Here is a 55,623-nt window from a genome sequence, read left to right as displayed (position 1 = left end):
ACTGCGCCGAAGTCCACTGCTTCCTCACCGTGCTCCGCCGCGCCGGCTACCGGCTCACCGACGCCCAGGCCGACCGCTACTACGACGAGCAACGCCGTACCGCCGCCCTGGTCGGCCTGAACGAGGACGAGGTGCCCGGCAGCACCCGCGGGATGGCCGACTACTTCGCCGCCACGCTCCCCGAGCTGAAGCGCACCGCGGACTCCGAGGTGGTGTACCGGTTCCTGCACCGCCCGCCCGTCGACGGCGTGCTGCGCCTCGGCCTGGACGCCTACGAGCCGCTGCTCGGCCACCTGGCGTACTCCGTGCAGCCCCAGTGGGCCATCGCCCTGCACGGCCACCGCCCGTACCCCGAACCGGCCGCCACCGCCCTGCTGCGCGCCGTCCGGACCGCCGCCCTGCTGGTGCCCGCGCCGATCCGCTGGGGCGTTGTGCCCGACGGGCACGTGAACAAGGCCATCCGCCGACTGGGCCTCCGCGTGGCGCCCAGGCGGTCACTCCTGCCCTCGTAGGACTCGACAGGACCCGGCAGGACCCGGCACAGGACCTGGTAGCACCTGGTAGGACCTGCAGCACACCGCTAACAGGACAGTCGTACGGCTCACAGCCCCGATTGCGCTGAAAGGCGTAGTGGAGTGGACCACTGCGACCTTTATCGCACCGGTGGCCCCTCTCGGCTTGCTTAGCATGAACAACGTCCGGCGCGTCGATCCGCGCCGCCTCCCCGAGCACCCCGAGAGGTTCGCAGCTCATGCTGTTCCGAACACTGCTGCCCGCGACCGCGCTGGTGACGGCACTGTCCTTCACCACCGCGTGCGGCGGCGCGAGCGACGACACCCTGGCAGGCAAGGCCGATGACGGCGAGCTGACCATCGGCATCCGGTTCGACCAGCCGGGCCTGGGGCAGCGCAGGCTCGACGGCAAGTTCGTCGGCTTCGACGTGGACGTGGCCAAGTACGTGGCGGCGCAGTTCGGCGTCGAGGACTCCGGCATCACCTGGCGCGAGGCGCGATCCGCCGACCGGGAGAAGCTGATCGAGTCCGGCGAGGTGGACTTCGTCGTCGCCACCTACTCGATCACCGACAAGCGCAAGGAGCAGGTGTCCTTCGCCGGCCCGTACTTCCAGACCGGTCAGGGCGTGCTGGTGCGCTACACCGACGAGGAGATCACCGGCCCGGAGACGTTGAACGGCAAGAAGCTGTGCTCGGTCGCCGGCTCGACGTCCGCGCAGAAGGTCAAGGATCAGTTCGCCCAGGACGTGGAGCTGGTCGAGTACGGCCAGTACTCCGACTGCGTCATCGCGCTGCTGGCGGACAACGTCGACGCGGTGACCACCGACGAGGTGATCCTCGCCGGGTACGTCGCCGAGAACCCCGAGCTGCTGAAGGTGGTCGGCAAGCCGTTCACCACCGAGAAGTACGGCATCGGCCTGGCCAAGAACGACAGCGATGGCCGGGCGGACGTCAGCGCGGCAATCGAGAAGATGGTCGGCTCCGGCGAATGGCGGGCCGCGTTGGAGCGGAACATCGGACAGGCGGGCGTGCAACTGCCGGACCCACCCGAGGTGACCGAGAAGTAGACCGCCGGTTGACCAATGGCTTCGGAGTGGTAGTGCTGGACGTGGCCAACCGATACGCTCGCCCACGCAGGCCGTGGTTTCTGTGTTCGTGTCTCACGCTCGCGGAACGACACGCGGGCGTGCCGTCCCCCGCTGAAGGTTGTCGGGGGAAACGCCCCGGGACGGCCGGGGCTGCACGGTGCAGCCCCAAGCTTCCCTGCGATGGAGGCAGGTACATGGCACTGGGCACTGTCAAGTGGTTCAACTCCGAGAAGGGCTTCGGCTTCATCGCCCAGGAGAACGGCGGGCCGGACGTCTTCGTGCACTACTCGGAGATCCAGGGTCAGGGGTTCCGCACCCTGGAGGAGAACCAACGGGTCGAGTTCGAGATCGGCCAGGGCACCAAGGGTCCGCAGGCCCAGAACGTGCGCAAGGTCTGATCGCTCCTGATCGTTCAGCTCACAACGTCGCTCCACGAAGCAGGCCCCCGACCTGATGGGTCGGGGGCCTGCTTCGTGCTGTAGCGCCGCAGTGCGGAAGCGCCGCATGTCGTTGCGTGGTGCTAGAAGCCGCTCTGGCGGGCTTCCCACTCCAGTCGCTGCATGACCCACTCGGTGGCCAGCGCCTGGGGGGACGTCTGCCGCTCGGCGGCCAGTTCCTTCAGCTGCTCGTTCGCCATCAGCTGGAGGCGGAGCTGGTAGACCTGCGCGTTGCCGAAGCTGGTGCCGGCAGTCGTCTCCGCGTCCGCGGTCTCCGGCGCGAGAGCCGCCAGGTAGGACGTCAGCTCCTCGTCGGGCTGAGCTTCTTCCAGTTCATTCGCGGGCGGGCGGTGCTTGCCCGACTTCGACCGTCCAAGGGATCCAAGAGCCACCGCGCCACGATAACGGTTGGATTGCGGAGCCGGTCAAAGTGTGGTCTGGGTCACAGATCTGTGCATGGAGAGGCCCCCGCGCCAGGGGGAGGAACGCGGGGGCCGGAGGGGATCTCCACAGGCGCTGACCGGGGGTGTGTCAGCAATTCGGATTGTTGCACGCGCACGTGGGCCTGGGGAGTGGGTTGACCCGAAATCTTCAGGTAGCCGATGCGAGAACCCCTGCCCAGCCACGTTGTGGCACGTCTGCGGCACGTCGGGCCGCGCCGGCGGTGATACCCCTATGGGGTAGGCGTGTCGTCGGGTGGGGTCTCCAGGCTGGTGATCTCGCCCTCCAGCTTCTGCACCAGTTCCTCCAAGCCCGCGAGCATGCCGTCGAGCTGGCTCATCTTGTCGTTCATCAACCGGTCGATGTCCGCCTCGATGGCGGTCAGCGAGAGGCTGCCGAACAGTTCCTGCGGGTTCACCGCCGCCGCGGCGGGTTCGGCGGCCGGTGGTTCGGCGCCTTCGGACGGCTCGGACTGCTCGGCGCCCTCGGACTGCTCGGACTGCTCGGCGGCCTTGGACGGCTCGGACGGGTCGGACTGCTCGGGCGGCTCGGTGGCCGTGACGTCCGGCTCCGGCGCCCCGCTCGGCTGCTGTTCCGTCACGTGCCGGTCTGCCGGCGGTGTCGCGGTCGCGGCGTCCGCCACCGCTGGTTCCGGCGTCTGCCCCGGTACCGGTTCGGTCATGGGTTGCACCCTCCTCGTTCGCGTCAAGCACATCACGAGGCGCTTGACACCAAGTGGCCTACACGGAAAGTGACGCACAGTTGCACCTGAATCACTCTCCGGGGGGCTGCGGCGATTCGACGGGCTCGCTTAGCCTCGCGCCAACCTCAAGTCGGGGAGGCGTCATGAGCGGGTCCCTAGAAGTGCGTCAGTTCCTGTGGAACCAGGACGACACGATGTCCAGGCCGGGCGGCGGTGGGGTGCCGACCCAGCGGACGGGTGAACCATCGCGGATCTCGGACGAGCAGGTGCACCGGGCTCGGCTGTCGGTGGCGCGGGGTGCCACCAGTGCCGAGGACTGCCGGTTGCTGCTCGACATGCTCGGGTTGTCACCGGGCGAGGACGGGGGCGCGCCGCCCGTGCAGCGGTAGGACGCGCAGCCTGCGGCCCCTCCGAGACCCGTCTCGGAGGGGCCGACTTCGCCAAGCACGTCGAGCGGTTCACCGCCGCGCCGCACCGGAGCCGCGGACTTCGCGCTGCCTTCATGGTTGCCGGCGGCCGAGGTTCTGTGACACTGTTATTGAATGGTGTCCACTGCAGAACGGACCAGGGAACCGCTGGTCAGGCTCGGCGGGTTGTTCATGGTGTCGCCCGAACTGGTGGCACGTGAGGAGGCCGTCGGCCTGCCACCGCGCACGCTCTACTTCCGCGGGCGCACCGCCGTGCTCGGCAACCCGTCGCCGGGCGTCGTGGCGTCCGTGATCGGCATCTTCCCCGAGTGGCTGGTCGAGCTGGCGCTAGTGCGCTCGTTCCCGGCCGACCGCGCGATCGACGCGTACCTGGGTGCGTGCTGGGACTGGTCGCGCAACCACCTCGGCGCGGTGACCGAGCCCGAACGGCTCGCCAAGCTCGGCTTCGCCGTGGCCGACGGCGCGGACGCCTCCGCGTTGCCGCTCTTCCGGGGCTGGCGCGACGCGGCACGTCCCGAGGACGGTCCCGCGCAACTCGGCCACGCCCTGATGGTGCTGCGCGAGCTGCGTGGCGGCCTGCACTTCGCCGCACTGCGCGCCGTGGGGCTGAGCGTGACCCAGGCCGTGGTGCTGGACCCCGGTGGCGGCCGTGGTCGGCTCCAGCGCACCGGGTGGCGTCCCGACGACGCCGAGGCGCTGCTGGCGTCCGTGGCGGGGCGTCCGGACCTGGAGGCGCGGTGGCGGCAGGCCGAGCAGCTGACCGACGACCGGTTCGACGAGGCGCTGGCCGTGCTCTCCGACGCCGAACGCGCCGAGTTCGCCGACCGCCTGCTCGCGCTGTGACGGCGGTCGTGACGGCGTTGGCTCCCACCGTGGCGCCCGCCGTGGCCCCAACCGCGGCTCCGACGTACGGGTGAACCGCCGCGAACGAGGGTGGAATCGCAGGTCAACAACTTGTGCCACCCCCGTTTTGGAGGTGTGGACACTCGTGCCCTATGCTTACGATGCTTCCACCGGACAGCGTGGAGGGCCTGGGAAGAAGGTGGCCCAAGGGCTGCCGGAGGAACTAGGTCCCCATCGTCTAGCGGCCTAGGACCCCGCCCTTTCAAGGCGGTAGCGCGGGTTCGAATCCCGTTGGGGGCACGCAGTACAGTGTGCAGAGGTACGGCAAGGCAGTAGTGCAAGGCCCAGTGGCGCAGTTGGTTAGCGCGTCGCCCTGTCACGGCGAAGGTCGCGGGTTCGAGTCCCGTCTGGGTCGCAAGGCAGTTCGGCCGGTTGGTCGAGCCGCTACCTGGCCAGGTAGCTCAGTTGGTACGAGCGACCGCCTGAAAAGCGGTAGGTCGGCGGTTCGACCCCGCCCCTGGCCACCACACTTGAGCAGGACAAACCGAAGGCCCCCGTCGTTGACGGGGGCCTTTCGGGTCTCAGATCGGGTCTCATTCGACCGGGGTCCACCGGTCGGGCATCACCTTGGCCAGCGCGTTGACGGCCTGCCGTTGGACGTCGGTCCACTTCGGTCGCGTCACGGGTGACGATGTGTTCTCGACCACAACCGGCGGCCTCCACAGGTGCTTTCCCAGACGGCCCGCAACCTCCCGCCGCACGGACGCGGTGAGGTGCTGGTAACGCGTCAGCATCGCCGTGTTCGACCAGCCCATGAATCCCATCACCGCCCGATCGGGAACTCCCAGCAGCAACAGCACCGTAGCCGCCGTGTGACGTGCGTCATGAAGTCGCGCCTCACGCGTTTTCGTCTCGACCAGCAGGGCTTTCCACTCGCGATGGTCAACCCGAGGGTCCAGCGGCTTCCCGTTCGGTTGCGCGAACATCCAACCGCCCTCGTGCCATTCGGTACCCGCGATCTCGCGCTCTTTGCTCTGCACCTCCTTGTGCGCCATCAGCAGGTCGAACAGCTCATCGGGCAACGCCAGACCGCGCCTACCCGCGCGGGACTTGACGTCTACTTCGACCAGGCCGCCGCCGTGCCGTTTGGGGCACCATCGGGCATGACTGGCGCAGTCGGGCGGACACGGCGGAGGGCACGGCTTGCGACTGTGCCTCTTGCAGGTTTCCTTGCAGGGCTTGACTTTGTGGTACTTCGCGCCGCACGCGTGTGGATCGCTACAGCCGTGCCGCCAGGTGCGCCGTTGCAAGCCACGGGCAATGGTGAGGGTCTTTGTCGATTCGTTCAGCCGCTTCCACTTGAGCCCGATGGACTCGCCCTGCCGGGTTCCCAGGGCCAGCGCCAGTACGAACCGGACGCCATTCCGGCGCGACAGCGCGGCCGTCATCAGCCGCTCGATTTCCTCCACCTCGAACGGCTCCACCTCGTCTTCCTCTACGCGCGGCGGCTTGGCGAGTGCCACCACGTTGCGCGTGACGATGCCGCGCCGGTGCGCCTCACCGAACGCGGTGCGCGCGGTCCGGTGCACCTGGTGCGCGGTGCCTGCCTTCCTGCCAGTGGCGAGAATCTTGCCGTAGAGCTTTTCGAAGTGGTCGGGCTCCACTCGGTCCATCCAGTGCGAGCCGAGTCCTGGGATGAGGTGGTGGTAAACCGCCGTGCGATACGCCGCAGCCGCCTTGTAACGCACGGACGGGGCCGCGATGTTCTCGACCCAGTGCTTAAGCCACGCCTCCACTTTCCAGCGCTGGCCCGCTTTCCGCACGTTCCCGCTGTCGCGTTCGCGCTCCAGCGCGCGTACGGCGTCGATCACCTCCTTTTCGGTGGCGCGTTTGACGTGTCGCCGGTCGGGTGTGCCGTCGTCTTTGACGCCCATGGTTACGCGTCCGTGCCATTTGCCGTCCGCACCGAGGTAGATGCTTCCTGCGCCGTTGGGTGCGCGGGTGCCTTCGGGTCGTTTCTTGCGTGGCATGTGGTGTTCTCCGTGAGGGTCGGTGCCCTGTCATGTCCCCTGGCTGACCAGCACAGAGGACGTGACAGGACGGCTGTAATAGATGGGGTTAGGCGGCGGTCTGTTCGCTGGTGAGACGTGCGGTGAATTCCGTGATGGCGGTCTGGGGGATGCGCCGTAGGCGTCCGATTTGGACGGATGCGATCGCGCCGGTTTTGATGAGGCCGAACATGGTGGTGCGGCCGATGGACAGTGCCCGCGCGGCGTCTTCCACGCTGAGGAGTGCGCGGGGCTGGTCGGTGGTCGTGGGGTCGGTGCTGGCCATGACCTGGTGTCCCTTCCGGTGGTGGCGGTGCGCGGGCGTGCGGGGGTGTCACACCTGGCGTGGTGCCGGTGTGGAGAGGTCTGTGGTGGGGTGGTGCTAGGCGCTAGGCGGCTGGTCAGCCGCTACGCGGGGTGCTAGCGGGGGTGCTAGGTCTAGCGGGGCGGGGTGCTAGGTCGAGCGGCGTTCGTCGCGCAGCTGCGCGGCCGGTTCGTGACGGTTGGGGAGGGAAGGGGATGAGCGGGTCGAAGACCCTCGTTTCAGGGGGTTTGTGCTGGTCTGCGCGCTAGCCTGTTGATCTTCCCCGGTGCGTTGTCTGTGCTGGTCAGGTGGGGGAAGGGAGGGCGGGGAAGGGGTCGGGGAAACTTCCCCGCTTCCCTGCCGGTTCCTGACTACTTCCCCCGCCGTTTCGGCGGGGCTGGTGACGGTTCCCGCCGGTGTCTTGCGTCACGGCGTGACGCTTGCCCGCCGGCTGGGTTGCGTCACGCCGTGACGGTTCCGCCCTGGTCGCTTCCGTCACGGGGGGACGTGACGGGGTGGCCGGTCGGGCGGGGGGAACTTGGGGAAGTTAGGAACTTTGGGCCTGATCAGCGGTTTTGCTGGGACCTAAGTTCCGGCGGGGGGAACTTAGGTCGGGGGGCTAAGTTCCGGGGTCAGGAACTTAGGTCGCGGCGTTCGTGCTGGTCAGCGCCTAGGTTCCTAACTTCCCCAAGTTCCGCCGGGTCAGGGCGGGGTGGTCGTGTAGACCTCGGTGCCTCGTCCGGGCCGTCCGTCCGCACGGGCGCGTTTGGTGACGCTGACGCGTCCGGACTCGATCAGCTCGTCGAGCGCTTCGCGGTAGCGGTCGGTGGTGGCGTCGTCCTTGTGGAACTTCTTGGTGATCTCGGTTTTGGTGCGCCCGTCCGGTCCGGCCGCCGCGATGAACGCCCGGAGCCTGTCGGCTTCGGCATCGGTGCCGAGAACGGCGCGGGCGGACGCGATCGAGTAGCGGACCAGCGCGGCGGCTGCCTCCAAGTGCCTGGGAGTGATCAGGTCGGTGCGGTCGAGCGCGGCGTAGATGGCCGCGATCCGGACGCAGTTCGCGGCGGCACGGGAGATGAACTCCTCCACCGGGCCGTCACCTCCCAGGTGGCCGTTGAATTCGAGCTGCAACCGGCGGCGGTAGAGCTGGGCGTCGTCGGTGAACGTCAGCGCGTGCAGCTGTGCGGCGTGGTCGAGCCGTGTGGCCAGGGACGCGGCCAGGTGGCCCATGAGTTCGACGTCGTGGCGTGGCGGTGACTCCTTGGACTGGGCCACCGCGATGGGCAGGAACCGGTTGTAGGTGCCCCCGGCGAGATCGGCGGCGGACACCTTGCCCCGGAACTCCTTCGGCGTGATGTGGGCGATGATCCCGAGGTGCGAGCGTGCCGCCATGCGCGCGTCCACGTTCAGCGTGGACAGGTTGCCGCCCTCCCACGCCTGCCGCAGCAGTGCGCCCAACGTGTTGCCCTCACGCTTCATCCGGGCCATCACCGCTGCCCACTCCTGCTCTTCGGCCAGAAGTCGACAGTCACCCTCGGGCAACAGACGGGACTTGCCCGCGGGGCTTCCGTCACGGGCGCCGCTGTCGACCGCGAACACGGCGGCCAGCCCTTCACCGGAGGACAGACCGGTGTGCTTGTTGTTGGCCATGAAGTGCGGGTCCGCCGCACCGAACAAGGTGAACGCGGCGTTGGTGGCGGTGCCCTTGCGGCCGATGCCGGTTGCGCCGATCAGGATCGGCCACACCAACAGCGGATGCCGTTCCCCGAAGCTGGGTTCGAGGTGTGGCCCGGGTCCGAGGTGGACACCGGCCGCGCTGACCAGGGTGGCCAGCACGCCGATCGGGTCCCCCTCGGTGTAGGGGTCGATCCGCTGGGCCAACCACCCGAGATAGCAGTCGAACACCGCCGGATCGACGGCGGGCAGCCACGCCCGTGCACGGGCGACCTGGGCGGCTCCCTGCCGGTCCAGCTCTGCCCATTCCCGGCTGTAGCCGGAGGGGGCATCGGCACGGGCGGTCAAGGTCGCTCCCCCTGCGACTACAGCCGTGTTGCTGTAGTCGCTAGGGGGCAGAGGGTGGCCGGTCACGTCCCCTGCCCCCCCTCCGGCTACAGCCGTCCCCGGCACGGCATCGGCTGCGACCGGCGTGAGTGCGGTAGGGCTGGTGGCCGTGTCGCCGAGGGTCGGCCCGTAGGGCTCCTTTCGGTCCTGGTCCTGGTCGGTGGTGACCGCGCGCAAGCGGCGGACGGGTCCGGCCGGGTGCGTGGTGGTGTTGGCGTGCGTCACGGGCGGTCTCCCCGGCTGCTAGTGGGCGGTGGAGCTGTCGACGGCGCGGGCGAACACGGCCAGCACCGCCGGGGCGAACTCCTCGGCCTGGGCGTAGTAGTCCGCGATCACGTGGCCGTTGGCGCGGGCGGACGCGACCAGCGCGACGACTTCCGGCACCCGCACCGCCGGGTCCTCGCAGCTGCGCAACACGTACTCGGCCAGGTGGTCCGGGCCGACCGCGTCCATGACGGCGCGGTCCATGGCGGAGAGGTAGAGCAGGGTGGTCACGGTCTCCAGGTCGATCGGGACCGGCTTGTGTCCGGTGCCAGGGCTGACGTGCACCACGGCGTCCGGGCGCGGCGTGTTGAGAAAGTCGTCGGGGTGCGTGCCCGGCGTGATGGTGACGGCCGGGCGGGAACGGTCGCGGCGGGTGGCGCGGGTGCGGTTGGTGCGCTTCACGTGGGCTCTCCAGAGCTGGGAGTCGGGAACGGGCGGAACACCCTGGGAACAGGGGGAACGCCGTGGGAAGTGCGGAAACGGGTCTGGTCGTGTGCCTGGGTCCGCGTGCCGGGTGACCAGCGCGGAACGCCTGGGAACGGCGTGGCTGGTCACCCGGCGGTGCGGGTGCTGGGTTGGGATGGGACCCAGTCCGGCGGGTGGTTCAAAGCCACACCTGACCCGCTTCCGGCGTGGTGCCGGTGGTGCGGGACTTGGCCGGAGGTGTGGTGGCGGGACTGGCCACCGGACCGGGAGACTTGGGCGGCTACTGGGCCGCGAGGATGGCCCGCGCGGTGACGCGGCAGTCGATCAGGCGTGCCGGGTCCGTGAACTCGGCGTGGACCCGGTCGACCAGGTCCGGCGTCAGGTCGTCGATGCCGACCACGGCCCACACCTCGACCACTTCGAGGCACGTGCGGTACAGGTCGCCCGGTTCGTAGTCCGGGGACAGGTACAGGGCGGCGGTGACCTCACGGTCGGTGGCGGTGGCAAGCACTTCCGCGCAGCTGCGCGACGTCGTCAGGGTGCTCACGCGGCCACCGCCGTCCCGGCGGTGCCGGTCACGTCCCCGGTCAGGTCCACGAACACCGCGCCCGCCTGGTCGGCCAGCTCCACGAACGCAGGCCACAGCACGCGGGTCAGCCGGTAGGCCAGGTCCGTGCACAGCGTCATCCGGGCAACGCTCCACGGACGGCGGGTGCCGGTCAGGTTGGCCCGCCGCGCCACCGCGTCACGCCGCTCGATCTCCAACGGCCCGAACTCGACCAGGGCCGTCACCACCGCCCGCGCGACCTCCGCCGTGGTCATCCCTCGGTGCAGCTCCACGCCGGACATGTGCAACGCCATGGCCTCCGCGTGGAACTCGACCACCCGACCGGCCAGGAACGCCGGAGAGCTGTACTCGGTGTGGCACATGCCGTCAGTGCCGAGGTACTTGCGGGCACGCACCGCCGGGGCGTCGGTCACCAGGGCGTTCATCGGGACACCCCCGTCAGGTCGGCGCGAACCTGGCCGACCGGGTGGGTACGGCACGCGAACACCTGCGAACCCGTGGACGAACGCCCCACCGGGTAGTGCGCCACCTGCGTGGCCATGAAGTCCAGCCCGCACACCACACACGCCCGACCGTCCGCCTGCGGCTCGCTCAACGGCCCGTGCTCCCACGACCACAACGGGGTCACGTCCCCGCCGCGACCAGCGCCGTCCAGCGCGGCCGGGTCGGCGGTGCCGGTCACGAACTCGCTGTAGGCGGCCTGGGCGCACGCCTCCCTGTAGACCTCCACCGACGACGCCGGAATCCGGATCGAGCCGCCCACCTTGAGCGCGTCCAGCTCACCGGACTTGATGGCCCGGTAGATCGTGGCCGGGTGCACGTCGAACATCTCCGCCACTGCCTTAACCCGGAACATCCGGGTACCCTCGTGCTGCATCGCAAGCTCCTGAGGCTCGATGTGATCTACCGCCCCGGCTGGTGCGCCAACACCGCCGGGGCTTTCTGCTGCCTGCCGCGATCCGTGCAACCGGTGCGACATGAACGAAGCTAGAGCACCCTCGTAACTCTGTCAACAGAGTGCCGGAGACTGCCAACCCTGCCAGCGGGCTAGCACCGTTGGTGGAGCTGAGTACCCTTGCCGCATGGAGCCACTGGACCCCGATGACCCCCGACCTCCGTTCCAGCAGGTGACCAACGCCCTCCGCGCGAGCATCCTCACCCGCAAGTTCCAGCCAGGTGACCAACTGCCTGGTCTGCCGGACCTGTCCGAGTTCTACGGCGTGTCGATCGGCACGGTCCAAAAAGCGATCGCAATTCTCCGGCAAGAGGGACTGGTGGTCACTCGGCAAGGTGCGGGTACTTTCGTGCGTCAACGGACCGAGCGCGCCGTAGGCTTGCGGCCCCATGTCGAGAGAGCTTTCACGGAACAACACGTGTCAATCGACTTCGCCGGATTCTCCGGTGAGACCCTTTACGGAGTAATTCAGGAGCCATTGGATAAGATCCGCATCGGCCGACTGACTCCGGAGCAAATCGACATTCGTGTCCTACTGCCGGACATGGATTCACCCTTGGGGTTGCCGCGCAGGGTGGATTCCGGGCCGAGTGACAGTGTTGACGTAAGGCAGCGCATGGAGCGAATTACCAGGAGGTCTACACAAGCAATCGCCGATTCGGTTACCGAGTTGGTGGAACTCGGTCTAGTCAAAAAGGCATCGGTCAAGTTCAGGCTTCATGATTGTGCGCCGTTGTTCAAGCTGTTCATCCTCAATGAGGGTGAAGCGTTTTTCGGGTTCTATCCGGTTGTCGAGCATTCGGTCACCATTGACGACTCGCCAGTTGCGATTTACGACCCGATGGGGAAAGACGCGGTCCTGTTCCATCACGAGGCGACCGAGGATGAATCGGACCTGGGAACACAGTACGTCGATCAATCGCGTAGGTGGTTCGACAGCATGTGGAACACGATCGCAAAGGACTTCAAGCCATAATGGCGCAAACTTTGGATAGGGTGCTGAAAAGTGCGCAAGTCGTCCTGTTCGACTTCGACGGGCCGTTGTGCGGAGTGTTCGCAGGTTTGCCAGCACCCGAAGTGGCACGCTCGTTGATAACGGACCTGCGTTCGCAAGGCTTTGAGCTGTCTGCCTCCGAGACTCAGGAGACCGATCCTCTAGAGGTTCTTCGGTTCTCGGGTCGATTTGGTGAGCGTGTAGTTCGCTCTGTTGAGGATGCGCTATGTGCGGCAGAACTTGCGGCGGTTAAAGTTGCCGCGCCAACCTCCGGCGGTGCCGAGTCGGTAAGGGCATGTATCGAGGCAGGGAAACGTGTTGGTGTGGTCAGCAACAATTCGGCCGACGCTGTTAATGCTTACCTTGTGTACCATGAAATGTCGGACGAAATCTACCCGGTAGTCGGTCGAGCTTACGCCGAACCGCACCGCATGAAGCCGAATGCTTACCCTCTTGTGCGCGCGTTGGAGCTGCTAGGCATTAACAGTGGCGACGCTGTATTGATCGGTGATTCTATAACGGACGTAGAAGTTGCTAAAGCTGTTGGGATGACATGCATTGCTTACGCCAACAGGCCGGAGAAGTGGCAGACGCTCGCAGGCGCTGACGTGCTGGTGGACGATATGGGCGCGGTAGCCAGCGCGCTACGGCCACAGAGTTAGGCCGGGCCGCCGGGGTTAGGTTCCTAACTCGCCGGTCGGCGGGTGTCTGACCAGGCCAAAGTTAGCCGGTTAGTCGAGTTAGCTCGCCGTGGTGGACGGCTTACGCGGTCCTGTGCGGGTTGCTCGGAGCGGTGCCGGTGGACTAACTCGGTGGTTGCCGCGTGACGCTTCCCCGTCGACGGGCTTTCGTCTCCCGGTGCTGCACTAAGCGGCCTGTAGAGCGGTCACGTCCCCTTCTGTGCACCGTCGGATGGTCCCCGACACGGCGGCTCTGAACGGGCGCTGAGACGGCCGTAGAGCGCCGATCAGCCACGGCGGGTAGTGGTCTGGTGGACGCGGTCGGGGAGGGAAGCGGTAGCGGGGGGCGAACAGCGCCCGTGAGGGCGGTTCCGGGGGTCCTCCTGCAAGCTCCGATGATCTTCCCTGTCCGGCATCGTCCGAGGTGACGCCAGGGAAGTAGGCCAGGGAAGCGGGCAGGGAAACCTCCCTGCCTCCCCGATGCCTCCCTGGCCCCTTCCCTGCCTGCATCCCCATCGGTGGTCTAGGCACTAGGGGCCAGGTCAGCCGCCCTTTGAGGCACTAGACAGGCCTCTAGATCTAGAGGGTGCGCCTCTAGGCCTAGAGGCGCTAGCGGCCTGCTCAGCGACTGTCGAGCACCCTAGGTGCCGCACCTAGAGCTAGGGGCCGGTGACCCTAGCCGGGCGCAGACTCTAGGCGCGGCGGAAGGGTCTCAGAGCGGGTCTCAGTACGGCGCGGTTCAACCCGTTTCACCATGTTGCAGCCTTGGCCCTGACCAGGGCAAACGTACGTCCACGCACCCTGCTGAACGACCGTCCCGAGAACTGAAAAGCGGTAGGTCGGCGGTTCGACCCCGCCCCTGGCCACCACGTCCGTTCGAGAAAGCCCTTCGCTTACGCGAGGGGCTTTTCTCATTTGTCCGACGTGAATCCGATGATCGCCAGCGCTTGGTCGTCGTGCACTTTTGTCCGCAGCCACTTCGTGCGATCAGGATCACTCGCTTCCGCCGCGCGGATCTCGTCCAACACCGCTTCCGGGCCTTTCTCCGACGTGATCTGCAACACGGTTTGCCAGTCCGTGAACAAGCCGTAGTCGTCCACGCCGCAGGACACGCCGTCCGTCGCCATCAGCACGGCGCGCACCCGGTCACGCGGCCAACTCGCCCGGACGGCCCGGTGCGCGGCGGCGGGGTCGGCTTCGGCCACCCACCAGCCGTCCTCGCGGTTGCGCCAGTCCGTGATCCGGTCGACCTTGCCGCGCATGTCGCGGAGCCGGGTGTCGGCGACGACCTCCGCGCCGGTGTCGGTGAACACCACCACCGGGCTGTCCGCTAGCACCAGCACGTCGACGTCGGTGTCGGTCCAGCGCGTGATCGAGACCGTGCTCGACGGCGAGTTCCCCGGTGTCAGGCCGTGTTCGGCCGCCAGGCGTTCGATGGTTCGGGCGAGGTCTTCGGCGAGGTCGCCGTCCAGTTCTCCCAGTTTCTGCAGCTCTTCGGCCAGGTGTCGGGAGTGCCAGCCGCCGTCCCGTTCACGTGGGGTCGGCGAGGTCGCGCCGTCCAGCAGCACCACGGCGTTCCGCAGTCGGACGATGCGGTCCTCGGTGGGGCGCGGCAGGCCGTCCCGGCCGACTCCGGCCCGTTCGGCGGTGGTGATCTCGGGCATCGGTGTCGAGCCTAGTGTGTCAACCTGGGTTGACAAGCGCCCGTTTGTCAACCAAAGTTGACGGCATGACGGAAGCAACCGAGCTCGCCTCGGCGGCGGGCGACCAGGACCCCAGGGTCGGGCTGCGAGCGGTGAGCGCGCTGCGCCGCCTACTGGAAACGCTGGAAGCCGTGCAGGTGCGCAACGCCCGCGCCCGCGGCTGGTCATGGCAGGAGATCGCGGCCGAACTCGGGGTCACCCGGCAGGCCGTCCACAAGAAGCACGGGGGAGATCGATGATCGGGGAACGGTTCACCAGGGCCGCCCGCCAGACCGTCCACGACGCGGTGGTGCAGGCCGAACGGCTCGACGCGCCCGAGATCGGGCCCGAGCACCTGGCGTTGGCGCTGCTCGACGCGCCGGTGCTGGCGAGCTTCGGTCTGGAACGGGACGAGGTGGCCGACGCGTTCGCCGCCGCCCGGCGCAAGGGCGGGCTCAGCGACGCGGACACCGCGGCGTTGCGCGGGCTGGGGATCGACGTCGACCAGATCGTGGCGTCGGTCGAACGGTCGCACGGGGAGGGTGCGTTGGCCGGTGCGCCTCGGCGTCGGCGGCGGTTCTTCGGCAACCACCTGCCGTTCACGGCGGAGGCGAAGAAGACGTTGGTGCGCAGCCTGGTCGAAGCGCGCGACCTCGGCCACGGCTCGCTCGGCCAGGAGCACCTGTTGTTGGCGCTGCTGGCCGAGCGGGGGCTGGTGGCCGAGGTGTTGGAAGCGCGTGGGGTGAGTTACACGGAGGTCAGGAAGCGGGTCGCTCGCTCACCCAGGTGACCAGGGGGAGGAAGGCCTGGGTCAGCGGGCCGATGGTGACGGCGTAGAGGACGGTGCCCACGCCGATCGTGCCGCCGAGCAGCCAGCCGCCAGCCAGCACGGTGAGTTCGACCACGGTCCGGACCAGGCGCAACGAGGTCCCGGTCCGCGCGCAGAAACCGGTCGTGAGGCCGTCGCGCGGGCCGGGACCGAGGCGGGCGCCGATGTAGACGGCGGCGGCCAGGCCGTTCAGCACGATGCCGGCGGTGAGGAACAGGATGCGCGGCAGGAGTTCGGTGGGGTTGGGGAGGACGGCCAGGCTGACGTCCACCGCGACGGCGATGACGATGACGTTGCTGACCGTGCCGACGCCGGGCTTCTGTCTGAGCGGGATCCAGCAGAGCAGGACGAGTGCGCCGACGACGGCGGTGATCGTGCCGAAGGACAGGCCGGTGATCTTGGTCAGGCCCTCGTGCAGCACGTCCCACGGGTCGAGGCCGAGGGTGGCGCGGATCTGGAGCGCCATGCTCGCGCCGTAGAGCCAGAGCCCGGCGAGGAGTTGGGGGACGCGGCGGAGGGGCGAGACGGTGACCGGGACTTGGGTGAGTGCGGCGAGCATGTGGCCATCCTTCGCCCAGATTGGCCTTGTATTCCAGAGCCAATTGGCAATAATTGGCCTTATGAACTCCGACGTCCCGCCCGGTGGACGCATATCCGGCTTTCGCCTGGCCCGATTGCTCGGCGAGTGGCGTCGTCGTGGCGCACGTCACGGCTCGGCGGACCTGGCCGCGGCGATCCGGATGCTGGTTCTGGACGGGCGCCTGCCGGCCGGCACCCGTCTGCCCGCGGAACGCGAGATGGCCGAGGTGCTGCCGGTGAGCCGGACCATGATCACCGCGGCTCTCGACCAGCTCCGCGCGGAGGGGCTGGTGGCCAGCCGTCGTGGTGCCGGTTCGTGGATCAGCCTGCCCACCGGAACGCTCGGGATCGTTCCGGACAGCCCTTTGGTTGGCAGCAGCATGGTCGACTTCGCCCGTGCCGCACCTCCGGCGTTGCCTGGTGTGCTGGCGGCGTTCGACCAGGTGCGCCGTTACCTGCCGGACCACTTGGCCGACCACGGCTACTACGAGCACGGCCTGCCTGACCTGCGGCAACGTATCGCGGACCGGTATGCGGCGCGTGGTCTGCCGACGTCACCCGACCAGATCGTGGTGACCAGCGGCGCCCAACACGCGCTGGCGTTGACCCTGCGCCTGCTGACCGGTCCGGGCGACCGGGTGCTGGTGGAGCAGCCGAGCTACCCCAACGCCCTGGACGCGATCAAGGCCGTCTCCGCGATCCCGGTCCCGGTGGCGATGACCGACACCGGCTGGGACCTGCCCGGGATCGCCGCCGCCCTGCGCCAAGCCGCACCGCGCATGGCGTACGTGGTCGTCGACTTCCACAACCCGACCGCGCACCGCCTGGATGCCGAAGGTCGAGCCGAACTGGCCGACATCGCCCGCCGCGCCCGCACGCCGTTGGTCGTGGACGAGACGGTCTTCGAATTGGACTTGGACGGCGATCCTCTGGACGGCCCACCCCCGATGGCGGCGTTCGCGGAAGACCTGGTGGTGACCCTGGGTTCGGCCAGCAAATCCCACTGGGGTGGCCTGAGAATCGGCTGGATCCGCGCGTCCGCCGAGGTGGTCCACCGCCTGATTTCGACCCGGACGGCCCTGGACCTGGGGTCCGCCGTGGTCGAGCAACTCGTGCTGGCCGAACTCCTGGCCGACCCCGAACCGGCGCTGCGCGAACGGCGCGCCCAACTGGCGTCCCAACGCGACGTGCTGATGGAAGGCCTGCGCGAACACTGCCCAACCTGGCGTTTCCGCAGGCCGGAGGGCGGATTGAGCGTGTGGTGCGAGCTGGACGCGCCGCTGAGCACCCGCATCGCGGTCGCAGCCCAGAACCACGGCATCCGCCTGGCCCCTGGTTCGCGCTTCGGCGCCCACGGCGGCTTCGAACGCTGGCTCCGCCTACCGTTCGTCCAGCCGCCCGACGTGCTCCGAGACGCCGTCCGCCGCCTCGGCCTGGTCGCCGCGTCGGTAGCCGGCCCCGGGGTGGCCGCCGAGACCGACGTCACCGTGCCGGTCGCCTGACCGAGTCCGGGTCCCGAGTCCGAGTCCCGAGTCCGGGGGCGGGTTTGGGTCCAGGGCCCGATCTCGCCCTCGCCTTGCCTGTCTGGCGCCTGACCAGGGTTTGGTGATGATCACCTGATCGTGTACCTCGCCCCCGTCGGGCTCCGGCGCAGCCCCTCGATGAGCCGGAACCCGACGGCGGTTCGTGGACCTGCGGCGGGGACGCTCCAGGGATAGGCGTCCCCTGCCGCAGGTTCCTGTGCGGTCCCAACGCTCGCGGGGGCAGCGCGGCGATGGGACCTCGCCCGTTCCTGCCAGGGCGCGGTTGGCAGGACGGGAAGTCTGGGGTCGTGCGCGAACGCATCAGTACGAGAACTAGCGATGGTGCGAGAAATGACTGGTCAGACGAGGTGTAGCCGCGTGTGCTCAGGGCACACGGGTCCTGTCTTGCTCAGTCGGGTGACGTGCTGGGCAGCCCTGGAACGCTGCCTGGAGATCGCCCGTCGTCCCGCCGTTCGACCGGCCTCGCGGTCAACGGCTTCGAGTCCGACTGGCTGGTGAACGACGCGATGACGCCGCCCCGGTGACCGCCGCCGTTGTCCGCGCTGCTCGACGACGATGCCGTCGGCGCGCTGGGCGCGGGGGCCTGCTTCGGAGCGGGTGCGGGAGCGTTCGGCTCCGGCACTTCCCAGATCACCTCGGCGGTCGGCGTGATCTGCGAGTCCGGTGACGCCGGTGCGACGGGGGCGAACGGCAGCACGCCCGCGAGGGGCGATGCGTCCACGCCCACATCCACGGCCGTCGGTTCCGGGGTTGGTGCCTGCACTTCCAACAAAGCGGCACGGGCGGTGGCCTTCGCGGCCACCTTCGCCTCGTACAGCGGGGCGGGCATGGTGTTCGACACCGAGCCCGAGTGGCTGTAACCCGAGTAGCTGTAACCGGAGTAGCTGTACTCGTCGGCGTCGTCCGCGTTCCGGTCATCGTCCGCGTACCGCTCGTCCGGGTAGGAGTAGTCGCCGTCCTCCGCCGGGCACCCGCCCTGATCGGGCACGTACACGAGGTCGATCGGTCGGTGGGCGACTGCCAAGGGGCGCTCGGAGGGGCCGAAGTGCACTCCGAGCGGGTGGTGTTCGAACGCCGGCGGCTCGAACGTCTCGTGCCGGAAGTCGGTGAACGGCGCCGCGTCCTTCGGCAGCACGTCGGCGAGCAGCGGACCGGCGGTTGCCGCCTGCCGCTCGCCGAGCGCCACGTTCACTTGGTCAAGCGTCTTCGTGATCTCGTTCGAGTGGTCCTCGCCGGCCGATGCGACCCCGGCGCACACGAACCACGCCGCCGTGGCCAACCCGCTGAGGGCGAGTGCCCGGAGCAGCAGCGATCCGCTGCGGCGGAGCGCGTCGGAGACTGCCACTGTGGATCACCACCGTTCCAGGTACGGCGAACGGGACGGACCGTTCGAGGTCGACGTTCTGCTATGTCTAGCACTGGTTACCGCATTTTCGAACGTTCTCCGCCGGAACCCACTCGGAAGGGCGGTGCGGTGCGGCTGTCCGTGTTGTCACACCGGCCGGTGAACACCGTCCGTCGTGTCCACCACATCGGGCGATGGCGGTCACTGTCCTTTGTAGATGCCGATGTCGGGTCCGCTGTGGACGCCCGAGTACCGGCTTCGGTACCGAAGGTTCTGTTACCCCGTATGGGCGTCCCTCGGACGGGTGGCACGCGATCACCCTGAGCCCACGCAGACGAAGCCGAGATCGCCGTGCCGTGCCTGTGCGTCCGCAAGCGCTTGCGCCGGATGTGCCAGGTTCGCGTGGAGGTCGACCATCAGGTCCACCACCCGATCGTCCGGCACCGCCCGCACGCTCTCCACGACCACCCGCGCGCCCCGCCGCAACAACACCTGCGCCAACCCCGACTCGCACGCCGACAGCACCACGACCGACGGCGCACGCGCCAACCCGTTGAGGTCGTGACCGTGCAGCGGCCCGTCGTCCAGTTGCAGGTACGAAAACAATTCGTCTTGCCGGACGCCGTGAGCGGCGATGTGCGCGACGTCCGCGTGGGCCATCTCGCGCAACGTCTCGTCCACCGTGGAGCGGAACCGCCCGCCGTGCGTCCGGCGCAACGCCTCGACCTCCCGGTGCGCGTGCAGGAGGGACGGCCCGGCGACCCAAAGACGGTTCTCCAAGGTCAACGGACGCGTGTTCGCCCGGTGCCAACAACTCGCCGACGGCGCCACCGAAAGCGCCCGCGCACGGGCGGAAGGCAGTGCGGCCCACGGCATCCGCGCCAGCTCCGGGCTCGGCACGACGACCAGCGGCCGATCGCCCGCCGGCCGCAGCAGGCGGTCGAGGTCGGCGATCGCGTGCGGAGCGTCGGCGAGCGACAGCGAACGCACGTGCCGGGCCGTGGTCCGGGCCTCACCGCAGTCGTGCAGCCTGACCCGCCCGGCAGCGACGGACACCGCCACCAACCTGCCGCGATGGCTGATGAAGATCAGCAGAGCCCTGTCCTCCAACGCGTCCACGACATCCGTGAGCGGGACGATCGGCCGTCCGAGAACGCGCGGCGAGCGTGCCAGCCTGTGGATCTCACGTTCCAGCCGCATGATCCGGTCCCGATCACCCTGGACACGGGCGAGGCGCAGTTCGGCGCGCACCTCGGCGACCTCGGGCAGGGGTTCCGGCGGCTGGGCCGGCCGACGTTCGCTCCAGCGCAGCGCCGATCGGGCGTCTCCGCAGGCCAGGGCGTGGTCGAGGGCGATGTCCACCAGGTCTCCGTGTGTGTCGGGTTCGGGCAGGGCCAGTCCTGCCCGGCACGCGGCCACCGCGCCGCGTCGGGTCTGTGCCAGGCGGGCGCGGGCCAGCCAGCCGATGGCCTTCGACCGGGACGTGCCCCGGTGCCTGCGCGCGGCTGCCTGTTCGGGCGCGTGGAGCAGCCGGAGTTCGGCCGCGTCGTTGTGGTGTCCATACCGGTCGCACGCGTCCGCGACCTCGATCGGTGAGCCGGAAGAGCCGGAAGAGCCGGAGGAACCGGAAGCGCCCGCGCGCAGAGCCACGGCCTGGGCGGCCGGTACCCAAGACAGGCGGTTCTCGCCGCGGAACAGGTCTTCCGCCTCGGCGGCCAGCGCACGGGCGGCGGCGAAGTTGTTGTCCCGCAACGCGCACCGCGCGGCGAGCAGCAGCGCTTCGGGCAGCCGTGAGTCGACCGCCGGCCGCAGCAGCGCGGTCGCCTCACGCACCAGACCGGTGTTGAGCAGGGCTTCCGCGCGGCCGACCAGGGCCAGGGAACGGTCGGGCGTGATGCGGTGGGCCGTCATGCGACGAACCACGGCGTGGCGTGATCGCGGCCCGCACCCCGCAGCACGAACCTGACCGGCCCGAACGGCAGCCGCTCGACGTGGAACCAGCCCGCCGGGTCGATCGCCGCCGTCACCTGACCTCCCGGCCACCGCGCCACGGCGAGCGTGCCCGTCCCGGCACGGACCAGCCCCGTCGCGTGCAGGCCACCCGTCACGTGGTCGAGCCGCAGGTCGAGGTCGGTGAAGGTCAACGTCCGCGTGCCGCCCCGCCCGCGCATACCGGGCGGGGCGCCCCGCACCGAGTCGGAGAGCAGCCGCATCGCCGCCGCGTCGGTGCGTTCGCGCAACGCGCGTTGTGCCTTCGCGGCAAGGGTTTCCGGTGTCGGGTCGAGGTCGTCCACGAGGTGGGCGAGGCTGTCGAGCAGTTCGCGGTCGGTGGTCATCGGGCCACCTCGACGCCGATTCGGCGGCGCAGCACGGCCAGGCACCGGCCGCGGGTGGCGCCCAGGCTGTTGACCGGGACGCCGACCGCCTCCGCGACCTGCGTGAACGACAACTCCGGCGCGAACGCCGCCAGCCGCAGGATCTCCCGGCAACGGTCGGTCAGCGTCACGTACGCGCGCCACAGCCCCGGCCCGGCGTCACCCGCCAGCGCCACCTCCTCGGGCGACGGCCCGTCGTCGGGCTGTTCCCACAGGTCGACCGGCTCTTCCCGGCCGCGCAGGCGCAGCACGGTCAGCGTCTCGCGCCGGCTGGTCGTGACCAGCCACGCGCCCAGCCGGTCGGGACGGCGGATGCGGTGCAGGTTCTCGGCCAGCGCCAGCCAGGTGGCCTGGCAGACGTCGGCCGCGTCGTCCGGGCTCAGCCGGTGCGACCTCGGTACCGCCCAGACCAGGCGCACGTACCGGCGGACGATCTCGTCCCACGCGGCCTCGTCGCCCGCCTGTGCGCGGGTGAGCAGTTCAGTGTTGGTCCGATCTTGCATGCTCCTTGAGAGCAACCCGGCTGACCTGGGGATACCGGTGCCGCCCGATGGTGTGGCAGGGGGAACCGGTGATCGTTTTCGTGCGTCGCTACCCGGTTCGCCGCGTCGTCACTCGGTTCGCAGACCGGTCGGGCGGATCGCCGAGCGCAGCGCCGGCAGCGTGCACAGGGACACCACGAGGACGACGACCGCCGCGGCGGCGACCGTGGTGGCGATCTCGGTCCAGTCGACGCGGAACCGTTCGACCGGCGCCACCAACCACGCCGTGCCGAGGCCGATCGGGATGGCCAGCCCGATGCCGAGCGCCGCGGGTATCGCCGACTGCCACAGCGCGGACACCGCGAGGACCTTCGGCGGCACGCCGTTCGCGACCAGCACCGCCGTGGCGCGGCGGCGTTCGTGGACCTGGTCGACGGCCGCCGCCGCGAGACCGATCACGGCCAGCAGGGTGAGCAGCACCGATCCGCCGATGACACCGCTGCGCAGGGACGTGAACAGCTCGACCTGCCCGGCTTCGACCGGTCGGCGCAGCGTGACGCCGCGGTCGGCCCGGCCGGTGGCGGCCAGCAGGCGATCACCGAAGGACTCGTCCGGGTCACCCCGCACGACCAGTTCGGACGGCGGGATGGTCGCCAGCACCGGATCGGCTCCGCCCGCGACGAGCAGCCCTCGCGGACCCTCGGCCACCGTCTTGTACTGCGGCACGACCCACTCCCGGCCGTTGACGGTGACCTTCGTGCCGGGTGCGGGACCGGGGCCGACCAGGTAGGCGGAGCCGGTCACGCAGTCCTCGACCTCCAGGCGTTCGGCGATCTCGGCGCAGTCGGTACTCGTGACGGTGGTGTCCTCCAGGCGGTGCCGGCGCACCTCGCTGACCTCCCGCACGCCGCCGACCAGCGCGATCGCCTCTTCCAGCGACCGGACCGGGGTGTGCAGGGGCAGGTTGAGCACCCAGCGGTCGGGGGTGTCGGACGGTGGGGCGGCGGTGAACTGGGCCGCCACGCCGAGCAGGACCTGGAGCGTCAACGAGCCGGTGAGCACCACGACGACGCCGGACAGCACGCGTGGGGTGCCCGAGTCGAACCGGAGGGTGCGTAATGCGAGCAGCGGCGCGATGCCGTCCGGTTCGAGGCGGTGGGCGACCTTGCCGACCAGCCACGGCAGCACCGCACCCGTGCCGGCGAGGACCAGCGCGATGCCCAGACCGAGGCTGACGGCCAGGCGCGCGTCGGTCATCAACTGCCAGTAGTTGCCGGTCGCGGAGATCACCACGATCAGCAGGGCACCCGCGCCGATCAGCCCGAACCGCCACCACGCCCGGTACCGCGGCAGTTCGACGGCGCGGGACAGGCCGAGCGGGCCGACCTCCTCCGTGCGCAGCGCGAGCAGGGCCGACACGACCGCCACCACCGGCACGCCGAGGGCGATCATGGCGCCGAGCAGCGGGTCGGGCAGCAGGTCGGTCGGGAAGAAGCCGACCCCCTCGACCTCGATGAACCGGGCGAGCGGCCGTGCGGCGAAGAACAGCGCCACGCCGACGAGCAACCCGAGCACGGCCCCCGTCAACGTCTCACCGCTCGCGATCCAGCGGATCTGGTTGCGGGACGCGCCGACCAGGCGGATCGCGGCCAGGCGCTGTTCGCGGCCGGTCGCGCCGAGGCGGGTGGCGACCAGGATGAAGATGCCGAGCGGGACGAGCAGGGCGCTGATCGCGGCGACCATCAGCAGCCGGTAGACGGGCAGCAGGGTCGACGGGGGCAGGTCGCTGCCGAAGCCGGTGGCCGAGTAGGCGTTGTCGAAGTGGGCTTCGGACAGGCCGGCGTAGAAGATCAGGGACTTCGGCCTCGGCAGGCCGGCGTCGGCGATCACCCCGATGACGCTTTCCGGGAAGCGGGCGCGGACCGAGTCGTCGGTGCGCATCAGGTCGAGGAGTTCGGGGGAGACGACCAGTTCACCCGGACCGGGGATGCGGCCGACACCGGGCGGTGCGGGGGCGTCGGGCGTGGTGGCGGCCAGTTCCACACCGGTGATGAGGTGGCCTCGCCAGGAGACGCTGACGTTGCGGGCTTTGAGGGTGGAGTCCGCCTCGGTGGAGGTGAGGGACGCGGCCTGGACGCGTTGGGACTTCGCCTCGCGGGCCGGCCCGATGGAGGCGGCCAGGAGCAGGACGGTGACACCGAGGCCGACGCCGGCGGCGGTGAGCGCCAACCTGGCCCAGGACGTCCGACTGCCCCCGACAGCCAGTCGAACGCCCAGGACCAGGTCGGCGGCCCACCTCATCGGAGCGCGTCCTGAGTGCTCCGGCCGCCTCTTCGGGGGGTGCGGTGGGGGTGCTGCATAGGGATCACATCTCTTGAGACGCCAAGGGGGGCCTCGACGTGGCCTGCCGACGTGGACAAGATGTGCGGGTTACTCGGAACGCAGGCCCAGCGCGCCCGTCGCCCGCCGCAGTGACGGCAGCGACAGGACGGTCACCACGACGACCATGAACGCCGCCGCGCCGCTGAGCACCGCGATGCCCGGCCAGTCGAGGACGATCGGCTGGGACATGATCCGCAACAGCAGGACCGCCAGAGCACCGCCCACACCCACGGCCACGACCAGCGCCAACAGGAGCGGCACCGCGTTCTGCCAGAGGAGCGACCTGCCCAGGGCGCCTCGCGGGACACCGCTCGCCGCCAGGACCGCGAGTGGCCGCCTGCGTTCGCGGACCTGTTCCAGGGCCAGCACCAGCAGACTCGCGCCCGCCAGCAGCAGCGTGATCAGGGACCCCGCCAACAGGCCTTGCCGGATGCTCTGGAACTGCTCCACCCGCTGGGAGACGTCGGCCTCGCCGAAGTAGGACACGTAGGAGCGCCACGTTATCGGGGCCACGGCGTTGCGGACGTGCTCCGCGACGTCCCGCTCGTCCTGGTCGATCAGCACCAGCAGGTTGGAGCTCTCGGGTTCGACCGGCATGGCACGCGCCACGGACGGCGTGAGCAACAGGCCGCTCTGGAAGTTGATCGACTCACTCGGTGGCTTGACCACGGTGAACTCCGGTACCGTCCATTGTGGACCTTCCCGCTGGTCCCCGGTGGAATCCTCGAACATCGTGACCCGCTGGCCGGCCTTGAGCAGCGACCGGTGGCCCCGGGAGAAGGCGGTTTCGACGTAGAACGAGTCGCCGTCCTGGCAGCTCGGCAGAACCGCCTGCGTCCTCAGGGCTTCGCAGTTGCCGACGAACGCCGAGTGGTAGTCGTCCTCGCCGGCCTTGAACCCCAGGTTTCGCAGCGTGTGGACTTCTGCCACGCCCGCGGTCCGCGCCACCAGGCCCGCTGTCTGCTCGACCAACTCGGGCGTCGACTCACGCAGGTTGATCGTGATCCGGCCCCGGTCGACCTCCGGTCCCGGACTGTCCATGACCTCGCTCTGGGCGCTGGCCATCACGGACTGCAGCGCGATGCCTCCGGCCAGGACCACCGCCACACCGCCGACCACGCGAGCCGCCGTGCCGCTCTCCAACTGGAGCCTGCGGATCGCCAGCTGCCACGACGGCGCGCCACCGCGCACACGGCCCACCGCGCGTTCCACCACCCACGGCAGCAGCACCGGGATCGCCAGCAGCAGCATCACGATCCCGCCGATCACGATCGGCGCGGACCCCCGGCTCTGCGACCCGCCGAACGCGCCGGCCTGGGTGATCAGCACCCCCACGCCGACGACGAGCGGCACCAACCGCCACCACAGCACCCGGCGCACCGGCTTCGCCCGGCGCACCACGCCCAGCGGCTCGATCACCGTGCGCCGCATCGCGATCACCGACGTGACCACCGCCATCACCGGCACCAGCACGGCGATCATGACCGCGAACGGCAACGACGGGGTCAAGTCGCTCACGAACGCGCTGAGCCCCAGCACCTGGATGTCGTCCACGAACTGCCGTCCGATGAAGAACAGTACCGTGCCCACCGCCAGCCCGACGAACGCGCCGAGCAGCGCTTCACCCGCCGCGATCCGGCGCACCCGCTGCGATCCGGCGCCGACCAGCCGCAACGCCGCCAGCCTGCGGTCCCGCTCGGCCCCGGCCAGCCGCGTGCTGATCCCCACGAACACCAGCACCGGGAACAGCAGCGCGACCACGCCGACCATGACCAGCAGGGACAGCACCGGGTCGAGGGCGCGCTCGGTCAACTGCCCGCCGAACCGGGAGATCGCGGTGCCGTCGTCCTCCGGGACGGTCGCGTCACCCGCGTAGAACAGGAGGTCGTGCGGCGTGTTCAGGCCGACATCGTCGATGGTGCCGATCAGCTGTTGCGGGAACCGCTCCCGCAGCAGCTCCCCCTCCGGCGACTCCAACAGCTTCGCGAGCGCCGGCGACACGAACACCTCGCCGTCGCCGGGGACCTTCGACATGCCCGGCGGCACCGGCGCGTCCGGGCCGCTGCCCTTCACGAACCGCCCGGTGATCGACTCGCCGCGGTACTCGGTGAACCAGAACGTCGAGTACAGGACGTCCCCCGACGTCTGCTCGCCGGTGACCGGCGCGTTCGCGGCCTGCCGTTCGTCGCGCTCGGATAACACCGTGGTGACCGAGGCCGACGCCAGCAGCACGGCCACGCCGATGCCGATGCCCGCGCCGGTCAACGCGAGCCGCACCCACGACGTGCGACCGCCGCCGAGAGCCAGCCGGACGCCCAGCGCGAGGTCGGTGAACCACTGCTTCACGTGACCGGCTCCATCTCACGCGATCGCCCGTCGCGCACGACGACCTCGCGGTCGGAGTACGCCGCCACGCGCGGTTCGTGCGTCACCAGCACCACCGCCGCGTTGGTCTCCTTCGCCGCGGTGACCAGCAACTGCATCACCCGCTCGCCGTTGAGCGAGTCGAGCGCGCCCGTCGGCTCGTCGGCGAACACCACCCGCGGGCCCGTCACCAGGGCGCGTGCCACCGCGACCCGCTGGCCCTGGCCGCCGGACGTCTCGCCCGGACGCTTGTCGGCGACGTCGGACACCTCCAGCCGCTCCAGCCACTCGCGGGCGCGCGACTCGGCTTCCTTGCGCTTCACCGAACCAAGCCGCAGCGGCAGGGCGACGTTCTCCAGGCAGCTCAGCTCCGGCACCAGCTGGCCGAACTGGAACACGAACCCGAACTCGGTGCGCCGCAACTCGCTGCGCTGGCCGTCGCCCATCGCGCTCAGCTCCACGTCGCGGTAGCGCACGGTGCCCTTGTCCGGCGTCAGGATCCCGGCCATGCAGTGCAGCAGGGTCGACTTGCCCGAGCCGGACGGGCCCATCACGGCCACGACCTCGCCGGCGCGCACGCTCAGGCCGGCGCCGTCCAGCGCGGGCGTCGGCCCGAACGCCTTGTGCAGGTCGACGGCTTCCAGCAGCACCTTCACCGGTCCTGGGCCGTCCACCGGTCCTGGGCCACGCGTGAATCCTCCGTCGTTCATCGGGTCACCGCCGTCTTCAGCTGGCCGAGGCGTGCGGCGGTGAGCTCCAGCCAGCGCAGGTCGGCCTCGAGGTGGAACAGGGCGTGGTCGCAGATCAGCTGGTCGGCCAGGTCGCCGGACGCCTTGCGCTTGGTCAGCTCGCGCATCGCGGCCAGGTGGGCGGCGCGCTGGACGTCGAGCACGTCGTCCGCGCTGCGTCCGGACAGCAGGGCCAGCACGACCTTCGCGTAGAGCGTGTTCTGCAGGTAGGGCTCCGGCTTCTCCGGCGTGCCCAGCCAGTGCTCCACATCCGTCACGCCCGCGCCCGTGATCGCGTACCGCTTGCGTTCCGGACCGTCGCCCGCTTCGACGCCCGCCTCCTCGACGAGGCCGTTGCGGAGCAGGCGCGACAGGGTGGTGTAGACCTGCCCGTAGTGCAGCGGCCGGTCTTGGCCGAAGCGCTCGTCGTAGGCCCTCTTCAGGTCGTATCCGTGCCGTGGGCCTTTTTCCAGCAGGCCGAGCAGGGTGTGTCCGATCGACATGGGAGCGAACTATACACACGAGGTATACACACGGTTCATACTCCGATCGGCCGAACGTGGAGAGGTGTGCCGACGGGCAGCTGGACTAACCGGTCATCGTCGTTTGACGGTTACTTCGCCACATCGTTGCTCTTCGACGCCTACAGTGGAGGGGTGACTGGTCTGGCGGCCGGCTGGGACCACGCGGCTTTCACGCAGGGTCGAGCCGGCGATGCGGAACACGATGTGGAGCTGCTGCTCGCTTTCCTGAACACCCGAGATCTCGAACTCGGCACTGACGTCCTCGACAGCGCCGCCGCTTGGCGCGCGTGGGTCACCGAACGCGGCCTCGGCCGCGCGGGTGATCCGGAGGAGGTCCGCGCCGCCCGCGCGTCGCTGCGGGCCTCGCTGGGTGAACGGCACGACGGACCCGATCCGACCCCCGCCGCGGGGCTGGTGCGTGTCGATCTCAGCCACGGCGTGCCGACGATGTCCAGCACCGATGCCCTGGGCGCGGTGCTCGGCGCGGCGGCGCGGCTCGCGGTGCTCGGGTCGTGGGAGCGGTTCAAGATCTGCCAAGCGGACGACTGCCGGTGGGCGTTCTTCGACCGTTCGCGCAACCGCTCGCGCACCTGGTGCTCGATGCAGACGTGCGGCAACCGGGAGAAGGCGCGCAACTGGCGGGAACGCCGGGCCCTCAGCGTGACCTGAGCGTTCAACCCACCTGTTCCGAACGCAGGACACACGCAGCTTGAACGTAGGACACACGCGTGTGTCCTACGTTCAGCGCAGGTGTGTCCTACGTTCGGAAGGCGTGTGTCCTGCGTTCGGGATGCCTGAGTTGAGCGTTCGGGGGTGCGGGGTCAGACGACCAGTTGGCTGAAGGTGTAGATCACCAGGCCGGCGAGCGCGCCCACGACGGTGCCGTTGATGCGGATGAACTGCAGGTCGCGGCCGACCTGCAGTTCGATCTTGCGCGAGGTCTCCTCGGCGTCCCAGCGCTCGACCGTGTCGGTGATCAGCGTGGTGATCTCGTGGCGGTAGTTGGTCACCACGTACCCCGCCGCGCCTTCGAGCCACCCGTCGACCTTCGCGCGCATCACCTCGTCCTCGATCAACCGCCGGCCGAACGACATCAGCCCCTCGCGCACGCGCTTGCGCAGCTCGGACGACGGGTCCTCGGCCGCGTCGAGCAGCATCTTCTTCGCCGTGCCCCAAGCCGACCCGATGAGCCGCTGCACGTCCGGGTGCGACACGAGCTGCTGCTTGACCTGCTCGGCCCGCTGCATGGTCGCCGGGTCGGTCCGCAGGTCGGTCGCGAACTCGATCAGGAACTGGTCCACCGCCAACCGCATCGGGTGGTTGGCGTCGGTCTTCACCGCCCACGCGAAGTCCAGCAGCTCGCTGTAGACCTTGTCGCCTAGCAGCGAGTCCACGAACTTCGGCGACCACGACGGCGCCCGGTCCGACACCACGTTCATGACCTTGTCGTAGTTGTCCCGCACCCAGTCGTACGCCCGGTCGCACACCAGGTCCACGAGCTTGTGGTGCGCGCCGTCGGTGAGCACCTGACCGAGCAGCTTGCCCAGCGGCGGACCCCACTGCTGGTCGACGAGCCGCCGCACCACCGCCTGCTCGACCACGGCCTGCACGTCGTCGTCCCGCAGCACGGTGACCGCGCCGCGGACCACGTTGGCCAGTTCGGACGTCACCCGTTCGGCGTGATCCTGGTTGGCGACCCACTCGCCGAGACGCCGTGCGATGCCGACCCGGCGCAGCTTGTCCCGCACCACCGCCTCGGACAGGAAGTTCGTCCCGACGAACGACCCCAGCGCGTCGCCGAAGCTGTCCTTGCGGGTCGGGATGATCGCCGTGTGCGGGATCGGCAGCCCCAGTGGCCTGCGGAAAAGCGCGGTCACGGCGAACCAGTCGGCGAGCGCGCCGACCATGCCCGCCTCGGCCGCGGCGCGGACGTACCCGATCCAGGCCGGGCCGCCGTCCTCGAAGAGCAGGGCGATGAGGAAGATCGCGGTGGCCGCCAGGAAGAAGCCGGTGGCCACCAGTTTCATCCGGCGCAGGCCCTGGCGCTTGAGCTGGTCAGCGGCGGTCAGTTGCTCCACGCCGCCATTGTCCGTGAAGATTCCGGCTTGTGCGGGTACCAGCGCTAGTCCCCAGGATGCGGCCGTTCACCTCGACGATCTTCGCGGAGATGACCGCGTTGGCGGTTCGCACCGGGGCGGTGAACCTCGGGCAGGGTTTCCCGGACACCGACGGCCCGGTGGGGATGCTGGAGGTCGCCAAGGCGTCCATCGACGGCGGGCTCAACCAGTACCCGCCCGGCCCCGGTATGCCGGAGCTGCGCCACGCGATCTCCGAGCACCGAGCGCGCTACGGAACGCACTACGACCCCGACACCGAGATCCTGGTGACGGTGGGCGCCACGGAAGCCATCGCCTCCGCGTTGCTCGCCCTGGTGGAACCCGGTGACGAGGTCGTGCTCATCGAGCCCTACTACGACTCCTACGCGGCGTCCGTGGCGTTGGCCGGCGCGACCCGGCGGACCGTGGGCCTGGTCGAGGAGCCGGGCACGGGGCGGCTCGGGCTGGACGTCGAGGCGCTGCGGGCCGCCATCGGGCCGCGGACCAGGGCGTTGCTGCTCAACTCGCCGCACAACCCGACCGGGACGGTGCTCAACCGCGAGGAGCTGGCCGCGGTCGCCGCGCTGTGCGTCGAGCACGACATCGTGGCGATCACCGACGAGGTGTACGAGCACCTGGTGTTCGACGGACTGGAGCACGTGCCGCTGGCCACGTTCCCCGGCATGGCCGAGCGGACCGTCACGATCTCCGGCGCGGGCAAGTCGTTCAACTGCACGGGCTGGAAGATCGGCTGGGCGTGCGGTCCCGCCGAGCTGGTCGGCGCGGTGCGCGCGGCCAAGCAGTTCCTGACCTTCGTGGGCGGCGCGCCGTTCCAGCCGGCCGTCGCGCACGCGTTGCGGCATGAGCTGGCTTGGGTGGAGGACCTGCGGGCGTCGTTGCAGAACAAGCGGTCGCGGCTGGCCGACGGGCTGGCCGACGCCGGGTTCTCGGTGCGGCCGAGCGAGGGCACGTACTTCATCACCGCGGACGTCCGCCCGCTCGGCTTCACCGACGGTGCGCAGCTGTGCCGGGAGCTGCCCGAGCGGATCGGTGTCGCGGCCGTGCCGGTGCAGGTGTTCACCGACCACCCGGACGAGTGGCGGCACCTGGTGCGGTTCGCGTTCTGCAAGCGGGACGAGGTGCTGGACGAGGCGATCGGCCGGCTGCGCAAGCTGAGCGTCTGAAGCCGGGCGTCTGAAGCCGGGCGTCTGAAGCCGGGCGTCTGAAGCCGGGCGTCTGAAGCCGGGCGTCCGAGGTGTCCGGAGCTAGGCGTCCGACCTGACCTCCGCCGGGCGGGCGCCCGCCAGCCGGTCCTGCACCAACGCGTGCCGGAACTGGTAGGCGGCGCCCGCCTGCCGCAGCACGCCGAGCTTGCGCGCGTCCTCCAGGAACACCATCAGCTCCCACGGCAGCTTGCCGCGCAGCGCCAGCCAGATCCGCGCCACGGTGAACCACCACCAGCGCAGGTGCAGCACGGACAGCGTGAAGCCGAGCATCAGCCCGCACGCCAGGCCGAGCCCGACCATGCCCGACTGGGTCGGCCCGAACACCAGACCGGCGGCGGCGCCGAACACCACGGCCAGCACCAGCGACCCGGTCCACACCGCGACCCGGTCCCGCGCCATCGTCCACTTCGGACTCGACGGGTGGCTCAACTCGGCGCTGCTGCCCAACGCGAACCGCAGCGCCACCGCCACCCCGATGCCCAGGCCGACGACCAGACCCGCGGACAGCCCGTACAGCGCGCCGAACACCAGACCCGCCGCCGTCCCCAGCACGCCGCTGACCACGACCAGGCTGCGCCACACGCCCAGCCGCGGCTTCGGCACCCGGTGCCCGGACGCGTACAGCGCGGCCACCGCCACCGCGAGCCCGGCGGCCAGACCGGTGATCGGGGCCAGCTTCGGCGTGCTCGCGTAGGCCATCAGCCAGCCGACGCCGAACCCGCCGATCGTGCCCAGCGAGATCGCGCCGAGCAGCGCCAACCACGTGCTGCCGACCGAACGGCGCAGCTCCCACCAGGCCAGCTCGTGGACGCCCCGCTCGTGCATCTCGTCGGCCAGGAACGCGAGCCAGCGGGTGGCCTTGTCCCGTGCCCAGACCTGGCTCGCGCGGGCCTGGTGCGCCACCGAGCGGTCGCCGAACGCGCCGTTGACCAGCAGGTCGACCAGGTGGTCCTCGACGGCGCGGCGGTCCGGGAACCGGCCGCGGTCCAGCAGTTCACTCGGCTCGCCGTACCCGTAGACGACGCCGGCCAGCCACAGCGCGAGCGGCGTGGACAGCGCCTCGGCCAGCCGACCGTCCGGCTCGTCGCGCAGGTGCAGGAAGATCGGCTCCCAGCGGGCCGCCGTGACCGGGTCCGAGACCGAACGCAGGTAGCCCGCGATCTCCTCGTGGTCCAGCGGCTGGAGCTGCACGACGTGCGCGCCGGCGATCGGGGTGCCCGCCTCGGCGAACTCCTCGGTTCGGCTGGTCAGCACCAGCGGCTGCGAGCCGGGGAACGCGCGGTTGATCCGGTCCAGGGCGTCGGCACGCCGTTCGCGCGGGATCTGGTCCAGGCCGTCGAGCACCGGGAAGACGCGGCGCTGCTCGACCAGCAGGTCCGCGGCGTAGCTGCCGTACAGCTCGGTGTTGCGCAGCGCCGGGTGGTCCTCGTAGAGCCGGCGGGTCATCCAGGTGCGGACGTCCTCCGCGTTCGGGTTCCATGTGGACAGCGGGAGCAGGAACGGCACCGGGCCGTCGGGGTGCCGGTCGAGCAGGCCGATGGTGAGCAGCATCGCCGTGGTGCTCTTGCCCGCGCCGGGGTCGCCGAGGAACACCATGCGGGGACTGCGCTGGAACGCGCGGACGATCGCGTCACTGTGCCCGGGTTCGCCTTCGAGCGCGCTCCAGTGCAGGTCGAGGAGGTTGTCGTGCAGGCCGCGGGCGCGGCACTCCTCGTTCCACTGGGCGTGCAGGGCGCGGGCGAGGGCGTTCGCGGCGGCGTCGAGGTTGTCGTCGGTGGCCAGGCCCGCGGCGCGCCTGCGGTGCAGCCACGGGTCCAGCACGGCGAGCAGCGCCAGGAACCCGAGGGCCAGGCCGGTCAGCCACAGATCGGGGTCGATGCCGTAGTCGGTGACGAACAGGCCGGCCGTGGCGAGCACGGCGGCCAACACGCACCCGGTGAGCACGGCCCGCTGGCGGAATCTGGACACCACCGCATCATGACTGACCGATCACGGTTGGTGGTGGCGCGGTCACCCCTGTGTCGTGCGTATCCTCGGGTATGTGATCTGCCCGAAATGCCAGGACCTCATGCAGACGATCAGCCGTGGTTCCGTGCACATCGAGCAGTGCGAGAACTGCAGGGGCGTTTTCCTGGACGGCGGCGAGCTGGAGCAGATCATCGCCGCCGAGCGGGCGCACTACGCGCAGCCGTACCGGCCGGAAGGCGTGCCCGTCCTGCCTCCCGCTCCTGTTCTCCCGCCCGCTCCCGTCATGCCTCCCGTTCCGACGATGGCCGTGCCCGTGCCCGTGGACGGCGCCACGCCAGTCGACGCCGCGCCGGTGGAGAGCGCTGCGCCGGTCGAGGGAGCTGTGCCGGTGGAAGGTGCCACGCCAGTGGAAGGTGCCACGCCAGTGGAGGGTGAGCAGCCGCCGCCGCCCGCACCTCCGCCCGCACCTGCGCCCGCGCCCGGTCCGCCTCCGCCCTACCAGCCACCACCCGGCACCCCGATGCCCGGCACGCCCGCGGGCGCACCGCCCCCGTACCAGCCGCCGCCCGGCACCGTGACCGGTCCGCCGCCGCCCGCGTACCCGCCCGGGTATCCACCTGGGTACTACCCGCGCCGCAAGCGCAGCTTCCTGGAGGAACTGCTCGACTGAGCGGTCGACCCCCGGTCAGGGGAGCGGCCAGGTCAGCGTGGTGCCGTCCAGGGCGAAGTACTGCTCGGTCGGGGTCGCGGTGAAGGTGAAGTGGTGGCGGCGCGGTTTGCCGAGCGCTCGCCACTGCCGGTAGGCGGCTTCGGCTTCGTCCCACAGCGCGCGCGGGCCGCCTTGGTCGACCACGGCACCGCGATGTCTGACCCACGAGCCGTCGGGGTGCACCAACCGGATCGGGTCGGCGCCGGTCGCGACCTCGGACAGCGTCAGACCAGCGAAGAACTCGAAGCCGCTGGACGGGTCCACCACCGCGCGGGACGGCAGCAAGGTCGTGCGAGAGCCGGCCGGTTCGGCGGTCAGGGCGTCACGCAGGGCGTCGTCGGCCCACGACTGGCGGTGCGCGCGGAGCGGCATGAACCGGCCGTCCTCCAGCAGCACGCGCCCGATGCCCTGCCCGTCGCGCACGGTCAGCCGCACCAGCCCGGCGCCGATGACCCGGTTGAGCGTGGTGACGATCAGCCCGCCGGGCGCGGTCTGCTCGAGCCACGCGGACGGGATGCGGGACACGGCGCAGGTGCCGAGGATGCGGTCGTAAGGGGCGCGAGGCGCGTACCCCTGCTCGCCGTCGCCCGCCACGCACGTCGGGTGGTAGCCGGTGGCGGCGAGCCGGTCCGCGGCCCGCGCCAGCACGCCGGGGTCGACGTCGATCGAGGTCACCCGCGAGTCGCCGAGCACGTGGCTGAGCAGGGCGGCGTTGTAGCCGGTGCCGGTGCCGATCTCCAGCACGTGGTCGCCCGGCGCGACCGCCAGGGCCTCCAGCATGATCGCCATGATCGTCGGCATGCTCGACGAACTGGTGGGTACCCCCGTCACGGATCCGGTGGCGAGTGCTTGCTCCCACGCGCGGTCGTCGCCGTTCAGCTGGGTCACGCAGACCTCGTTGCGGTAGACCAGCGCGAGGTGGTCCGGGTGCTCCGAGGTCACCGGCTCCCAGGTGCCGTCCGGGCGCTGGACGAAGAACCCCGCCAGGAACGCATGCCGTGGGACCTGGCGAAACGCCTCCGCCCAGCGCGGGTCGCGGAGCACGTTGGCGGCCAGGAGCGAGTCGACCAGCTGTCCGCGCAGGTTCTCCGCAACGTCCACGCACTCCACCGTAGCCCTGTGGGCGAGCACACGTCCGGATCGCTAGCAGAGCGCTTGCAACTGCTAGCACCTCCGCGTACCGTCGAATACGGATCGAGGAGGTGCCGCAAAGTTGGACAAATCCATCGACAAGGCGGTGGCCGAACTCGGCCGCGACATCGGCGAGTACATCCGCCAGCAGCGCAACACGGCGAAGATCTCGTTGCGGCAGCTGGCCAAGCTCGCCGGGGTCTCCAACCCGTACTTGAGCCAGATCGAACGCGGTTTGCGCAAGCCGAGCGCGGAGATCTTGCAGCAGATCGCCAAAGGGCTGCGGATCTCGGCCGAGGCGCTGTACGTCGAGGCCGGGATCCTGGAGCAGCGCGAGGGCGGCGCTCTCACGGACGCCATCGTCACCGCCCCTGATCTGACCGAGCGGCAGAAGCAAGTGCTGCTCGACGTGTACGAGTCGTTCCGGCGGGAGAACACCGGTACCGCGCCGGCTGTCGGTGGGGTCCCCGATCCGACGGGCCGTCCGACAGCCGCCGGCCGAGCCGACGAGACAGCCGCCAACCAGACCAAGCCGGAGGAGTGATCTCCATGCCGAACATGCCCACCACCGAAGAACTGCGCAAGGCGGGCGAACAGGCCGTCGCCGCCGCTCGCACCCCGCTGCTCGCCGCCCTGGGCGCCGGTGACCTGGCCGCCAAGGCCGTCATCGAGGCGCTGACCAAGGCCCGCGAGCGCGCCGAGTCGGCGAAGACCGCCGCCGAGCAGGGCGACCTGAAGAAGGACCTGCGCGACAAGCTGGACCCGGCCGAGCTGCGCAAGGTCGTCGACGCCTACACGCAGTCCGCGCTGAACCTCTACCAGTTCCTCGCCCAGCACGGCGAGGAGGCGCTGGAGAAGCTGAAGACCCAGCCGCAGCTGCAGAAGGCGCTGCACCAGGTCGAGGAAGCCGTCGAGACCGCGCAGAAGCGCACCGAGGCCGCCGCCGCGGACGCCCGCGTGCTGGCCGACGACGTGCTCGGCAAGGTGTCCCGCCGGACCCGCGCGGTCGGCGCGAAGGTCGCCGACGACGTGGACGACGCGAGCGAGAAGCTGGCCGAGACCGTGGTCGAGGTCGGCGGTGACGTCGCCGCGGAGGTGCGCGAGACCACCAGCAAGGCCGCGCCGCGCAAGCCGGCCACGACGGCGAAGCCCGTCGCACCCGCGAAGACCACCGGCACGAAGACCACGGGCACGACCGCCAAGACCACGGGCACGACGACCCGTTCCACCGCGGCGAAGAAGCCCACCGACACCACGAAGTGACCCGATCGACACGGGGCGTCCCACCAGGGGCGCCCCGTTTCGGCTGTACCGGGAGCGCGCCGCGCACGTAGGCTGGGGGTGTGTTGCCAACGTTCCCAGACTTCAGCCCGCTCTACCTGGACGCCTGGGTCATGTTCGCGGCGTACTACGCCGCGCTGGTCATGGGCGTGTTCGCGTTCGCGCACGCCCTCTCGCAGCGGGCGGACGCCTACACGGCGGCCGAGCGCATGACCAAGCCCGCGTGGCTCGGCATCACCGGTGGCGGCGCGTTCGCGCTGCTGCTGTTCCACCCGTTCTCCCCCGGCGCCATGTTCTGGCTCGCCGGGCTGGTCGCGGTCACGGTGTACGTGGTCGACGTCCGGCCCCGGCTGATCGAGGTCCAGCGCGGCCCGCGGTGGTGACGCACCGGAGCTTCGGCTCTGGAGCGCCCGTCACACTCGTCGGCCACGGCCTGGGCGCGACACCAGGCGAAGCACGCCTGCCCACGTCCGGTCTGCCGGGCACGAAAGTCGTGGTCACCCTCCCGTCGCACGGCGACGCCCCGGACGCGCCCGAGGGGTACTGGAACTACCGGCGGATCGCCGCCGACCTGCGTGAAGTGGCACGGGAAACCGGCGCGACGCAAGCCATCGGCGTGTCCCTGACGGCCGGCGCACTGCTCGCCCTGCTGGCCGAGGAACCGGATTCATTCGAACGGGTGGCGTTGCTGCTGCCCGCCGTGCTGGACGAGCCGCGGCCGGTGCTCGACCGCGAGGACGCCATCACCGCCGTGGGCGGGCCGCCGGACTACCAGGCGGAGCGGCGTCGGGCGTTCGCCCGGCTGGACGGCGCCCTGGCCGCGTTTCCTGGTCAGGTGGCGGTCGCCGATCGCGCGGCGTTGGCGCAGGTCACGGCCCCGGTGCTGGTGATCGGCACGACCCGCGACCCGCTGCACCCGGAGGACGTGGCCAAGCAGGTGGCGGCCGCGTTCCCGCGCGGTCGGCTGGAGCTGGTGCCGTCCTGGTCGACGCATCGCGGTGACGTCCGCGGGTGGTTGGTCGACTTCCTGCGCGGGTAGCCGAAAAACATGGCCGAACAGAAGAAGATCGCATTCCTGGTCGACACGGAGGGCATCGAGCAGGTCGAGCTGACCGAGCCCTGGCAGCACGTGGAGAAGGCCGGAGCGCTGCCGAGGCTGCTCGCGCCCAAGTTGGGGCAGGTGCAGGCGTTCGACCACCTGACGCCCGCCGACACGTTCGACGTCGACGTGCCGTTCGCGCACGCCGACCCCATGGACTACGACGGCGTGGTGATCCCCGGCGGGGTGGCCAACGCCGACTTCCTGCGGATGGACGGCGACGCGGTGCGGTTCGTCAAGCAGCACGTGGCCGCGGGCAAACCGATAGCGGCGATCTGCCACGGGCCGTGGCTGCTGGTCGAGGCGGACGTGGTGCGCGACAAGACGCTGACCTCGTTCCCGAGCCTGGCGACCGACATCTCCAACGCGGGCGGCCGGTGGGAGGACGTCGAGGTGCGGGTCGACCGGACCCACGGGTGGACCCTCGTGACCAGCCGGAAGCCCGACGACCTGCCGGCGTTCAACCGCGAGGCGCTCAAGGCCTTCGGATTGCACGACCTCTGAGACCCCAGTCCACGGGGATGTGCACCTCCCCGTGGACTTCCTCAGAGCCGGACCTGGGCGTACGCCGCGATCGCGTCGCGGACGTACTCGCCGAAACCCTCGGCGTGCGCGTCGAACTGCGCCTTGAACTCCGGCGAGTCGACGTAGAGCTGACCAAGACCCGTGTACGAGTCCCGGTTCGGCGTCCAACTCCGGCACACCCACCGGTGGTGCCGGTCGGTCACGTCCAGAGCTTGCGGCGCGTCCACCGCGACACCGGCGTCGAACAGTTCGGCGTAGGCCTGGTAGATCGCCTACCACTCCGCCATGAACCCGTCGGCGTCGGCCTTGTTCCAGCCCTGCATCCGGCTCTTGCTCTGGTCGATGTGCTCCTGCGCCTGGTCGCCGTAGCGCTCCACCAGTTCCGCCTCGTAGCGGGCCTGGCGGTCGGCGTCGAAGCCGTCGAACAGCTCTTCCATCTTCATGCGGTCACCCCCTTCCAGTTCCTCGATCGTCCGGGAGACGGTCCGGGCCAGGCTCGCCAACCGTTCCTGCTCGGCGGCCAGCCACCGCGCGTGGTTGCGCAGCACGTCGACCGTCCGGTGCCGCCCGTCCAGGACTTCGGCGACGGTGTCGAGGCCGAGTCCCAGGTCGCGCAGCAGCAGGATCTGCTGGAGCTTGAGCAACTGCTCGCGCTCGTAGTACCGGTAGCCGTTGCCGCCGATCCACGCCGGTTCGAGCAGGCCGATCGCGTCGTAGTGCCGCAGCGTCCGCGAAGTCACCTTCGACATCCGCGCGACCTGCGCGATCGACCAGGCCATGACCGTGCTCCCTCCCTGCGCCGACCACGGTAGAGGTTGACGTAACGTCAACGTCAAGCGAGCCGGCAGGATGGTCGGTGTGTGGACCATCGCTGGAACCCTGACCCCCGTGCCCGCGCTGGACCGGCTGGACCTGGTCGCGGAACCGGTCGCCGCCGCACTCCGGTCGATGGTTGACGGCGCGCGGTTCGCGGTCGCGGAGATCGACCCCACGTTGGCGGACACGGCCGAGTTCTGCGCGCACTACGGCTCGCCGTTGGAGGCGTCGGCGAACTGCGTCGTCGTCGCGGGCAAGCGCGGCGACACCATCCGGTACGCGGCGTGCGTGGTGCTGGCGACGACACGGGCCGACGTGAACGGTGTCGTCCGGCGTCGGCTGGACGCGCGTAAGGCGTCGTTCGCGCCGATGGACGACGCTGTGTCGCTCAGCGGTATGGAGTACGGCGGCATCACGCCCGTCGGCCTGCCCGAGGACTGGCCCGTGCTGCTGTCGCCCGAGGTGGCGTCCGCGCCGGAACTGGTGATCGGCAGCGGCATCCGGGGCAGCAAACTGTTGGTGTCCGGCGAGGTGCTGGCGAAGCTGCCGGGCGCCGAAGTCGTGGAGGGCCTGGCCCGCTGAACGGGGGATGTGGGTGGACCTGGGATCGGGAGTAGCCGGTTTGGTCCTCGGAGCCGTGATGGGGCTCGTGCTGACCGTGTTCTTCGAGGACTACCTCAAGGACCGCCGTTCGCGGGTCGGACGGAGGGTGCGGCGCATGGTGGCCCGGGGCGGGCTGCCCGAACAGCAGGAGGAGTTCCGGATCGGGCCGCTGAAATGCCCGATGGTGGTTGTCGAAGGTGACGGTGAGCAGGTCATCAACGAGCAGTCGGTGCGGGTGGTGGTCGACCCCGCTCCGGTCGTGCTGCCCGATGAGATGGCCGCCTGGCGTGACGAAGTGGCAGCCGAGCAGGAACGCAGGCGTGACGCGGGCGAGCACTCGTTCTGGAACGGCCCGAACTACGCCGTCACCTCGTTCACCGCGAGCCGCACCGCCCTCGACGAGTCGCCGGAGGTGGCGCTGCGACTGCGGCCCGCCGACTACTACACCTTCCTGGCCGCGCAACAGCTCGACCGGGAGTTCGCCGATGGCACCACACCGCGCAGCCGCTACCTGGCATCGACGTCGCCGCTGGACGTGCCCGACTTCCTCAACTGCAGCTTCGGCACGAACGTCGCCGTCGTCACGGCGGACAACCTGCTCGTGGTGCAGCAGCGGAGTGCCCGTGTCGGGTCGCAGCCCGGCACTTGGAGCTCGTCGGCGAACGAGGCGCTGTCGCGGCAGCTGGATTCGCGTGGCCGATCCGCGCCCAACCTCTACGACGTGATGCGGCGCGGCATCGTCGAGGAACTGGCGGTCGACGAGTCGGAGTACCACCTGGAGCTGATCGCGTTCACCATCGACACCCAGCGGCAGCAGTGGGGTGCGCTGTTCGTCGCGTTCATGCACGACCTGACCGGTGCGGATCTGCTGGAGCGCCGGTCGAGGGGCGTGCCGGACAAGTGGGAGCACGACCGGATGGAGTTCGAGAAGTTCGAGGTCGCCCCGGTCGTGCGCATGCTGCTGTCGGAGGAGCGGCGGGACAACTGGTCGTCGGTGGGACCCCCGCTGTTCTACCTGGCGCTGATCCGGAAGTACGGGCGGGCGTACGTGGAGCGGCGTGCGGCCGTGGTGCTCAGGCAGCTCGGTTTCCGCTGACGCCCGCGGCTCAGGGCGGGTTCGAGTAGCCCCGGAGGAAGCTGACGGCCTCGTCGGTGTCGTCGGTGACCAGGATCCAGCGTTCGGCGTCCCGTCCCCGGGCCAGCTGCTGGACCAGCGGCGCGGCCGGTACCTCGTCGACCCAGAAGTCCTTGCCCAGGAACACCATCGGCGCGGCCGGGCCGACCGAGCCGTAGTGGTTCTGGCAGTAGTCCTGGAAGACCTCCTGCACGGTGCCCGCGCTGCCCGGCGTGTAGATGATTCCGCCGGTGGCGATGGTGAGCAGGCCGTCTTCGCGGACCGAGTTGGCGAAGTACTTGGCGTGCAGCTCGCACGCGGGGTTCGGCGGCTCGTGGCCGTAGAACCAGGTCGGGATGCCGATGGTGCGCGGCCGGTCGAACGTCGGCAGGTCGGTGGGGCACGCGGCGATCCAGCGGCCGACGGACTCGGCGTCGGCACCGAACTTCGGGGCTCTGGCCAGGTCTTTCAGGATCGAGTCGGCCACACCCGCCCGCACGCCCAGCGGTACGGCCTCCATCACGCCGGGCCCGCCGCCGGTCAGCACGGTGAACCCGGCCGCGCCGAGCGCCGCGCCCAGCCCCACGGCCCGGCGGTAGCCGTCCGTGTCACGTCCCAGCGCGTGCCCGCCCATCACGGCGACCGGCCGTTCGGACAGCGCGTCCGCCAACGCCTCGGTGATCGCGTGGTCGTGCAGGCGTTCGGCCAGCGCGTGCAACGGGTCCGGGTTGTGCCCCTGCGTGCGGCTGTGCTGGTAGATCAGGGCGTCGGGGGTGTCGGCGTACGAGACCGGGTCGGCCGGGTCGAAGCCGGCGAACAGCTCGGCCGGCGTGTAGAGCCGCGACCGGTACACGTCGTACGGCAGGTCCGGGATCGCCGGGAACACCAGCGCACCGGCCGCCGCCGCACGCCGCTGGCCGACCGGCGAGAGCGTGCAGCCGAGGAACAGCGCGCCGTCCATCGGCACGCGCAGGTCCTCTTCACTCAGGTCGAGCCCAACGAGCACGGCGTGCTTCAGATCATCCGCCGCGCGGACCTGGTCGAGATCGGTGAACTCGGTGCGCACCGGCGCAGCCTACGGCCTGGCGCGGCCCGGAACCCGCCGTGCTGAACCGTGCTGAACCGTGCCGAGCGTTCAACTCGGGGGTCCTGAACGTAGGACACACGCAACGCGAATGTAGGACTCTCGGCTCCTGAATGTAGGACTCTCGCGAGAGTCCTACATTCAGGAGCCGAGAGTCGAACACTCAGGGGGTCTGAGTTCAACGCTCAGGAGAGCAGGGTCGCCGACGTGGCGGGCTTGACCGCAGGTGTGGACGGCGCGGACGGGTTGGTGGTGACGGGCGTGCCGCCCGCCTTCCGACCGTCCGGCGTGACGCCGAACCACGTGCCGCCGACGCCCTGGCCGAGCGTGTCACCGGGCTTGGTGTCCTTGCTGAACAGGTAGACTGGCCACCCGCCGATGGTGAGCTGGGTCTGGCCGTCGTCCCGCTTGACGAAACCGACGTCCTCCTTGGCGATGCCGGCGATGAACACCTTGCCGCCCTTGGCGATGGTGACCGGCGGCCACGTCTTCGCGCAGTCACCGTTGCAGGTGGCCTTCGACGGGTTCGCGTCGTCGTTGTCGAAGCGGTAGAGCGTCATTCCCGCGCCGTTCACCACGACCGGGTTCAACGCGCCGGCGGAAGTGGCGCGCAACTGCACCCATTTGTTCTTCACGTCCTGCGGCGCGGATTTCGGCGCGAGGTCGCCGGTCGTCTGGTCGGCCTTGTTGGAACGCGCCGTCCCGGACAGGAACGACACCTCCGAGCTGCCGCTCTCCTGCTGTTCCTGCTGTTCCTGCTGGTTCTGGGGCTGCGGCCGGGGCGTCGGTTGGGCCGCACCGCTCGTGCCGCAGGCCGACAGGGCCAGGGCGCCGAAGGCGATGAGGGCGGCAAGGGACGCGACATGCTTGCGCAGCATGGGAATTCTCCGTTTTGTCCGGGTGTTTGCCGAGTGGCTGACACCCATGACACGTACAGACCGCCGGAGCGGTTCAACCGAGTTCGGAGAATTTTTCGGACGGCCGGAACGCAGGCAAACGCAGGCGAAAAGCCTAGAAGATGACGGTCTGGTTCCCGTGCACCAGCACCCGGTCCTCCAGGTGCCAGCGCAGGCCGCGGGCCAGCACGACCTTCTCGATGTCACGGCCCTTGCGCACCATGTCGTTGATGGAGTCGGTGTGGTCCACCCGGATCACGTCCTGCTCCACGATCGGGCCCTGGTCCAGGTCCGCGGTCACGTAGTGGCAGGTCGCGCCGACCAGCTTCACGCCGCGGCTGTGCGCCTGGTGGTACGGCCGCGCCCCGACGAACGACGGCAGGAAGCTGTGGTGGATGTTCAGCGCCCGCCCGGCCCAGTCCGCGCACAGCTCCGCGGGCAGGATCTGCATGAACCGCGCCAGCACCACCGCGTGCGGCTCGTGCGCGTCGACCAGCTGCCGCAGCTGCGCGAACGCCGCCGCCTTGCCCTCCGGGTCGTTCGGCGGGAACGGCACGTGGTGGAACGGGATGCCGTGCGCCCGGGTGATCCCGGCCAGGTCGGCGTGGTTGCCGATCACCGCCGACACGTCGACGTCCAGCTCGTGCGACGCCACCCGGCCCAGCAGGTCGTACAGGCAGTGCCCTTCCTTGGACACCAGGATCACCACCCGCCTGCGCTCGCCGGTGTCGGTGACCCGCCACGAACCGGGGTGCGCGCCCAGGTCGCGGGCCACCTCGGCGAACAGGGTCCGCAGCTCGTCCACGTCGAACGGCAGCGAGTCCGCCCGCACCTCCTGGCGGGTGAAGAACCAGTTGGTGGTCGGGTCCGTGTGGTAGGCCGCCTCGACGATCCACCCTCCGTGATCGGCCAGGAACGTGGAGATCCTGGCCACGATGCCGGTGCGGTCCGGGCAGCCGAAGGTGATCACGTAGCGTCGTTCAGGCAGAGGCACGACGGAAGTATCTACGGTCGTGGGAGCCCGTCCAGCAGTGACCTGTCACCCGATGTGATGGCTCCGCTGGGTCGTCCCCACACCGCCCGGTACACCGCGTCGGCGGTGCCCGCGACGGTCGCGTCCTCGTCGGTGGCCGAATCGGTGATCGGGCCGACCTGCGGCGGCTCACCGGGCGTGAGCCGGACCTCCCAGGCCCGACCGGCGTCGGCGGCGTGGAACAGCACGCGGCCCGCCCGCTCGATCGGCTTGCGCTGGGCCGCGCGCACCAGCATCCGGGTCAGGTACTCGTCGATGCCGTCGGCCGCGAACTCCACGTCGAACAGCAGCGACGGCACCCCGGCGCCGTGCAGCGCGTGCTCGGCGTCCAGCCGGTGGATCGCCGTCTCGTGCGCCTGCCGGCGGGACCAGAAGCCGAAGGTCTTGGGGCCGATGAACGACCACGCGGGCGTGTTCGACGTGCTGCCGGCCAGCGTGTCCGCCAGCTCGGTGAACTTGGCGTCCCACCAGCCGAGCAGTTCGTCCCAGTCGGAAGGACGCTCGTCGGGGCGCGGTCGGTCGGCGTCCGCCGCCGTGTGCAGGGCCCGCAACGCCCAGGAGTGCGTGCGCCCGAGGTGGTCCACCAGGTCCTTCACCGACCACCCGGGACAGGTCGGCACCTCCGCGTCCGGCCCGGCGGCCACCGCGGCGGCGCGCAGAGCGGCGTACTCGTTCCTCAGGTGCTTCACGAAGTCCGCGTGATCCACACCGCACAGCCTAGGCCTCGCCACGTCCGCCGGCACCGGGTCTGGTCCACCCCGCACAGCTCGGGATCACGGAGCGACGACGTCCCACGGCACGGTGAACTCACCGAGCCGCCAGCGCCGCCGGTCGTCCAGCACCGGCCAACCGCGCTCGGCCAGCAGCCGCACCGATTCCACCCACCGGGCGCGCGGCCCGTACGGGGCGTAAGGCGCGGACGTCGCCCAGCACGCGTCCAGTTCGCTCAGCAGGGCGTGCACCTTCTCACCCGGCACGTTGTGGTGGATCAACGCCTTCGGCAGCCGTTCGGCGAGGTCGCCCGGGGTTTCCAGATCGGCCGGCAGGCACGACAAGGTGAACGTCCGCGCCCCTTCGGCGGTCAACGCGACCCAGCTGCAGCGGCGGCCGATCTCGTCGCACGTGCCCTCCACCAGCACCCCGCCCGGCGCGAGCCGGCCGACCATGGTGTCCCACGCCTCCGCCGCCTGCTCCTCGGTGTACTGCCGCAGCACGTTGAACGCGCGCAGCAGCACCGGGCGGGCGCCGGCCAGCTCGAACCCGCCCCGCCGGAAGTCCAGCCACGGCGGGTCGGCGACCTCCTTGCCCGCGGCGACCCGTTCCGCGTCCAGCTCCAGACCGAGCACGCGGACGTCCGGGTTGACCGCGCGCAGCCTCGACGCCAACTCGACCGTCGTGACCGGGGACGACCCGTAACCGAGGTCGACCACCAGCGGTTCCGGCCGCGACAACAGGTCGCGGTAGGTGTGCGCCACCCACCGGTCGACCCGGCGCAACCGGTTCGGGTTGGTGGTGCCTCTCGTGGGCAGGCCGAGCGCACGTGCCCGGCCCGCGGCTAGGCGCGGCGTGCGAGCCATTCGGCGGTGAACTCGGTTTCCTTGTCCAGCAGCAGGGCCACCTGCTCGGCGATCATCGCCTCCAGCTTGCCGCCCATGAGCGGGATGCCCACCTTGACCTGACCCGTGAGGGTGAGTTCGCTCCCATTCGCGGTGTCGGCGAGCGTGATCGTGCCGTCCAGGCGGCCCGGAACACCGGTCAACGTCACCTCGACCGTGCCCGCGTAACCCGCCTCGGTCCACGACTCGGCGCGGTCGATGACGAGGTCGCCGCCGAGCAGACCACGTGCCACCGACGGCAGCTTGTCGGCGGGCACACCCTGCCTGAGCTGGTACGACGTGCTGGCGTCTGTGGTGGTGAAGGCGACCAGCTTCGGGTCCGTGCCGCCCAGCTCGGCCAGGCGGTCGCGCAGGTACGTCTCGTTCACCAGCGCTGCGTACACGTCGCGCGCGGGCCAGCGGGACGTGGTTCGGTGCTCGATGCGGCGTGCCATGTCGCGGAGGCTACCGTTCTCGGTCGTGACCACCCCGCCCTCCAGTGCCCGTGTGCCGCTGGCCGAGTGCACCACGCTGCGGCTCGGTGGCCCTGCGACGAGGTTCACACGCGCCACCACAGCCGCCGAGTTGGTCGAGGCCGTGCGCGAGTTGGACGCGGCCGGTGAGCCGTTGTTGCTGCTCGGCGGAGGTTCGAACCTCGTGGTCGCGGACACCGGTTTCACCGGCACCGTGGTGCAGGTCGGCACGTCCGGCCGCCGGCTCGACCCGTTGGGCGACGGTCTCGTGCAGCTCACCGTCGAGGCGGGCGAGGACTGGGATTCGGTCGTCGCGGAGGCCGTGGCGCAGGGATTGGGCGGGCTGGAGTGCCTGTCCGGCATCCCCGGCCTGGTCGGGGCGACGCCGGTGCAGAACGTCGGCGCGTACGGCGTCGAGATCGCGCAGGTCCTGACGTCGGTCGACCTGCTGGACCGCCGCACCGGCCGGGTGCACCAGGTGCCCGCCGACGGTCTGGGGCTGGCGTACCGCACGAGCGTGCTCAAGGGCACGGACCACGCGGTGGTGCTGCGGGCGCGGTTCGCGTTGACCGCAGGCGGCCAGTCCGCGCCGATCCGGTACGGCGAACTGGCCAAGGTGCTCGGTGTCGGGCCGGGCGACCGGGTGCCCGCCGACGCGGCCCGCAAGGCGGTGCTGGAACTGCGGCGCGGCAAGGGCATGGTGCTGGACCCGACCGACCACGACACGTGGAGCGCGGGCTCGTTCTTCACCAACCCGCTGCTGGACGACTCCACGTTGGCCGGGGTGCTGATCCGCATCGCCGAGCGCTTGGGTCCGCACGTGGACGTGCCGACCTACCCGGCGGGGGCCGGGTTCTCGAAGCTGTCGGCGGCGTGGCTGATCGAGCGGGCCGGCTTCACCCGCGGCTACCAGGGGACCGGTGGCCGGGTGGCGTTGTCGGGCAAGCACACGCTGGCGTTGACGAACCGCGGCGGGGCTTCGACCGAGGACTTGTTGGACCTGGCGCGCGAGGTGCGCGACGGGGTGCGGACCGCGTTCGGCGTGGAACTCCACCCGGAACCGGTGTTGGTGGGCTGCGAACTGGGGTGATGGAACCCCTGACGAAACTCCCGAGGTCGAACGGCCGAACGGGTGACGGTGTGTGACGAATCCTCACTCCGCGCGTTTCATGGAGGTAGAGGCACCCGTTGGAGGTCGTCATGGCCTACCCGGACGATGAGCGCACGGCCGCCAGGCCGATCAAGAAGCTGGTTGAGGACGATTTCCTGAGCCGGCCCGGCGTGGTGGGTGTCGATCTCGGCGAGAAGACCGTCGGCGGCCGGGTGACCGGTGAGTTGGCGATCGTCGTGTACGTCCGCCGCAAAGGGCCTTCCGCGCAGTTCGCCATCCCGCCGGACGTGCTGGGTGTGCCGACCGACGTGGTCCAGGACTCGTTCTCGCCGCACCACACCATCACCTCGTCGGAGGGCGTGAGCGGGGCGGAACGGCACGAGTTGCTGTTGGGCGGTATCGGGATCGGGCCCGCTCGGGCGATCCGGTTCGTGCCGCCGGACGTCCCCGAAGTGGACGACTACGTGGTGGCCGGGACGTTGGGCGCGCTGGTCACGCCGCGCCGCCGGCAGCTCACCATGGCGTTGACCTCCTTCCACGTCGCCTGCGTGGACGACGCCTGGGCGGTCGGGGATCCGATGGTGCACCCGTCCCGGATCGACGGCGGGCACCCGGTGCACGACCGCATCGGCGCGTTGGCGCGGGCCGCGCTGTCGAGTCGGGTGGACGCCGCCGCGATCATGCTCACCACGCCGCACGTGCGGCCGGAAGTGGTCGAGTTGGGCGCGATAGCCGGTCGGGCCGACGCGCGGATCGGCCAACGGGTGCGCAAGCGCGGCCGGACGACCGCCGTCACCGAGGGCGTGGTGGCGTCCACGGACGCCGCGATCACGTTGGACTTCGGCGTCGGAATCGGCGTGCGCACCCTGCACGACCAGATCCGCATCGAGACGTCACGGTTCGCCGACCACGGCGATTCCGGCGCCGTCCTGCTGGACGACACCAACCACGTGGTCGGCCTCTACTGCGGCGGGAGCCCGGACCGGGGGTTCGCCAACCCCATCGGTCCGGTGCTCGACCAGCTCGACGTGGACCTGCTCACCCCCGGTGCACGCGGGACGCGGACGCCTGCGCACGGGGCTTGAGCACGATCTGGTCCAGGTTCACGTGCGACGGCCTGGTCACCGCGAACGCGATCACGTCCGCCACGTCGTCCGCCGTCAACGGCGTCACGCCCTGGTAGACGGCGGCGGCCCGCTCGGCGTCGCCGTCGAACCGGTTCACCGAGAAGTCCGTCTCCACCATGCCCGGCAGGATCTCGGTCACCCGAACGGGCTGGCCGAGCAGCTCGCCGCGCAACGTCCGGTGCAGCGCCGACTGCGCGTGCTTGGCCGACGTGTACCCGGAGCCGTTGTCGTAGGCCTCGTAGGCGGCGACCGACGTCACGGTCACCACGTGCCCGTCACCGGAGGCGATGAGCTTCGGCAACAGGCCCTTGGTGATCCGCAACGTGCCCAGCACGTTCGTCTCCCACATCCACCGCCAGTGCTCCTCGTCGGCCTCGGCCACGGTGCTCAGACCACGTGCGCCACCGGCGTTGTTGATCAGCACCCGGGCGGCGGGCACGGCCTCCAGGAACGCCTCGACCGACGGGGCGGAGGTGACGTCCAACTCGACCGCCGTGCCCCCGATCTCATCCGCGATAACCTTGAGTCGGTCGACCCGCCGGGCACCGAGCACCACGTGAAAACCCTCGGCGGCGAGCCGGCGGGCGGTGGCCTCACCGATACCCGCGCTGGCTCCGGTCACGACTGCGACAGGTCGGTTCACATGGGCATCCTATGTGTGTGACGTAGGTCACTTGCACCGAAAGCCTCGTGGAACGTCCTTCGATCGGGAGGTCGTAACGTGCACAAGAGATTGGCGGCTTTGCTGCTCGGCCTGGCTCTGCTGGCCGGCTGCTCGGCGAAAGTGGAACAGGGCACGGCCAAGCCGGTGGGCGGCGACAACCCGCCGGTGGCCAAGTTCACCACCGCGCCCGCCGACGGGGCGACCGACGTGCCGGTGAACGTGCCGGTGCAGGTCACCGTGGCCGAGGGCACCATCGAGCAGGTCGCGGTCACCAACCCGGAGGGGCAGGCCGTCGCGGGCAAGCTCGCCGACGACAAGAAGTCGTGGTCGACCACCGAGCCGCTCGGCTTCGGCAAGAGCTACACCTACGCGGGCAAGGCCACCGGCACCGACGGCAGGCCGGTCGAGCTGAAGGGCGCGTTCACCACCCTCACGCCGGCGGCCCAGGTGCGCGCCACGCTGTTCCCCGGCGACAACCAGACGGTGGGTGTCGCGGTCCCGATCAAGGTCGACTTCGACGCGGACGTGACCGACAAGGCCGCCGTGGAGAAGGCGCTGACCGTCACCAACTCGGCGGGCGTGAAGGGCAGTTGGGCGTGGCTGAGCGCCCGCGAGGTGCACTACCGGCCGGAGACGTACTGGCCCGCGAACACCCAGGTCCACGTCGAGGCCAAGCTGTACGGCGTCCCCTACGGCGGCGGCGCGTACGGCCGCGCGGACGTGACCAGCGACTTCACCATCGGCCGCAACCAGGTCGTGAAGATCGACACGCCGTCGCACCAGCTCGTGGTGCAGCGCGACGGGCAGACCGTGGCGACCTACCCGGCGTCGTTCGGCAAGGACGCCGACCCCGAGCTCACCACGCCCAACGGCACGTTCGTGGTGATGCAGAAGGACGAGCAGTGGAGCTTCGACAACCCGCGCTACGGCTACACCAACGTGCTGAAGAAGTGGGCTGTGCGGTTCTCCAACCACGGCGAGTTCATCCACGAGAACAACGACAACGCGGGCAACATCGGCAAGAACAACACCTCCCACGGTTGCGCGAACCTGCTGGAGGCCGACGCCAAGGCGTACTACGACAGCGCGCTCGTGGGTGACCCGGTCGAGGTGACCGGCTCGATCACCACGCTGCCCCCGCAGTTCGACTGGTACGACTGGCAGATCCCGTGGGCGCAGTGGCAGACGATGTCTGCGCTCTAGATTTGGGCTTCGTGAAGTCTGTGGTTGGGTCCGGCTCGATTTGACATGGGGCCCTTACGGGCACCGGAGGCTGGTCGGAGCCGGCAGGCGTGGCGGGGAAGAGCGTCCCGCCACGCCTGCCGGCTCCGACCAGCCTATGGCACCCGAACCCATGTCAAATCGAGCCTCGTCGGCCACCGCCGGGGCCGTCGTGGTCCTGTGGGATTGACCGCCTCGTCGGCCGCCGGCGGGTCCGTTGTGGTGGGGCTTGGGTCCGTTGTGGTGCGGCTTGATGGCGGAAATTCGTTTGCATCGGGAAGCGATGGGATGTCCACGGCGTTGTCGTAAGTCGTGCAGATCTCTCGCCTCGACGCTGAGGGCGTCCGGCTCTCGGTCCGCGAATCGGGCCCCGTTGACGCCCCGGCGGTCGTGTTGGTGCACGGCTGGGCCTCGTCCGGGGAGGTGTGGTCGCCCGATCCGCCGTTCCGCTCCTACGCCCCGGACCTGCGCGGTCACGGCGACTCGGAGGTCACCGAGGGCGGTTACCGCGACTCGGCGTGCTGGGCGGCCGACCTGGAGGCGGTGCTCGACCACGTCGGCAGGCCCGCGGTGCTCGTCGGCTGGTCCTACGGCGGTCTGGTGATCGCCGACTACCTGCGCGCGCACGGCACCTCTCGCGTGAACGGGTTGGTGCTGGTCGACGCGATCACCGAGATCGGCCGCGACCGGCCGGGCGGCGTCACCGGGAAGGTGATGCGCGCCGCGCTGCCCGCCGCGTTGTCGGACGACCCGGTGGTGGCCGTGCCGGCGTTGGCCGAGTTCTGGCGCGACCAGGCCCCCGCGCTACCCGGTGAGCTGGTGCAACGCCTGATCGGCACGGCGTTGCGCGTCCCGCCGCGGGTGCGCGGCGAGGTGTTCCGGCGTGACGTGGACAGCGCCGCCGTGCTGAAGGCGGTCGACAAGCCGACACTGGTGGTGCACGGCACCGCCGACGAGGTGGTCGACCCGGCCGCCGGGGAGTACGCGGCGGCCATGATCCCCGGAGCCGACTTGCGCCGCTACGAACGCACCGGACACGCGCCGTTCCTCGAACAACCCGAGCGTTTCGCCGCTGACCTGGCCGGTTTCGTCGCGGAGGTCTCACGGTGAAGCGGGTAGCCGTGCTCTCGGTGCACACCTCGCCGCTGGAGCAGCCCGGCACGGGCGACGCGGGCGGCATGAACGTCTACATCGTGCAGACCGCGACGCGGATGGCGCAGCGGGGCATCGAGGTGGAGATCTTCACCCGCGCGACGTCGTCCGAGCTGCCGCCGGTCGCCGAACTCGCGCCGGGCGTGAAGGTGCGGCACGTGGTGGCCGGCCCGTTCGAGGGCCTCGGCAAGGAGGAGTTGCCCGGCCAGCTCTGCGCGTTCACCGCGGGCGTGCTGCGGGCCGAGGCGCGGCACGAGCCCGGCCACTACGACGTCGTGCACTCGCACTACTGGTTGTCCGGGCAGGTCGGCTGGCTGGCCCGGGAACGGTGGGCGACGCCGCTGGTGCACACCGCGCACACGCTGGCCAAGGTGAAGAACCTGGCGTTGGCCGCGTGCGACGCGCCGGAGCCGCGGATGCGGGTGATCGGCGAGGAACAGGTGGTCGCCGAGGCCGACCGGCTGGTGGCCAACACCGACGTCGAGGCCGCCGAGCTGATCAAGCTGTACGACGCCGACCCGGGCAAGGTGATGGTCGTGCCGCCGGGCGTGGACCTGGAGCGGTTCACGCCGGGCGACCGGGCGGCGGCGCGGGCCGCGTTGGGGTTGCGGCCGGAGTCGGTCGTGCTGGCGTTCGTGGGGCGCATCCAGCCGTTGAAGGCGCCGGACGTGCTGCTGCGCGCCGCGGCCGAGATGGTGGTGCGCGATCCGGGGCTGCGGTCGCGGCTGGTGGTGCTGGTCGTCGGCGGGCCGTCCGGTTCGGGCATGAAGACGCCCGCGGACCTGGTGCGGCTGGCGGCCGAACTGCAGATCTCGGACGTGGTGCGGTTCCTGCCGCCGCAGGGCGGTGCGGCGTTGGCGCAGGTCTACCGGGCCGCCGACGTGGTCGCCGTGCCGAGCTACAACGAGTCGTTCGGCCTGGTCGCGCTGGAGGCGCAGGCGTGCGGCACACCGGTCGTCGCGGCGGCCGTCGGCGGGCTGCCGGTGGCGGTGCGGGACGGTGTGTCCGGCGCGCTGGTGGACGGCCACGACGCGGAACCGTGGGCGCGGGTGCTGTCGGACATCGCGCTGCACCCCGCGTACCGCGAGGAGCTGGCCAGCAACGCGGTCGGGCACGCCCGCCGGTTCTCCTGGGACCGGACGACTGATTCACTCCTCGCCGGGTACGCCGAGGCACGAGATGTGTTCCGCGAGGAGGTTTTCGCTTGAGCCGCGAACCGGAACCGGGACTGGACGACGTGATCCGGTCCACTTTGGACGACCGCGAGCTGCGTTACGACAACAAGGCGTCGGGCCGGTTCTTCGTCACCCTGCCCGGTACGAAGAAGCTCCAGACGAACTGCTGGCTCGTCGTCGGCAGGCACGCGCTGGTGGTCGAGGCGTTCGTGTGCCGCAAGCCGGACGAGGCGCACGAGGACGTCTACCGATTCCTGTTGCGGCGCAACGCAAAGCTGTACGGCGTGCACTACACGATCGACACGACCGGCGACATCTACCTGGTCGGCCGGATCGCGCTGCACGCCGTGACGCCCGACGAGCTGGACCGCGTGCTCGGGCAGGTGGTGGAGGCCGCCGACGGCGATTTCAACACGCTGCTGGAGATCGGGTTCGCCGGAGCCATCCAGCGCGAGTGGGACTGGCGGGTCTCGCGCGGCGAGTCGTTGGCCAACCTCCAGGCGTTCCGGCACCTGGTGTCCGAATCGTGATCGCGCCCGCGCAACTGGACTGAGCCCGTTCCCCGTCCACTTGGTGACCATGACCAGGGAGGGGCAGATGGGCAGACGGGTGGGTTTGGCGGGTCTGGCGGCCGTGTTCGCGGTGTTGGCGCTGGCCGGGTGCGGTGCGAACAGCGGGACGTCGTCCGGGGCGGCCGACATGGCGGCGCCCGCGCCGGCGGAGAAGCCGGGTGTCGCCAAGGAGAAGCAGGAGGCCGCGGGGGAGGCGCAGCAGGCCGGCACGTCGGCCCAGCAGAACCGGCAGCTCGTCCGCACCGCGACGGTTGAACTGCGCGCGGTGGACGTCACGGACGTGCTGAGCAAGGTGAAGGGCCTGGTCATCGAGCAGGGCGGGTACTCGGCGCAGGAGAACTCGCAGCTCAGGAACGCGACCGTGACGCTCCTCGTGCCCGGCGACCGGCTGGACGCCGTGCTGGAGTCGATCGGCGGGCTGGAAGGCGTCGAGGTCAACCGGCGCGAGCTGCGCACCGAGGACGTGACCGAGCAGGTCGTGGACATCGAGGTCCGGATCGCCAACCAGCGGGCCAGCGTGGAACGGGTGCGCGGGCTGCTGGAGCGGGCGGCCACCACGTCGGAGATCACCGACATCGAGGCCGAGCTGACCAAGCGGCAGTCGGAGCTCGAGTCGTTGCAGCGGCGGTACGAGACGCTCAAGGGCCAGGTCGCGATGTCGACGTTGACCGTGACGATCTCGCGGCAGGGCACGCCGCCGGTCGTGGAGGAGGAGAACGACTTCCTGGACGCGTTCGCCGGTGGGTGGAAGGCGCTGCTGGAGGCGTTCAGCTGGTTGATGGTGGTGCTGGGCGCCGTGCTGCCGTTCGCGGTGGTGCTCGGCCTGCCCGCGTTCGGCTACCTGTGGTGGCGTCGTCGGCGCCGGAGCGAGGCCGCCCCGGCGGTTGCACCCGCCGTCACCCCGTCGGGCACGCCTTAGGGGTTCATCGGAGCAACGGTCTCTACTGAGAGCAACGTCGCGCGGGAGCGCGGGGCGGCTTGGGAGAGAGGGGGAGTCGCGAGCTCAAGCCGCCCCGCGTCAGTCCCCGCTGCAGTGGATCCGGGCGGGGGGAGCCCGGGATTCCAAGCGGGCCGCGGTTCGACGGGGGGATTGCAAACCGCGGTTGTGCCGCGCAGGTCGTCGGAGTGCGTGGGAGCCGACCCGCGAGGCCCTGCCAACTTGGCAGATCGCCGGTGATCACCACAAGGGCTGGCGCTAGTCCATTCGTGTGTTATTAGCTGAGTTAAGTAACGCTGGAGCGGTAGAGACGACTGCCTTGACCGGCGATGTGGGTTGACTCACGATGACGGGATCACGGCCCCCTGGATGAATGAGGCAGCCGCATGGTCTTCCGCAGTCCGTTCCCCGATGTCGCGGTCCCGGACGTCTCGCTGCACGAGCTGTTGTTCGCAGACTTCGGCGACCGCGCCGACCGGGTAGCCCTGGTCGACGGCACGTCGGGAGCGTCGCTGACCTACGCCCAGCTCGCCGGCGCGATCGACCGCCTGGCCGCCGCGTTGGCCGCGAGGGGGATCGGCAAGGGTGACGTCGTCGGCATCCTGAGCCCGAACACCCCGTACTACGCCGTCGTGTTCCACGGCATCCTGCGGGCGGGCGCCACCGCGACCACCGTCAACGCCCTCTACACGGCGGACGAGGTCGCGCACCAGCTGGCCGACGCGGGCGCGAAGATGCTGTTCACGGTGTCCGTGCTGCTGCCCAACGCCGCGCCCGGCGCCGAGAAGGCGGGCATCTCCGACGTGGTGGTGCTGGACCAGGCCGAGGGCTACCCCAGCCTGTCGTCGTTGCTGGCCAACTCCGAGCCGGTGCCGGTGGTGTCCATCGACCCGGCCGAGGACGTGGCCGTGCTGCCGTACTCGTCCGGGACGACCGGCCGGGCCAAGGGCGTGATGCTGACGCACCGGAACCTGGTCGCGAACATCGTCCAGTGCCAGCCGCTGCTGAAGGTCGACGGGACCACGAAGATCCTCGCCGTGCTGCCGTTCTTCCACATCTACGGCATGCAGGTGCTGATGAACAACGGCCTGCACGTCGGCGCGACGGTGGTGACGCTGCCGAAGTTCGACCTGCCCGAGTTCCTGCGCGTGATCCAGGACCACCGCACCGACCGCGTCTACATCGCCCCGCCGGTGGCGGTGGCGTTGGCCAAGCACCCGCTGGTCGACCAATACGACCTGTCCGGCATCGACACCATCTTCTCCGGCGCCGCGCCACTCGACGTGGACCTGGCGGCGTCCGTCGCCAAGCGCCTCGGCTGCCGCGTGTCGCAGGGTTACGGGATGACCGAGATGAGCCCGGTCAGCCACGCCATTCCCGACGGCCGCGACGACATCTCCGTGGGAACGGTCGGCGTGATCGCCCCGAACATGGAGTGCCGTTTCATCGACCCGGCCACCGGCGAGGACGTAGGGGTAGGCGAACGCGGGGAACTGTGGTGCCGCGGCCCGAACATCATGAAGGGCTACCTGAACAACCCGGAGGCCACTGCCGCCACGCTGGACGACGACGGCTGGCTGCACACCGGCGACGTTGCCGTCATCGATGAGAACGGCCTGGTCAGCATCGTGGACCGGGTGAAGGAACTGATCAAGTACAAGGGCTACCAGGTCCCACCGGCCGAATTGGAAGCGGTGCTGCTGACGCACCCGGAAATCGCCGACGCAGCGGTAGTCGGCGTGCGCGACGAGGAGGGCGAGGAGGTCCCGAAGGCTTTCGTCGTCCTCCAGCCGGGCGTGTCCTTGGACGCGGCCGGCGTGATGGAATTCGTGGCCTCCCAAGTCGCACCGCACAAAAAGGTGCGGGTCGTGGAGTTCATCGAAGCCATCCCGAAGTCGGCGTCGGGCAAAATCCTCCGCAAGGACCTCCGTGCCCGCGAGGCCAGTTCAGTGGTGTGACCGGTTGGGCAGTCAGTGCGCCTGAACAGGGGTTGACCAGCGGTAATACTCCGCCTCGCAAACCCGAGCGCTGGTCACGTACTGCCACCCGCTGTGGCCCTCTGCCGCCGGTCACGGAACATGCACGGAACAACGAAGGCCCCCGGCAGTGATCACCGCCGGGAGCCTCATCGTTGACTCTACCTGCGCAGACACGCCTAGCTGTCGTCCCCGAGCAGGTCGTTGATCCGCTGGTTGGACTTCTCCCGCTGACCGTCCAGCACTTTCGCGTAGACCTTGAGCAGGACGGCGACCGAGTGCCCCGCACGTTCCGCCACCTCGACCGGGGGCACTCCCGCCGCTAGCCCGCTGCTTTCACGGGGGATTGGCGTGAGAGTGGCCAGCTCATAGAGAAAGGTGCTCTGAGCTGCAAGGATATGGCTTGTCTAGGGCCTTGTCCGTGCGAGTTCAGGAGCACCTTTCCGGTGATCA

General features: G+C 70.1%; 59 protein-coding genes and 3 tRNA genes (1 of these 62 only partly in view). 31 read left to right on the top strand and 31 right to left on the bottom strand.

What is annotated here, in order from left to right:
* The 3 genes from FM051_RS23890 to FM051_RS23880 form a co-directional block, all read left to right on the top strand.
* On the top strand, positions 1-512 hold the 3' portion of the coding sequence (locus FM051_RS23890; protein ID WP_158846990.1) for an oxygenase MpaB family protein. The gene continues 328 nt to the left of window position 1, outside the view; the window shows 512 of its 840 coding nt (coding positions 329-840); its start codon lies off the left edge, out of view; it ends in the stop codon at positions 510-512.
* A 239-nt stretch (positions 513-751) separates the two neighbouring features.
* Positions 752-1,579: a glutamate ABC transporter substrate-binding protein gene (locus tag FM051_RS23885; RefSeq protein WP_158846988.1), complete on the top strand. Its 828-nt coding sequence runs from the start codon at positions 752-754 to the stop codon at positions 1,577-1,579.
* 215 nt (positions 1,580-1,794) lie between these two features.
* Complete coding sequence (locus FM051_RS23880; RefSeq protein WP_015105489.1) at positions 1,795-1,998, top strand: cold-shock protein; 204 nt, start codon at positions 1,795-1,797, stop codon at positions 1,996-1,998.
* Between the two features lie 122 nt (positions 1,999-2,120).
* On the opposite strand, the gene FM051_RS23875 is transcribed toward FM051_RS23880, so the two are convergent.
* Complete coding sequence (locus FM051_RS23875) at positions 2,121-2,429, bottom strand: hypothetical protein (RefSeq protein ID WP_158846987.1); 309 nt, start codon at positions 2,427-2,429, stop codon at positions 2,121-2,123.
* Positions 2,430-2,710: 281 nt separating this feature from the next.
* On the bottom strand, positions 2,711-3,160 hold the full coding sequence (locus FM051_RS23870) for a hypothetical protein (RefSeq protein ID WP_158846985.1): 450 nt from the start codon (positions 3,158-3,160) through the stop codon (positions 2,711-2,713).
* A 164-nt stretch (positions 3,161-3,324) separates the two neighbouring features.
* On the opposite strand from FM051_RS23870, the gene FM051_RS23865 reads away from it, so the two are divergent.
* The 5 genes from FM051_RS23865 (at position 3,325) to FM051_RS23845 (ending at position 4,979) form a co-directional block, all read left to right on the top strand.
* Positions 3,325-3,570 (top strand): hypothetical protein, encoded by a 246-nt coding sequence (locus FM051_RS23865; protein ID WP_158846984.1) that lies wholly within the window; start codon positions 3,325-3,327, stop codon positions 3,568-3,570.
* 153 nt (positions 3,571-3,723) lie between these two features.
* Positions 3,724-4,452, top strand: coding sequence for an SCO6745 family protein (locus tag FM051_RS23860; protein WP_158846983.1), 729 nt, complete (start codon positions 3,724-3,726; stop codon positions 4,450-4,452).
* Between the two features lie 227 nt (positions 4,453-4,679).
* Positions 4,680-4,752: transfer RNA gene (locus FM051_RS23855), tRNA-Glu, on the top strand.
* 41 nt (positions 4,753-4,793) lie between these two features.
* A tRNA-Asp gene (locus FM051_RS23850) sits at positions 4,794-4,867 on the top strand.
* A 35-nt stretch (positions 4,868-4,902) separates the two neighbouring features.
* Positions 4,903-4,979: transfer RNA gene (locus FM051_RS23845), tRNA-Phe, on the top strand.
* A 66-nt stretch (positions 4,980-5,045) separates the two neighbouring features.
* Here the strand turns inward: FM051_RS23845 and FM051_RS23840 are convergent.
* The 7 genes from FM051_RS23840 to FM051_RS52010 form a co-directional block, all read right to left on the bottom strand.
* The gene (locus FM051_RS23840; RefSeq protein ID WP_158846982.1) at positions 5,046-6,482 is read right to left on the bottom strand and encodes a tyrosine-type recombinase/integrase; all 1,437 of its coding nucleotides are present in this window, start codon (positions 6,480-6,482) and stop codon (positions 5,046-5,048) included.
* Positions 6,483-6,570: 88 nt separating this feature from the next.
* A complete protein-coding gene (locus FM051_RS23835; RefSeq protein ID WP_158846981.1) occupies positions 6,571-6,786 on the bottom strand; it encodes a helix-turn-helix domain-containing protein in 216 nt (71 codons plus the stop codon).
* A 720-nt stretch (positions 6,787-7,506) separates the two neighbouring features.
* Complete coding sequence (locus FM051_RS23830; protein ID WP_158846980.1) at positions 7,507-8,826, bottom strand: DUF3987 domain-containing protein; 1,320 nt, start codon at positions 8,824-8,826, stop codon at positions 7,507-7,509.
* A gap of 282 nt (positions 8,827-9,108) precedes the next feature.
* Positions 9,109-9,531 (bottom strand): hypothetical protein, encoded by a 423-nt coding sequence (locus FM051_RS23825; protein WP_158846979.1) that lies wholly within the window; start codon positions 9,529-9,531, stop codon positions 9,109-9,111.
* Positions 9,532-9,835: 304 nt separating this feature from the next.
* Entirely contained in the window at positions 9,836-10,102 is a 267-nt protein-coding gene (locus FM051_RS23820) for a hypothetical protein (protein WP_158846978.1), read from the bottom strand.
* Positions 10,099-10,548, bottom strand: a complete 450-nt coding sequence (locus FM051_RS23815; protein ID WP_158846976.1) for a hypothetical protein — start codon at positions 10,546-10,548, stop codon at positions 10,099-10,101. The genes FM051_RS23820 and FM051_RS23815 overlap by 4 nt, the downstream gene beginning before the upstream one ends.
* Positions 10,545-11,000, bottom strand: a complete 456-nt coding sequence (locus FM051_RS52010; RefSeq protein WP_238412611.1) for a helix-turn-helix domain-containing protein — start codon at positions 10,998-11,000, stop codon at positions 10,545-10,547. The genes FM051_RS23815 and FM051_RS52010 overlap by 4 nt, the downstream gene beginning before the upstream one ends.
* Before the next feature lie 205 nt (positions 11,001-11,205).
* Here FM051_RS52010 and FM051_RS23800 point away from each other — a divergent pair, with 205 nt between their 5' ends.
* Together FM051_RS23800 and FM051_RS23795 are read left to right on the top strand one after the other, a co-directional pair.
* Positions 11,206-12,054, top strand: a complete 849-nt coding sequence (locus FM051_RS23800; protein ID WP_158846974.1) for a winged helix-turn-helix domain-containing protein — start codon at positions 11,206-11,208, stop codon at positions 12,052-12,054.
* Positions 12,021-12,734 (top strand): HAD family hydrolase, encoded by a 714-nt coding sequence (locus FM051_RS23795; RefSeq protein WP_202918992.1) that lies wholly within the window; start codon positions 12,021-12,023, stop codon positions 12,732-12,734. The genes FM051_RS23800 and FM051_RS23795 overlap by 34 nt, the downstream gene beginning before the upstream one ends.
* A gap of 929 nt (positions 12,735-13,663) precedes the next feature.
* Here the strand turns inward: FM051_RS23795 and FM051_RS23790 are convergent.
* Positions 13,664-14,416 (bottom strand): protein phosphatase 2C domain-containing protein, encoded by a 753-nt coding sequence (locus FM051_RS23790; protein ID WP_158846972.1) that lies wholly within the window; start codon positions 14,414-14,416, stop codon positions 13,664-13,666.
* A 65-nt stretch (positions 14,417-14,481) separates the two neighbouring features.
* Between FM051_RS23790 and FM051_RS23785 the strand changes: the two genes are divergently transcribed.
* Both FM051_RS23785 and FM051_RS23780 read left to right on the top strand, forming a co-directional pair.
* Positions 14,482-14,694: a helix-turn-helix domain-containing protein gene (locus FM051_RS23785; protein ID WP_077010893.1), complete on the top strand. Its 213-nt coding sequence runs from the start codon at positions 14,482-14,484 to the stop codon at positions 14,692-14,694.
* Positions 14,691-15,224: a Clp protease N-terminal domain-containing protein gene (locus FM051_RS23780; RefSeq protein WP_158846970.1), complete on the top strand. Its 534-nt coding sequence runs from the start codon at positions 14,691-14,693 to the stop codon at positions 15,222-15,224. Before FM051_RS23785 ends, FM051_RS23780 begins: the two co-directional genes overlap by 4 nt.
* Here FM051_RS23780 and yczE read toward each other — a convergent pair.
* The gene (yczE, locus tag FM051_RS23775) at positions 15,193-15,822 is read right to left on the bottom strand and encodes a membrane protein YczE (RefSeq protein ID WP_158846968.1); all 630 of its coding nucleotides are present in this window, start codon (positions 15,820-15,822) and stop codon (positions 15,193-15,195) included. The two genes, FM051_RS23780 and yczE, sit on opposite strands and share 32 nt — an antisense overlap.
* Before the next feature lie 61 nt (positions 15,823-15,883).
* Between yczE and yczR the strand changes: the two genes are divergently transcribed.
* On the top strand, positions 15,884-17,344 hold the full coding sequence (yczR, locus tag FM051_RS23770; RefSeq protein WP_158846966.1) for a MocR-like transcription factor YczR: 1,461 nt from the start codon (positions 15,884-15,886) through the stop codon (positions 17,342-17,344).
* A 430-nt stretch (positions 17,345-17,774) separates the two neighbouring features.
* Here yczR and FM051_RS23765 read toward each other — a convergent pair whose 3' ends face one another.
* The 8 genes from FM051_RS23765 to FM051_RS23730 form a co-directional block, all read right to left on the bottom strand.
* Positions 17,775-18,731, bottom strand: coding sequence for a hypothetical protein (locus tag FM051_RS23765; protein ID WP_158846964.1), 957 nt, complete (start codon positions 18,729-18,731; stop codon positions 17,775-17,777).
* A 315-nt stretch (positions 18,732-19,046) separates the two neighbouring features.
* Positions 19,047-20,642 (bottom strand): CHAT domain-containing protein, encoded by a 1,596-nt coding sequence (locus FM051_RS23760; protein WP_158846962.1) that lies wholly within the window; start codon positions 20,640-20,642, stop codon positions 19,047-19,049.
* Entirely contained in the window at positions 20,639-21,067 is a 429-nt protein-coding gene (locus tag FM051_RS23755; protein ID WP_158846960.1) for a hypothetical protein, read from the bottom strand. Before FM051_RS23755 ends, FM051_RS23760 begins: the two co-directional genes overlap by 4 nt.
* On the bottom strand, positions 21,064-21,609 hold the full coding sequence (locus tag FM051_RS23750) for an RNA polymerase sigma factor (protein ID WP_158846958.1): 546 nt from the start codon (positions 21,607-21,609) through the stop codon (positions 21,064-21,066). The genes FM051_RS23755 and FM051_RS23750 overlap by 4 nt, the downstream gene beginning before the upstream one ends.
* 108 nt (positions 21,610-21,717) lie before the next feature.
* Complete coding sequence (locus FM051_RS23745) at positions 21,718-23,889, bottom strand: ABC transporter permease (RefSeq protein WP_158846956.1); 2,172 nt, start codon at positions 23,887-23,889, stop codon at positions 21,718-21,720.
* Between the two features lie 129 nt (positions 23,890-24,018).
* The gene (locus FM051_RS23740) at positions 24,019-26,316 is read right to left on the bottom strand and encodes an ABC transporter permease (protein ID WP_158846954.1); all 2,298 of its coding nucleotides are present in this window, start codon (positions 26,314-26,316) and stop codon (positions 24,019-24,021) included.
* Positions 26,313-27,044: an ABC transporter ATP-binding protein gene (locus FM051_RS23735; protein ID WP_238412610.1), complete on the bottom strand. Its 732-nt coding sequence runs from the start codon at positions 27,042-27,044 to the stop codon at positions 26,313-26,315. The genes FM051_RS23740 and FM051_RS23735 overlap by 4 nt, the downstream gene beginning before the upstream one ends.
* Positions 27,041-27,565, bottom strand: coding sequence for a PadR family transcriptional regulator (locus FM051_RS23730; RefSeq protein WP_158846952.1), 525 nt, complete (start codon positions 27,563-27,565; stop codon positions 27,041-27,043). Before FM051_RS23730 ends, FM051_RS23735 begins: the two co-directional genes overlap by 4 nt.
* A 153-nt stretch (positions 27,566-27,718) precedes the next feature.
* Between FM051_RS23730 and FM051_RS23725 the strand changes: the two genes are divergently transcribed.
* Positions 27,719-28,255 (top strand): CGNR zinc finger domain-containing protein, encoded by a 537-nt coding sequence (locus FM051_RS23725; protein WP_158846951.1) that lies wholly within the window; start codon positions 27,719-27,721, stop codon positions 28,253-28,255.
* A 152-nt stretch (positions 28,256-28,407) separates the two neighbouring features.
* On the opposite strand, the gene FM051_RS23720 is transcribed toward FM051_RS23725, so the two are convergent.
* Positions 28,408-29,664: a DUF445 domain-containing protein gene (locus FM051_RS23720; RefSeq protein ID WP_420803620.1), complete on the bottom strand. Its 1,257-nt coding sequence runs from the start codon at positions 29,662-29,664 to the stop codon at positions 28,408-28,410.
* Between the two features lie 29 nt (positions 29,665-29,693).
* Between FM051_RS23720 and FM051_RS23715 the strand changes: the two genes are divergently transcribed.
* Positions 29,694-30,866 (top strand): pyridoxal phosphate-dependent aminotransferase, encoded by a 1,173-nt coding sequence (locus FM051_RS23715; protein WP_158846949.1) that lies wholly within the window; start codon positions 29,694-29,696, stop codon positions 30,864-30,866.
* An 81-nt stretch (positions 30,867-30,947) separates the two neighbouring features.
* On the opposite strand, the gene FM051_RS23710 is transcribed toward FM051_RS23715, so the two are convergent.
* Positions 30,948-32,876 carry an NACHT domain-containing protein gene (locus FM051_RS23710; protein ID WP_238412609.1) on the bottom strand — a complete coding sequence of 643 codons (1,929 nt, stop codon included), beginning with the start codon at positions 32,874-32,876 and terminating at the stop codon, positions 30,948-30,950.
* Positions 32,877-32,949: 73 nt separating this feature from the next.
* Between FM051_RS23710 and FM051_RS53725 the strand changes: the two genes are divergently transcribed.
* Positions 32,950-33,546 (top strand): zf-TFIIB domain-containing protein, encoded by a 597-nt coding sequence (locus tag FM051_RS53725; protein WP_158846947.1) that lies wholly within the window; start codon positions 32,950-32,952, stop codon positions 33,544-33,546.
* Between the two features lie 15 nt (positions 33,547-33,561).
* Here FM051_RS53725 and FM051_RS23700 read toward each other — a convergent pair whose 3' ends face one another.
* Positions 33,562-34,686, bottom strand: a complete 1,125-nt coding sequence (locus FM051_RS23700) for a methyltransferase domain-containing protein (RefSeq protein WP_238412608.1) — start codon at positions 34,684-34,686, stop codon at positions 33,562-33,564.
* Between the two features lie 112 nt (positions 34,687-34,798).
* Here FM051_RS23700 and FM051_RS23695 point away from each other — a divergent pair, with 112 nt between their 5' ends.
* From FM051_RS23695 to FM051_RS23675, 5 genes are all read left to right on the top strand, one after another.
* Positions 34,799-35,260: a helix-turn-helix domain-containing protein gene (locus FM051_RS23695; RefSeq protein ID WP_238412607.1), complete on the top strand. Its 462-nt coding sequence runs from the start codon at positions 34,799-34,801 to the stop codon at positions 35,258-35,260.
* A gap of 5 nt (positions 35,261-35,265) precedes the next feature.
* Entirely contained in the window at positions 35,266-35,979 is a 714-nt protein-coding gene (locus tag FM051_RS23690; protein WP_238412606.1) for a hypothetical protein, read from the top strand.
* A gap of 116 nt (positions 35,980-36,095) precedes the next feature.
* On the top strand, positions 36,096-36,380 hold the full coding sequence (locus FM051_RS23685; RefSeq protein ID WP_274383706.1) for a DUF2516 family protein: 285 nt from the start codon (positions 36,096-36,098) through the stop codon (positions 36,378-36,380).
* Entirely contained in the window at positions 36,377-37,036 is a 660-nt protein-coding gene (locus FM051_RS23680; RefSeq protein WP_158846943.1) for an alpha/beta fold hydrolase, read from the top strand. Before FM051_RS23685 ends, FM051_RS23680 begins: the two co-directional genes overlap by 4 nt.
* A gap of 9 nt (positions 37,037-37,045) precedes the next feature.
* Positions 37,046-37,600, top strand: a complete 555-nt coding sequence (locus tag FM051_RS23675; protein WP_158846941.1) for a type 1 glutamine amidotransferase domain-containing protein — start codon at positions 37,046-37,048, stop codon at positions 37,598-37,600.
* Positions 37,601-37,641: 41 nt separating this feature from the next.
* On the opposite strand, the gene FM051_RS52005 is transcribed toward FM051_RS23675, so the two are convergent.
* Positions 37,642-37,890, bottom strand: coding sequence for a TipAS antibiotic-recognition domain-containing protein (locus FM051_RS52005; protein WP_274383705.1), 249 nt, complete (start codon positions 37,888-37,890; stop codon positions 37,642-37,644).
* 3 nt (positions 37,891-37,893) lie between these two features.
* A complete protein-coding gene (locus FM051_RS23670) occupies positions 37,894-38,400 on the bottom strand; it encodes a MerR family transcriptional regulator (protein WP_238412604.1) in 507 nt (168 codons plus the stop codon).
* Between the two features lie 70 nt (positions 38,401-38,470).
* On the opposite strand from FM051_RS23670, the gene FM051_RS23665 reads away from it, so the two are divergent.
* Both FM051_RS23665 and FM051_RS23660 read left to right on the top strand, forming a co-directional pair.
* A complete protein-coding gene (locus FM051_RS23665; protein WP_158846939.1) occupies positions 38,471-39,019 on the top strand; it encodes a YbaK/EbsC family protein in 549 nt (182 codons plus the stop codon).
* A gap of 58 nt (positions 39,020-39,077) precedes the next feature.
* Positions 39,078-40,136 carry a hypothetical protein gene (locus FM051_RS23660; RefSeq protein ID WP_202918991.1) on the top strand — a complete coding sequence of 353 codons (1,059 nt, stop codon included), beginning with the start codon at positions 39,078-39,080 and terminating at the stop codon, positions 40,134-40,136.
* Positions 40,137-40,146: 10 nt separating this feature from the next.
* Here FM051_RS23660 and FM051_RS23655 read toward each other — a convergent pair whose 3' ends face one another.
* The 6 genes from FM051_RS23655 to FM051_RS23630 all read right to left on the bottom strand — a co-directional run bounded on the left by FM051_RS23655 (position 40,147) and on the right by FM051_RS23630 (position 45,217).
* Positions 40,147-41,220, bottom strand: coding sequence for an LOG family protein (locus tag FM051_RS23655; RefSeq protein ID WP_158846937.1), 1,074 nt, complete (start codon positions 41,218-41,220; stop codon positions 40,147-40,149).
* Between the two features lie 203 nt (positions 41,221-41,423).
* Positions 41,424-42,116 carry a hypothetical protein gene (locus FM051_RS23650; RefSeq protein WP_158846935.1) on the bottom strand — a complete coding sequence of 231 codons (693 nt, stop codon included), beginning with the start codon at positions 42,114-42,116 and terminating at the stop codon, positions 41,424-41,426.
* A gap of 133 nt (positions 42,117-42,249) precedes the next feature.
* Positions 42,250-43,128 (bottom strand): formyltetrahydrofolate deformylase, encoded by an 879-nt coding sequence (gene purU, locus FM051_RS23645; protein ID WP_158846933.1) that lies wholly within the window; start codon positions 43,126-43,128, stop codon positions 42,250-42,252.
* A gap of 11 nt (positions 43,129-43,139) precedes the next feature.
* Positions 43,140-43,874, bottom strand: coding sequence for a maleylpyruvate isomerase family mycothiol-dependent enzyme (locus FM051_RS23640; RefSeq protein WP_158846931.1), 735 nt, complete (start codon positions 43,872-43,874; stop codon positions 43,140-43,142).
* Positions 43,875-43,940: 66 nt separating this feature from the next.
* A complete protein-coding gene (locus tag FM051_RS23635; RefSeq protein WP_158846929.1) occupies positions 43,941-44,744 on the bottom strand; it encodes a class I SAM-dependent methyltransferase in 804 nt (267 codons plus the stop codon).
* Positions 44,723-45,217, bottom strand: coding sequence for a DUF2505 domain-containing protein (locus tag FM051_RS23630; RefSeq protein ID WP_202918990.1), 495 nt, complete (start codon positions 45,215-45,217; stop codon positions 44,723-44,725). The genes FM051_RS23635 and FM051_RS23630 overlap by 22 nt, the downstream gene beginning before the upstream one ends.
* On the opposite strand from FM051_RS23630, the gene FM051_RS23625 reads away from it, so the two are divergent.
* Together FM051_RS23625 and FM051_RS23620 are read left to right on the top strand one after the other, a co-directional pair.
* On the top strand, positions 45,216-46,325 hold the full coding sequence (locus tag FM051_RS23625; RefSeq protein WP_238412603.1) for a UDP-N-acetylmuramate dehydrogenase: 1,110 nt from the start codon (positions 45,216-45,218) through the stop codon (positions 46,323-46,325). The two genes, FM051_RS23630 and FM051_RS23625, sit on opposite strands and share 2 nt — an antisense overlap.
* Positions 46,326-46,435: 110 nt before the next feature.
* Positions 46,436-47,431: a chymotrypsin family serine protease gene (locus tag FM051_RS23620; protein WP_158846923.1), complete on the top strand. Its 996-nt coding sequence runs from the start codon at positions 46,436-46,438 to the stop codon at positions 47,429-47,431.
* On the opposite strand, the gene FM051_RS23615 is transcribed toward FM051_RS23620, so the two are convergent.
* A complete protein-coding gene (locus FM051_RS23615; protein WP_158846921.1) occupies positions 47,385-48,116 on the bottom strand; it encodes an SDR family NAD(P)-dependent oxidoreductase in 732 nt (243 codons plus the stop codon). The genes FM051_RS23620 and FM051_RS23615 overlap by 47 nt on opposite strands.
* A gap of 78 nt (positions 48,117-48,194) precedes the next feature.
* Between FM051_RS23615 and FM051_RS23610 the strand changes: the two genes are divergently transcribed.
* From FM051_RS23610 to FM051_RS23585, 6 genes are all read left to right on the top strand, one after another.
* On the top strand, positions 48,195-49,340 hold the full coding sequence (locus tag FM051_RS23610; protein ID WP_158846919.1) for a L,D-transpeptidase: 1,146 nt from the start codon (positions 48,195-48,197) through the stop codon (positions 49,338-49,340).
* Positions 49,341-49,670: 330 nt separating this feature from the next.
* Complete coding sequence (locus FM051_RS23605) at positions 49,671-50,468, top strand: alpha/beta fold hydrolase (protein WP_158846917.1); 798 nt, start codon at positions 49,671-49,673, stop codon at positions 50,466-50,468.
* A complete protein-coding gene (gene mshA, locus FM051_RS23600) occupies positions 50,465-51,718 on the top strand; it encodes a D-inositol-3-phosphate glycosyltransferase (protein WP_158846915.1) in 1,254 nt (417 codons plus the stop codon). The genes FM051_RS23605 and mshA overlap by 4 nt, the downstream gene beginning before the upstream one ends.
* Complete coding sequence (locus tag FM051_RS23595; protein WP_158846914.1) at positions 51,715-52,215, top strand: type III secretion system chaperone family protein; 501 nt, start codon at positions 51,715-51,717, stop codon at positions 52,213-52,215. The genes mshA and FM051_RS23595 overlap by 4 nt, the downstream gene beginning before the upstream one ends.
* Before the next feature lie 67 nt (positions 52,216-52,282).
* Positions 52,283-53,176, top strand: a complete 894-nt coding sequence (locus FM051_RS23590) for a DUF4349 domain-containing protein (protein WP_158846913.1) — start codon at positions 52,283-52,285, stop codon at positions 53,174-53,176.
* 404 nt (positions 53,177-53,580) lie between these two features.
* Positions 53,581-55,152: an AMP-binding protein gene (locus FM051_RS23585; RefSeq protein ID WP_158846912.1), complete on the top strand. Its 1,572-nt coding sequence runs from the start codon at positions 53,581-53,583 to the stop codon at positions 55,150-55,152.
* The last annotated feature ends 471 nt before the right edge of the window (positions 55,153-55,623 follow it).

This window comes from Saccharothrix deserti (assembly GCF_009769385.1).
In the GTDB taxonomy this organism is placed as follows: domain Bacteria; phylum Actinomycetota; class Actinomycetes; order Mycobacteriales; family Pseudonocardiaceae; genus Actinosynnema; species Actinosynnema deserti.
The sequence above is the reverse complement of the archived record's forward strand: the minus strand, read 5'-3'. Positions and strand labels throughout refer to the sequence as shown.

What these genes read in the sequence shown, in the direction of transcription:
- FM051_RS23885 (WP_158846988.1), top strand. Translation starts at nt 752, where the DNA reads ATGCTGTTCCGAACACTGCTGCCCGCGACCGCGCTGGTGACGGCACTG.
- FM051_RS23880 (WP_015105489.1), top strand. Translation starts at nt 1,795, where the DNA reads ATGGCACTGGGCACTGTCAAGTGGTTCAACTCCGAGAAGGGCTTCGGC.
- FM051_RS23870 (WP_158846985.1), bottom strand. Translation starts at nt 3,160, where the DNA reads ATGACCGAACCGGTACCGGGGCAGACGCCGGAACCAGCGGTGGCGGAC.
- FM051_RS23865 (WP_158846984.1), top strand. Translation starts at nt 3,325, where the DNA reads ATGAGCGGGTCCCTAGAAGTGCGTCAGTTCCTGTGGAACCAGGACGAC.
- FM051_RS23860 (WP_158846983.1), top strand. Translation starts at nt 3,724, where the DNA reads ATGGTGTCCACTGCAGAACGGACCAGGGAACCGCTGGTCAGGCTCGGC.
- FM051_RS23840 (WP_158846982.1), bottom strand. Translation starts at nt 6,482, where the DNA reads ATGCCACGCAAGAAACGACCCGAAGGCACCCGCGCACCCAACGGCGCA.
- FM051_RS23835 (WP_158846981.1), bottom strand. Translation starts at nt 6,786, where the DNA reads ATGGCCAGCACCGACCCCACGACCACCGACCAGCCCCGCGCACTCCTC.
- FM051_RS23815 (WP_158846976.1), bottom strand. Translation starts at nt 10,548, where the DNA reads ATGAACGCCCTGGTGACCGACGCCCCGGCGGTGCGTGCCCGCAAGTAC.
- FM051_RS52010 (WP_238412611.1), bottom strand. Translation starts at nt 11,000, where the DNA reads ATGCAGCACGAGGGTACCCGGATGTTCCGGGTTAAGGCAGTGGCGGAG.
- FM051_RS23800 (WP_158846974.1), top strand. Translation starts at nt 11,206, where the DNA reads ATGGAGCCACTGGACCCCGATGACCCCCGACCTCCGTTCCAGCAGGTG.
- FM051_RS23790 (WP_158846972.1), bottom strand. Translation starts at nt 14,416, where the DNA reads ATGCCCGAGATCACCACCGCCGAACGGGCCGGAGTCGGCCGGGACGGC.
- FM051_RS23785 (WP_077010893.1), top strand. Translation starts at nt 14,482, where the DNA reads ATGACGGAAGCAACCGAGCTCGCCTCGGCGGCGGGCGACCAGGACCCC.
- FM051_RS23780 (WP_158846970.1), top strand. Translation starts at nt 14,691, where the DNA reads ATGATCGGGGAACGGTTCACCAGGGCCGCCCGCCAGACCGTCCACGAC.
- yczE (WP_158846968.1), bottom strand. Translation starts at nt 15,822, where the DNA reads ATGCTCGCCGCACTCACCCAAGTCCCGGTCACCGTCTCGCCCCTCCGC.
- yczR (WP_158846966.1), top strand. Translation starts at nt 15,884, where the DNA reads ATGAACTCCGACGTCCCGCCCGGTGGACGCATATCCGGCTTTCGCCTG.
- FM051_RS23760 (WP_158846962.1), bottom strand. Translation starts at nt 20,642, where the DNA reads ATGACGGCCCACCGCATCACGCCCGACCGTTCCCTGGCCCTGGTCGGC.
- FM051_RS23755 (WP_158846960.1), bottom strand. Translation starts at nt 21,067, where the DNA reads ATGACCACCGACCGCGAACTGCTCGACAGCCTCGCCCACCTCGTGGAC.
- FM051_RS23750 (WP_158846958.1), bottom strand. Translation starts at nt 21,609, where the DNA reads ATGCAAGATCGGACCAACACTGAACTGCTCACCCGCGCACAGGCGGGC.
- FM051_RS23745 (WP_158846956.1), bottom strand. Translation starts at nt 23,889, where the DNA reads ATGAGGTGGGCCGCCGACCTGGTCCTGGGCGTTCGACTGGCTGTCGGG.
- FM051_RS23735 (WP_238412610.1), bottom strand. Translation starts at nt 27,044, where the DNA reads ATGAACGACGGAGGATTCACGCGTGGCCCAGGACCGGTGGACGGCCCA.
- FM051_RS23730 (WP_158846952.1), bottom strand. Translation starts at nt 27,565, where the DNA reads ATGTCGATCGGACACACCCTGCTCGGCCTGCTGGAAAAAGGCCCACGG.
- FM051_RS23690 (WP_238412606.1), top strand. Translation starts at nt 35,266, where the DNA reads ATGCCGAACATGCCCACCACCGAAGAACTGCGCAAGGCGGGCGAACAG.
- FM051_RS23675 (WP_158846941.1), top strand. Translation starts at nt 37,046, where the DNA reads ATGGCCGAACAGAAGAAGATCGCATTCCTGGTCGACACGGAGGGCATC.
- FM051_RS23670 (WP_238412604.1), bottom strand. Translation starts at nt 38,400, where the DNA reads ATGGCCTGGTCGATCGCGCAGGTCGCGCGGATGTCGAAGGTGACTTCG.
- FM051_RS23665 (WP_158846939.1), top strand. Translation starts at nt 38,471, where the DNA reads ATGGTCGGTGTGTGGACCATCGCTGGAACCCTGACCCCCGTGCCCGCG.
- FM051_RS23660 (WP_202918991.1), top strand. Translation starts at nt 39,078, where the DNA reads ATGGGGCTCGTGCTGACCGTGTTCTTCGAGGACTACCTCAAGGACCGC.
- FM051_RS23650 (WP_158846935.1), bottom strand. Translation starts at nt 42,116, where the DNA reads ATGCTGCGCAAGCATGTCGCGTCCCTTGCCGCCCTCATCGCCTTCGGC.
- FM051_RS23635 (WP_158846929.1), bottom strand. Translation starts at nt 44,744, where the DNA reads ATGGCTCGCACGCCGCGCCTAGCCGCGGGCCGGGCACGTGCGCTCGGC.
- FM051_RS23625 (WP_238412603.1), top strand. Translation starts at nt 45,216, where the DNA reads ATGTCGCGGAGGCTACCGTTCTCGGTCGTGACCACCCCGCCCTCCAGT.
- FM051_RS23630 (WP_202918990.1), bottom strand. Translation starts at nt 45,217, where the DNA reads ATGGCACGCCGCATCGAGCACCGAACCACGTCCCGCTGGCCCGCGCGC.
- FM051_RS23620 (WP_158846923.1), top strand. Translation starts at nt 46,436, where the DNA reads ATGGCCTACCCGGACGATGAGCGCACGGCCGCCAGGCCGATCAAGAAG.
- FM051_RS23590 (WP_158846913.1), top strand. Translation starts at nt 52,283, where the DNA reads ATGGGCAGACGGGTGGGTTTGGCGGGTCTGGCGGCCGTGTTCGCGGTG.
- FM051_RS23585 (WP_158846912.1), top strand. Translation starts at nt 53,581, where the DNA reads ATGGTCTTCCGCAGTCCGTTCCCCGATGTCGCGGTCCCGGACGTCTCG.